This is a genomic window from Novipirellula galeiformis (assembly GCF_007860095.1).
Taxonomy (GTDB): domain Bacteria; phylum Planctomycetota; class Planctomycetia; order Pirellulales; family Pirellulaceae; genus Novipirellula; species Novipirellula galeiformis.
On sequence record NZ_SJPT01000002.1, the window covers coordinates 230,686 to 288,356 of the forward strand.

Below are 57,671 nucleotides of genomic sequence, written 5' to 3' on the forward strand. Positions count from 1 at the left end.
CAATGGCAGCGTCCGATCATTGCAGCACCATCGGAAAGCTATCGACGTTACGTGACAATGATGGACGCGATGGTGCAAGACATGCCGATGCGCACGCGTGGCTTGACCGGCGACGAGGAAGTCCGTGAGTTAAAACGATTTGCCCATCGCGTAGGCGATCGTGTTCAGTTGGCCGCGGGGATCATGAGCACGCCACCGGAGCGAACGCTGCAGCAAAGTGAAGCGATCGCGGATTCGATCGGAGCGCCCCGGCCCAGCGGATTTCGATGGCACTCGATGTGGTTGCAAACGATGCGCAGCCTTGAGATGGCTCCCAACGCGATCGTTTTCCGCTCGACACGTTCGCTGGCTTCGGGAAGCGAACTCGATACGCAGCGTTCGATGGCACTGAGCTTCGTCAACCGGACGATTGCAATGCTCGAGCCGTGGATAGCCGGAGCGACGCCGATCACGCCATTGCCAATCTCAGGAGCGCCGTATCGCTGTACGCATTTGGCTAAAGAGAACGTCGAAGTCATCCTGCTTACCTCCACCGCAGAGCGTGGTTCGGAAGTCCTTGCAGGCGATGGGCAAACACTCGACCTGTTGCTTTCGCCAACGGATTCCAACAAGACCGTGTGGCGATTAACGCATTTTTCAGCGGAGCGTTTGACCCCGGATGTGACCCCGAGCGGGACGCGAATTTCCATTGTTTCGCCCGATGCGGCGGAGATCATTGTGATGAGCGGTGATCCGAGCGTCGGAGGTGATTTGAGTCAATTGGCCGGGCGTTACGCGCGGCAAGCCGCTCTGGATCGTTGGCAACTTGCGGGCGACTTGGTTCGCCGCACCCGAATGCAATGGCAAACCGCAACCGCATCACGGATCGGCAATCGCCCAGCACCCAACGACTTGATCGGAGTTGCGGGCCAAACGCTTGCCGAAGCGGAACCGCTTTATCGTGCCGGCGACACCGACTCGACGCTACGCATGGCTCGGCGTGCCGATGCTTGGGCATTGCGCAGCGAATGGCAATTGTCCGAAACGTTGATGCCCGATTGGCCGCGGCCGACCAGTTGTCCGCCGATCGATTGCGGTGCAGCGGAAGTTCAAACGGCGTGGTATCCGTTGATGCAAGAAAACGGATGGAGCCAGAATTATTTGACCACGGGGACGCTCGATCACGCCGAGTTATTAACCGAGAACCGTTGGAAGTTCGGCAAACGTTTGGAACAACGCGCTAAGAGTGAAGTGGTGTTTGCCAATCGTGGATCTTATGCCGGTCCCGGCGCACTTTTGGCGCGGGCGGCCTCGATCTCTGACGATCCGCTATCAGGCGGCTATGAGGGCACGGTGATTCAAATCCGCAGCCCCACCGTCCGGGTCCCGGCAAACACCGCGGTCCGGATTGATGCCCTGGTGCGGACCATCGGCTTTGGCCAACCTCACCAAGGGACGCTCGTTTACGACTCGATCGGCGGTCAAGAAATGGGAGTTCTCGTACGAGGTCGATCGGCGTGGACGCCGGTTCGATTGTATCGTCAGGCGACCGAAGAGACCGAGTTGAGTGTGATGTTCGAGTTGATGGGCGATGGCGAAGTGATGGTTGATGAGGTGGAGTTACGCATCTGGGAGCCTGAGAAGTCGATCACACCACCGAAACCGTTTCGCCCTTTAAGCACCGCAGATTCGAGCGGGCGGGCTGATGCGATTGAAGAGGATGATCGTCGCTGAGCAGACGACTACCACGCCCTCCTTCGCTTCAAGCTGTCACGCGTGTTTGCCTAGGGATGGTCGAAACCGGCTGCGAGATTCGCTACGCTATTGAGAACTCCGTTGCCTTTCCCCTTCGCCTTTTAAGAACATCCGAAGCTTCCCATGCACCAAGTCAAAATCTTCAAAAGCGTTGACAGCGAGATCGCGGACATGGAATACCAGATCAATCGCTGGATGCGAAAGAGTGGGGCGCGAGTGATTTCGATCACCGGAAATCTCGCTTCATCGTCAAGTTCGTCGGGCAGTCCGTTGAGCAGTTTCGCGGCCAGCGACATCATGGTGATTGTGCTGTATGAAGTGGATCCACCTCAAAAAGGATAACGCAACCACGCCGGGTTCCGTTTGCTCGGCAGCCCTCTCCACGCACCCGTACGGGGCGGGGGCCATGCGTTAGCGGTTGATGGCCGCGGTGTTGTAGGTTAACCTCCTTGCTCTCCTCGCGTCCGGTAACACTTTCCTCTGAGAGCGGAACACAGAGAAGTATGAGCAGCCATGGAAGCGTCCCCCCCGATCAAATGCTGGCCAAGCAAACCGGCCCCACGACTCCCCCGCAGAGGGAGAGTCCAGGATCTGAAAAACCGTTGGTTGAACAAACCGTTTGCTGTTCAACGTCGCAGCTGAATTCTTTAAAAACAGCACGGCAATTGTCGGATGATCTTGTGGGCTGGATCAACGCGGCGCCCAAGCCGGAACCGGCCGCGAGCAAGCCCCGCCCCACCTTGAATCTCGATCTTGGGGATGTCGATTGGTTGAGCAGTGTCGGGATCAACGAATTGATCCAAGTGAATCGCAAGGCGCGTAAAGTCGGCGTAAAATTCGTCCTCACTGAGGTCGGAGACTCGGTACGCGAAGTCTTTGAGCTGACCCGACTCGAGCGAATGTTTCACGTCGTTTCGTCCGCTCCGGCCGATTGAAACGCTCGTCCAAACGAGCGAACCAGCAAGGCCCGGCTCAGGATGCGATCGCCGAGGCAGTGCTCGATCGCCGAGGCAGTGATCGATCGTGAACGGAATCCCGACGGGGGTTGTTCGCAGGCAAATTCGAGCCCACTGCGAAGTTTTCTTGCCGCGGATTTCGGGCGGCATCCCGCATCCCGCTAGCGATGTGTTAGGAACCGATACCGCCTGCATCACCGGGGTAACGGCCATGATCCGCACACTGATTGACGGGCACGTTTCGATGCGACTTTGCCGCGGCTCGGCAGGGGCCAGGAAGCGATGTTGACGGTATTCCCATGACGATTATAGTCCGCTCCTATTAAGTCGTATGGAGACTCTGCCTGCTGAGGGGGGCAGCTGGGCGATCATGGATGCCGCTGGTGGCCGTCCCTCCCCCCCTTTTTTCCAAGTCAACGGGTCGCTCGCGGCCTTCAAGCCTTACTCGCGGCCTTCGAAACTAAATCAGTATGTTAAACTTTTTCCGAACACGCACTGCGACAGCCAAGGATGACCTGCTTTCGGGTTTGACGGTTGCTCTCGCCCTTGTTCCCGAAGCGATTGCGTTTGCGTTCGTCGCAGGGGTCTCGCCGATCATTGGCCTGTACTCAGCATTTTTCATTGGATTGATCACCGCCGCCTTCGGAGGTCGACCCGGTATGATTTCCGGAGCCACCGGAGCAATGGCTGTCGTGATCGTGGCGTTGGTCGCCACCCAGGGGGTCGAGTACCTGTTCCCGACGGTGGTGTTGTGTGGGATTATCCAGGTGTTGATCGGCGCGGCTCGGCTCGGGAAATTGATTCGCTTGGTCCCTCATCCCGTCATGCTGGGATTTGTGAACGGATTGGCAATCGTCATTTTTACGGCCCAATTCGGCAGCTTTCAAGCGTTCGATCGCGCCAACAGTCAACTGACTTACCTCAGCGGCACCCCGTTAGTCGTCATGCTGCTACTGATCGGGCTGACGATGGGGATCATTTGGCTATTGCCGAAATTCACCAAGGCGATTCCCTCTTCGCTGGCGGCGATCTTAACGGTCACCTTCTTGTCACTGGCGATCAATCAATGGACGCAAACTGACGCTCAATCGGACGAAAACATGGTTGCCACGGTTGGCGACATGTTGACCACTCAGGCTCGAGCGAAGGCAGCCGCACAGAAAAACGTTGCCGCGATCGATTCGGAGGCTCCCGCGGGGGCGTCACTCGAGGTGACGATGGTAGCGATGGCCCAGGCGGAGATCGCCCCATCGGATGCGGCGCTGGGGGACGCAGGAGCTGCGGATACTTCCAGCGTGAATGTCGATGACGGCCAAGGTGAAGTGTCTGCTTCGATCAGCGGCGGATTGCCGCGTTTATTCTTTCTAGAGTACGACGCGATCCCGCCAATGAATTTCAAAACGCTGTGGATCATCTTTCCCTTCGCGATTACTTTGGCTGGGGTCGGATTGATCGAATCGCTGATGACGTTGACATTGATCGACGAGATTACCGAGACACGCGGACGCGGCAACCGTGAGTGCATTGGTCAGGGGGCGGCGAATATCGTTTGCGGGATGTTTGGTGGGATGGGGGGCTGTGCCATGATCGGCCAATCGCTCATCAACGTGAACTCCGGCGGGCGCGGACGATTGTCGGGAATCACCGCAGCGGTTTGCCTCTTGATGTTCATTTTGTTCCTATCGCCGTTGATCGAGAAAATTCCGATGGCAGCCCTTGTCGGGGTGATGTTCATGGTCGTGATCGGAACGTTTGAATGGGCATCGCTGAAGATGTTCCGTCGCATGCCACTAAGCGACGTGATCGTGATGCTGCTCGTTGCAGGCTATACCGTCGTGATGCACGACTTGGCGACCGCCGTCATCTTGGGGGTGATTGTTTCCGCTCTCGTGTTCGCTTGGAAGCACGCAGCCAACCTGGGTGCCGACATCACCATCAACGAATTTGGAAGCAAGATTTACCAGCTGCATGGCCCGTTGTTCTTCGCTTCGGTTTCATCATTCAAGGATCTGTTCGATCCCGCATCCGATCCGGATGACGTGGTCATCGATTTCTATTACACGCGTGTTTATGACCAATCGGGCTTAGAAGCCATCAGTGGGCTGACGGAGAAGTACGATTCGCTCGGCAAGCGATTGCATCTCACCCACTTGAGTGCCGAATGTCGTCAATTGCTTGACCGCGCCGGGGACTTCGTTGAAGTCAATGTTTCTGAAGACCCTCAGTACCATCTGGCAACGGATCGCTTGGCGTAATCCGCCACACCATGTGGCTGTTGCGAAGGAACGATCCATGGGCTGCAACGCCCATGTCAGCTTCGCAAAAGACGCCCACACGTCAACTTCGCAATGGACGGCGCGGTGCTAAGCGCCCAGGCAGGAGTCCATTCGCGGGATGAGCCGCATGGCGTTATTCGCGGCTCTAACGTTGACACTCGATCGGCTGGTTTTAGGAGCCGTGTGGCGCGAGCCGTCCGGCGTTTTTCGAACGTTTGGCTCACTGCGACCGGGCGGCTCGCGCCGCACCGCTACCCCGAGTTAGGGCCATTCGGTATTTGGGTGAGAGGGGCCGAGTCAATCTTGAGTAGATGCTTAACAGGTGGCTGGGGGTTGAGTTTCCTGCCGAATTCCCATTAGCGGCTCAGCCGCCAAGCCCGACGAGCCGCCAAGCCCGTCGAGCGGCCCAGCCCGACGAGGCGTCGGGCTTGGCAAGCGAGGTTACGAAGAACGTGCGGTGGGTTCCACGCAGGCTTATTTGTCAGCCAACAACTCGTCAGCTTCTTTTTCGGCGGCAGCCATTACGTCCGCGATGGTGACGTACTCGCCACCCTGCTTTTTGCTTTCGTAGGCGGCTTGCATGAACGCGTAAAGCTCAATGGTTTCGCTCGCTTCGACGGGAGTCTTGCCGGTCCGAAAGAAGCTGGCGATTTCAATCAGCAACGGCTTGTAGCCAGCGTAGGTGCCAATCGGCTGAATCTGTTTCTCACCGAACGCGGTTCCACCGTAGCCTGATTTTCCAGACTTGATGCCGCGAAAGGTTGCCAAACGTTGACCTTCCCAGTGACCCACGGCGAGCTCCACGCCAGGCAATGATTCGTGTCGCACTTTTTCGCAACCTTCGCCCATGCAGGCGTACAGAGCTTCGACGCCGTGGATGCCGTACCAATACAGATCGACATGCGACGGTTCGAGTGAGCAAGGGCTGTACGTTTCACAACCGAGAACCTTGCCGAATTTTGGATCGCGAATCGCACCGATATTGCTGATGAATCGCAACGATGAACTCGAGAACATTGGCACTTTGTACTTTTCCGCAGCGCGATAGATCGCCACCACTTCACCAAGGTTTGAACCGACCGGTTTGTCGATGAAGACTGGTTTGCCTGCTTTGAAAACCTGAAGGGCTTGTTCAAAGTGAGGCTTGCCGTCATTGGTTTCAAGCAAAACGCAATCAACTTTGGCCAACAACGCGTCAATCGAATCGACAATCTCGACGCCGAGTTCACGGACCGTTTCGGTGTACTTTGGAATGCGATCGGTACTCGATGGAATATCACGACTGCCCCACGGATAGGCAGCGACGACGCGGCAATTCTTGTATTCAGGAAGCGCCTTCTCTTGGTTGAATTCCTTCGTGAACGCGATGGAATGTGACGTGTCGAGTCCGATGATACCGATCCGCAGCGGTTCCTCCGCGATGGCGGTCAAGCTAGAAAACACGACAGCAACAATACTTAAACCTAATCTCATGCGAGCGTCTCTTGGGTGGGGGGCATTGAAATGGAATGTTTAGGCCGGAGGTTGGCCAGGTGGCTGGATTAGCAAAACCAGCGGAAGGTGGGGTTGCGATGCAACAGGTTGCGAAAGGGGCGGAACGGAGACGCGCGGCTCCGATCCGGCACCACTTCATTTGCGGAGAAGGCCGCTTCGATTCGGTGGCGTTTAGGAGATCCCAACGCACCTCATCCCCGAGCCCTGTCCCAGCACACGACGCGCCTCCGCAACGGAGACGCGTCATCGTTTCAGCTTGAGAACTTCAATCCTTAAGCGGTTTTGGGTTCCCAACCCTTGGCATATTCACGACTCCAAAGCTTGTTCGCTTCGTCGTTGTTTTCGATATGGCCATTTTCGGCATTGGTCGTTAGTACCGCGCCGGTGCGGAACGCGATGTTTCCAAGGTGGCACATCAGCGTACTACGATGAGCTTCTTCGATATTCGAGTTCGTCAATCGAGGCGATCGTACGGCACCTAGGAAGTCCGCGAAGTGATCTTTGTCACCGGACGCACCGGTGCCAGTCGAGATCTCTTTGTTCTTCATGTCGTAGATCGTGTATCCCGCTCCTCGCATGACCACGGAGCCTTCGGTTCCATGAATGCTGATCCCGAAACCGGTGTCGTGAGGACCCAGCGCTGACCAACTCAGACCTTCCCAGGTGATCGTTTTCCCTTCGGGGAAATCGAACGTGGCCATCATGGTGTCGGGAGTTTCTTGGTCATCGTCGTGACGATACTTGCCTCCACCGGCCGTCACGCGGGTAGGGAACGCAACGTCCAATGCCCAACGAGCGACATCCAAACCGTGGATGCCGTTGTTGCCCATTTCGCCGTTACCCCAGTGCCAGTGCCAGTGCCAGTTGTAATGCAGGACGTTGTCCTTGAACTCACGACGAGGCGCGGGGCCTTGCCACAAATCCCAGTCCAACCAATCGGGAGTCGGAGCGACTTTCCCATGGCCAATCGAGGCGCGTCGATTGTTGTACCAGGTTCGAGCGTACAAGGTTTTGCCGATTTCGCCGTCCTTGATTTTCTGGACCGCTTCGATCAACGCAGGCCACGAGCGGCGTTGATTGCCCATCTGTACGACGCGATTATTGCGCTCGGCGGCGGCAATCGCCCATTCGCCTTCGGCAGGCGTTTGGCTACATGGCTTTTCGACGTAAACGTGCTTTCCAGCGTCGCAGCCTAAAATGGTCGCCGGGGCGTGCCAGTGGTTCGGAGCGGCACAAACGAGTGCATCAATATTGGCATCGTCGAGAATGTGCCGGAAATCGGTGACGACCTTGGGACGTGTCTTTTGCTTCTCCGCAACCATATCGGCAACGCGATTCGCTGCGCGTGAATCGACGTCACAAACGATGTCGATTCGAGTATTGGGCTGGGCAAGCATCCCCGAGGTGATCGCTCGACCACGACCGTTCACACCCATCATCCCTAGAGAAACGGTTTCACTCGGAGTGGCATCGGCCGCTCGGAGCGTTTTATGAGCAGTCGCGGCAACGACGGCTGCAGCCGCGGTTGACTTTAAAAACAAGCGTCGATCATTCATGAATATATTCTCCGGTGAGAGTAGTTGAGGTTCACAGTAAGGTGATTTGATAAATGAGCCTCTGCGGTCAATGGCTCAAACAATGGGCGGGGGGCCTGGATCGTCGCGTTGCGAGGATCACGACAGATTCAGTGGGGGGAGGTGCTTAGGCAAGTAGATGGGTGAGTGGCGGCATGCTTGCATGCCATGCGGCGAATCAGAGGATGCCGGGCTGCGATGCCCTTCATCTACATCGGCTCTGAAGTGAGAGCAGCTACTTCAAACCTTTGACGACTTCAAGGATTTTCGCAGCATCTTGTTTTGCTTGAACTTTGTCATTTTTATAGGCAATCTTGCCGTCGCGATCGATCACGAACGTCCATCGTTTGGCGGTGACATCGCGATTCAGAGTGCGTTCGGTTCCCTCAATAATCGCTTTGACCGATTTGTCACCGCGTGTGACGGGAACCCCAAACTTCTCAGCAACGACACCATCGATGTCCGCGAGTAACGTGAAGTTTAGTTGATGTGCTTTCTTGAACCATTGGTGATTCTCAGCTGAATCGCCGCTAACCCCAATGATTTCAACATCCTCGGACTCGAGTTCACCTAACGAATCTCGGTAAGCACAGGCTTGGGCGGTGCAACCCCCGGTCATATCGGCCGGGTAAAAATAGAGCACCACCACTTTCTTGCCATAATGCTCGCCGGATTTCCATGGCCTTCCGTTGTCGTCCTCGACGGAAAATTGAGGCGCCTCGTCACCCACTTTCAAATTCACCGCATTTTCGTCTGCAAATGCCGGTTGCAAGACCGCGGAGCCAATAAGCAACACAACACAACAGGCAGCGTTAATTCGAAGCATTGGTGGGGTCTATCGAAGAAAAGTGGGAAGGTGGGGTGTTGTGGGCGATTATAAACCATGTTCATCCAAACGTGTACACCTGAAACGTGTTCTGTTGCCGCAAGGCAATCAAGTTTTCCGCTGTAACGGGGGGTTTTAGCGTATAAGGGGGGCATCAACTCGATCCGGTGACAAACCGACGGTCTCATCTGCTACACTCAATCACAGCTCCGGTGGGGGGATCCCCGGGGTTGAGCTCGACCGTTTTGAAAGCCGCCTCGACAGGGAGTTTGCTGAAATGGACTGCGTCTTACGATTGGGTGTTTTGGTTGGGGTTTCGATCGCCAGCATCTTGGCGATGAACTCCTCGATCTCATGGGCCGCAGAGAAAGCATCCACAACCGCCCCCCAGCGGAAAGGCTCTGCCGCCAACGCAGACGACACTGCAGCGGGAATCGAGTTGCAGGGGGAGCTTCCCGCCCCCGTGCCTCAGCGGAGTGGTGCCCAATCCCCGCCAAAAGTAGTGCCCATCCAAAGCCATTCTTCGCGACGCGAGGTGAACGCCAATCGGCCCCGGCTTGGAGTGAACGTTAACGCGCACAACGCATTCATCAACCGCGTTTATGCGGGTAGCGGAGCCGCGATTGCGGGCGTCATGCCGGGGGGACGCGTGATTGCGGTGGACGATACCACCGTGCTCACGACTGCGGATCTGAAGCGATTGGTTGCCGCACGGACGTCGAACGATACCGTCACATTGAAGGTTCTTTATCCTTCGTCGGACGGACAACCAAGCGACGATCGGAAACGTGGGACGGTGAAAACGTTTCGCGTTTCACTCGCCCCTGTGGAGGCACCCGTTGAAGAATTGCCGCCCCCTAGGCCAGCGAAGTGAATAAGGTGGGCGGAATCGTGGGCCAGGCGTGCTAGCCGAGGGAGCTCCAGCCCGCTGGGATGGACTGGGTAAACTTCCAGAGTTTTATCCTGGACTGCGAATACTTCGGGATTGAGACCGGAGTTACGTGCACGGCTTTTATTCCACGAAACGTTTCTTGGGATCTCAAAGCTCCTCTTGGGATCTCAAAGCTCCAAAAGTGCGGCGAGCCGGCCTTCGGCAATTCTCGGCTGCAACCCTGCGATAGCTTGTTGAACGTCGTTCGCTTAAGGGACAGGTCCAGCGCACGCGCAACCAGTCGCAATACCAATGTTTTAGCAAACCCGCGTTGTCTCTAAATACAACCGCGCAACTTCGAATCGCGTTGGCGCGCAAACATCACGGTTAACTCGGTCCCTCGCTGACGCGTGGGGGAGCTGGTTCGCTGCAGAAAACGACGCTAACGCCATGTTTAAAACTGATTCGGAAGCGCTGACCTGCTTCCGTGGAAACAGTCGGGCGTTGCAAAAACTTCACACGCTTAGAACTGGCGCAAGAACCGGAGATCGCCGCTGTAGAGATCGCGAATGTCGGTAATGCCGTGGCGACGCATACAGAGACGCTCCACGCCCAATCCAAAGGCAAACCCGCTGACCTTTTCGGGATCATACCCCACCGCTTCAAAGACGGCCGGGTCGACCATTCCTGCGCCACCAAATTCGATCCAAGTGCCATTCCAGAGGAAGTCCACTTCGACACTGGGCTCGGTAAACGGGAAGAATGACGGTCGAAAACGGATCTGAACATCGTCACCGAGGTAGTTGGTCGCGAAGACGCGAAGCACCGTTTTTAAGTTGGCCATCGTGACATGTTCGTCCACATACAACCCTTCCATTTGATGGAACATCGGGTAATGCGTCGCGTCGGGAGCATCGGGGCGATAGACACGCCCGAGCGAGATGACGCGGATCGGTGGTGCATGTTCTTCCATCACTCGAATTTGCACAGTGCTGGTTTGGCTTCGCAGCAATTGTGATCCTTCGCTGCCGGCTTGAGTCGCCGAGGCGGTGGCCAAATAGAAGTTATCGAGCGGGTCGCGGGCCGGATGATCCTCGGGAATGTTCAAGGCGACGAAGTTATGCCAGGGATCTTCAACCTCGGGTCCCTCGGCAGCCTCGAATCCCATCCGCCCCATGATCTCCATCAAATGGTTGATGGTTTGCGTGATCGGGTGGATATGTCCGACGTTGGGGCGAATCCCCGGCAGCGTTGCGTCAAAGGTGGGGTCGCTGCACGCTGCATCGCCTCCGCCAAGCCGCGATTGAGCTTGGTCGAACGATTCTTGGACCTTCGCCTTGAACTCATTCAGACGCATTCCTGCGGCTTTGCGATTGTCGGGGGCGATGCCGCCCATCAACTTCTGGACGTCCTTGAGCGCTCCCTTTTTAGCGCCTAGAAAGCGAACGCGAGTCGCTTCGACCGCGTCCGCATCCGCGGCCGCCTGGAACGAGTCGAGGGCGTCTTTTTGAAGTTGGTCGAGCGTGTGGATAAAGTGATCGAGTGACATGATGCCGGGACACAGAGCGGATGAAAAACGCGAAAGACCTACGTCTTTTCAGCACTCGTTCGTCGCGACCCCACTCCCGCATTAGGATTGGCCGCAACTCGATGCGGCTCTCCTATAGCGGCGAGCGTGCTTTCCCGCTTCGGAAACCATGCCAAAAATTCGTTATGGAAAAATGCTTCACAGCGATGAACGTGATCGTCCCGCTGCGAGCAACCCAAAAATAAACCCAGAGCGCGACGGTCGCGGCTCTGGGTGATGAAGTTCAACCCCTCAGGGGAAGGCACACGGACTTAAGCTGCGAGAGCCTCTTTGACCTTGTCGCATACATCTTTGAAGCCCGATTTGTCGTTGATTGCCATTTCCGAGAGCATCTTGCGATCCAATTGGATACCGGCCTTGTTCAAACCGTAGATGAACTGGCTGTAGCGAATGCCATGTTCGCGTGCGGCGGCGTTGATACGAACGATCCATAGACGGCGAAAGTCACGCTTGCGGACGCGACGATCACGGAACGCATAAACACCAGCCCGAAGCAACGTTTCCTTCACGCTTCGGATTAATTTTCCACGTCCGCCACGAAAACCCTTGGCTCGCTTAAAGAGACGCTTCTTGCCTTGACGACGTGCTGAACCTTTGGTGGTACGCATTGCAAATACTTCCTGTTGGTTTGGATCGAATGCTCGAACCTTCGCGTTTCGCGTTGGTTTCGTTTGAGCTTTTCGTCGCCTTTCTGGCTGCAGGCCCCCGTCAGTACAATGCTGCGGATGTTTTACCTAGCCAGATGGATACGGTTCGACTTTTTGGGTGCTGAGAAAAAAATAAGTGGGGTGCAGGACTAAAGCTTAGTTGCTGTAGCCATTCAGTGCGGCGTGGATGGTCGATTCCATGCACTCGGCCAACGAGGTCGTTCCGCGAAGGTTACGACGACGCTTCTTGGTCAAACCTTTTGCCAAGTGACTTGTACCGCTCGAGCGATGCATTGCTTTACCTGTGGCCGACAAGCGAAAACGCTTTTTCGTGCCTTTGTGCGTTTTGATTTTGGTACCCATGATTGATCCGCAAGGTTATAGGTAGGGGGTGTTTGTAAACGAGTTCGATCGAGAACTTCTATCCATATGCCTGATCGAACCGCGAAGCTTACCGAATCGCGTTTATTTCCGAAAGTCCTGCTAGGAAATTCGTTGGGCGAGCACGGCATTCATTTCGTCGGTGGCGGCTGAAACGGCATCTTGCCAACGTGCATCACCGAATTTCTCAGCAAATTCGGGGCGACGGTGGGCAAAGATCAAATTTCGAGAGTTATTCACGATCGCGCCCATGCCTTGGTCGTCAAAACCGGCAAGCACGTCCTGGGCGGTCCCCCCCTGGGCCCCAAAACCTGGGATCAAAATCCAGCTGGATGGCATCGCGGCCCGCATTTCAGCCAATTGTTCGGGATAGGTCGCTCCGACAACGGCTCCAATCGGCCCATAACCACTTTTTCCAATCCGCCCTTGATTCAATTCCTCGATCAATTCCGCGACCCGCGCGTATACGGTTTGACCGTCGGTCAGGCGGTCTTGCAATAGCCCCCCACCTGGGTTAGACGTTTTCACCAAGACGAAGACGCCCGCCGCCCGCGCGTCACAGACCTCAACGAACGGTTCGAGGCTATCACGCCCCAAGTAGGGGCTGACGGTGAGCGAGTCGCTCCCCCACGGGCTCGCCTCTCCCACGCCTAAATAGGCCTGTGCATAAGCGGTCGCGGTGCTGCCGATGTCGTTGCGTTTGGCATCGGTGATCACCATCAAACCGGCGTCCGAGGCGTGGCGAATCACTTGCCCGAGCGAAACCATGCCAGCGGGCCCGAGTTGTTCGAAGAAGGCCGCTTGCGGCTTCACGCAAGCGACCCGGTCTTTGACGACGTCGATCAATTCGCAACCAAATTGCGTGTACGCAGCCGCTTGGGCGTCGAGAGTACCGTTGTCGGCGATCCTTTGGATCGAGGCGGGCAATTGCTCTAGGCGAGGATCGATCCCGACACAGGTTACCGAACCGGTACGCCGAACCGCATCCGCAAGGCGGTCAGCAAAGGAAGCGATTTCGTTGTGGCTCATCGGGCACGTCTCGATCAAAAAGGAGAAAACAAATGGAAGGCTTCATTTTCTGATTCCTGCGTCGCGTTTCGTCAAGGATGGAAGCGGGCACCGCCACGCGTTACGATTGATCATAACCCGCCCTGACTCCGACCCGAACACGCATCCGTTGTCCGCCGGGGCTGCGTTTACCGCGGAGTCGTAAGCCTTTCCTTTACGAAAACATCATGACAAAATTCAAGCGTTTTCTATCCTTTGCTGTTTTTACTCTCTCGTTTGTCGCCGCAGGGTCGCTCGCCTCTGCAGCCGATTCGCCCGTGGCCGTGGCGGAAAAGCCAGCGACCGCGTCGAACGCAGCGACTGCCTCCGCCCCGCAACCTCCCTCCGCACAGGAACAACGAGTGCTACGACATGCTGTCTTTTTCTCGTTCAAACCATCATCCTCGCAACAGGATATCGACGCGGTCGTGAAGGCCTTTGTCGCCTTGCCCGCGAAAATTGATTCGATCGTCGATTTCCAATGGGGCGTCAACAATAGTCCCGAGGGACTCGATGACGGTTTCACGCACTGCTTCTTGCTGTCGTTTGCTGACGAGGCGGGCCGCGACAAGTATTTGCCACATCCCGCACACAAAGCCTTCGGCAACACGCTCCGCCCCCACATGAAGGATGTGTTTGTCATCGACTATTGGGGTCTCGATGATGCGGATGATGATCAAGGCGACGACAACGATGATGACGAAGAACTAAAGCATGCGGTCTTTTTCAAGTTCAAAGACGATGCTTCGAAAGCGGATGTTAAAAAAGTGGAGCAGGCATTCGCCGCCTTGCCCGCCAAAATTGATTCGATCACCGAGTTCGAATGGGGAACCAACAACAGCCCCGAAACTCATGACGATGGATTCACGCATTGCTTTATGGTGACGTTTGCCGATGACGCGGGCCGCGCCAAGTACTTGCCCCACCCCGATCACCAAGCGTTTGTCGAAGTGCTCAAACCCATCCTTGATAAAGTGCGTGTTCTCGATTTCACGTCGAAGTGATTTTACGGTCGCCGTTTTCAGAGTGGGGCTCCGTGTGGGCTGGCAAAACGCGGGACTGCGAAACGGACGAATCGTGTCACGACGATGGCGACCGACAGGGCGGTCCAACGGGCTAGGCCGCGGCAACAATCACGCGGCTTGATTTGTCCCCTCTCCTCTCCGCTGTAACGAAGCTCGCCTCGCCTCGCCCCGCACCCCGTCATTCTCATTACTCAATTGATCGCTATGGCAATCCTTGGCATTGGAACCGAAATCGTCGAATGCGTTCGCATCGCAAAGATGATCGAGGCGCACGGCGAACAATTTTTGGAGCGTGTCTACTCCGCCAACGAAATCGAGTACTGTATCCAAAACGCCAACACGTCCCAGTTGTTTGCGACGCGTTGGGCGGCGAAAGAGGCCGCGATGAAGGCGATGCGGTGCCGCTACCAAGGGGTTCGTTGGACGGACATCGAAATCGTTCTTCACATCGGTGAAGGTCCCACGATACTGTTGACCGGTGCGGCATCCCATTGGGCGGCACAGCGGGGTATCGAAAAACTACATGTGTCCCTTGGCGCTTGCCGCACCCACGCGACCGCTTACATCATTGCAACTGACGAATTGGATTAGACTTCTATGTTTCGGCTCGCTCTTCATTGGCAACTTTTAATTGGGATGATTTTCGGATCGGTCCTCGGTGTCTCGCTTAACGTTACCAGCTCCGCACGCTCGACCACGCTGACGCGTGACGACGCTTCGCAGCAACGATTGCCCGGGGGCATCGTGTCCGCCGTGATCGAGGACTCCAGCGCCTCGACCGTGATCGAGTACATCGATTCCAATGGGAATTCAATCAAACGCGAGGTTGACCCGGTCAGCGTGGAACAAGGGGTCTTTCGTTCGATGGAGGCGTTGGCCGCGGTGGACCCTGCGGCCGTCAAAATATACGAGACTCATGGAATGAGTTTCGCCAAGCGAGTGGGCGCATGGCTGCAACGTATCGGCAGTCTGTTTTTGCGTATGCTGCAAATGGTTGCCGTCCCCTTGATCGTGACCTCCCTGCTAACCGGCGTGCTCGGGCTGGGATCGTCCCAAGGCATTGGGCGAATGTTTCGGCGCACCATCTTCTATTATGTTTGCACCAGTATGTTGGCGATCACCACCGGGTTGTTGGTCGTCAACGTGGTTCGTCCGGGGCTAAGAGAAAATCAAGTCCAGCACGTCCATACCGACACGACCGAGGCGGAATCGCTCGTCAATGTGCTGTTTGCACAATTGGAGGCAATGATCCCGAAGAATCCGTTCTCGGCGCTCGCCGAACCGAATTTCCTCTCCGTGATTGCCTTCACGATCGCCTTTGCTTTGTTCACGATTTCCGCTGGTGGCAAGACGGCTGAACGAATCAGCAGCGCTGCCACCGCTGGATTTAACGTGATGATGGCCATGACGATGGCGATCATCAAACTAGCCCCGCTTGGCGTTTTCTTTTTGATTGCCGCCGTTACGGCGACTCAGGGCACGAGCGTCTTCAAGGCGCTCGCATGGTATGTCGTGGCCGTCGCTGTCGCGTTGGCAATTCACGCGACCATCATCTTGCCGTTGATCCTCAAGTTCGTTGCCAAACGCAGCCCGCTTGACTTTGCCAAGGCGATGTCACCCGCACTGTTGACGGCGTTTAGCAGTGCCAGCAGTAACGGAACGCTTCCGTTGACGATGTCCTGTGTCGAGGAACGAGCCGGGATCAGCAACCGTACCGGTTCGTTTGTGCTGCCGTTGGGGGCGACGATCAATATGGACGGCACGGCGCTCTATGAAGCGGTCGCGGTGCTATTCATTGCTCAGATGCACTTTGAACGCAATTTGGAGTTCAGTGAGCAAATCGTGGTGGCGTTAACCGCGTTGTTGGCCAGTGTGGGGGCGGCGGGGATCCCGCACGCCGGCTTGGTGATGATGGCGATCATCTTGAACGCCGTTGGCTTACCGCTGGAAATGCAAGGCGTTATTTTGGCGGTCGACCGCGTGCTAGACATGTGCCGCACCTCGGTCAACGTTTGGAGCGACTCCTGCGGCTGTGCCGTTGTCGAGGCCTTCGAACGGGCCGACACCGCTTGACCTAACCGGACCGGAAAGTCCGGGCCGGCTCAGACTTCCAAGCTGGCCTCACGTGTCCTGCTTTCCAATTTTCAATATAACTTTTTCAATCGCGTTTCAACATTCTCCCTCTCCGGCGCGAAGCACCCCCGTGCGGCGACACTCGCTGGGTTAGGCTCCAGGGCAAGGGCAAGCTTGAGGCGATTCCTGCTGTGGCTGAGAATGGGCATCGCGGCAGTTCGGCATGAAGAGAGGTCACTCCACGAGAACGAGTCTAATTCCCACTGCAGCAACATCAGTTCTGGCATGGAGGAAGTTGCGAGGTCGAATCAGTGCGAGTGATCTGCGCGGTCGATGAATCGTTTGTGGTGTCGCGATATGGACGTGTATTGTCGTTTCCGTTCTCAACGAACACGGTGATGCGAGGTCGGATTGAACAGGAGGTCGCAGAGTAAACGGAGGCGATGATCGATTCCCCTCAGTTCTCTCCGTTTCCTCGCGGTCATTGATTTCTTCTTGTGAGATGTGTCTACGTAGAGAGCCGCTAGGCGGCTGCGACGGGCTCAGGCATTGGGGCCAGTCGTTCTGAAGGGGAGCAAGTCAACTTTCACCGCTCGACGAATTTTAAACGTGATGCATCGACCATTAAAAATATTTCACGCCCTACTCGCACTTAGCTTGTTGTCGTTTATTCCGGCTGGCGTCCGTGCCGATCACAAACCGGCCACGAAGGACCTCGTCACACCCGAAATGACCGAAGAGTCACCCGCCGCTGGACGGCGCGTTCGTCAAGTCGCCCCGGAGTACAAAGGCACCGAGGTATACCACGCCTTGTATTTACCTACGGATTGGAAATCGGGCGGCAAGTACTCGGTGATCGTTGAATACACAGGCAACCAATTCGCCGAATCGGGTTCGACCGGTGAAGTCAAAGACGCGAACCTCGGCTACGGCCTCACGGGAGGTATCGGCTTCATTTGGGTCTCAATGCCTTACATCGAAAAAGGCGGTAACGAGAATGCAGTGAGGTGGTGGGGTGACAAGCAAGCGACCGTCGACTATTGCAAAACGAATTTACCGAGAATCTGCGAACAGTTTGGTGGCGATCGGGAAAGTGTCTTCATCTGTGGCTTCTCACGCGGCGCGATCGGAGCCAGTTACATTGGCTTGGCGGATGATCCGATTGCATCATTTTGGAAGGGAATGATGACGCATGATCATTTCGATGGCGACAAAACGTGGGGCTACGCTGAGAGCGATCGCAAGTCCGCACTTGTCCGTCTGACTCGCCTGAAAGGCCGACCGGTATTGGCATGCGGTGGAGGAACGGATTTCCTGCGTGACCATCCGGAGTTGGCGAAGGTCACCATTCTACGACCGCCCGTGGCGAAGATCTTCACGATCCCCGAGGGAAAGGTCATTCATCCGCACACCGATTTATGGATGCACCGCGACAGCGAATACCGGGACGAAGCGCGTCAATGGCTGGCCAGGCACAAGTAGCCGTCAGTCGCGATTGATGCTCGCGTTGCCTAACAAACGCAACCGGTAGAGGAAACGCATCGCGGCGGCACACAGCCATGAGACCACTGCGTGCGGGGCCGACACTGGGGCGATTCGTTGCGAGGACGCAAGCCGTGGCCAACGCTCTGCGAACGAAGTAATGGTTCCAAACAAAACCGTTCTAGGAACCGATTCTGCGACAAAACAACGTTTCCCGGGGGCGTTCCCGCATTCACACTCGCGGTAGCGTGGGCGATGTTTTGATTGGGCATTCCGATGTTGATGTTCGTTATCGTTTCAGCTCATAACGCTCGAGGTGGGATTGAACCGGAGATCGCACAGCAAACGGAGAGAAGGTCCGATTCCACTCTGTTCTCTTCCATTCGTTGATTTTCTGTTGTGGGGTGTGGCTACGCAGGGTGCAGCTTAATGGCGGCGTCGGGAACACGTTTTGTGTTCGCTTTTTACAAGGAGCTGCGGAGCGAATGGCAACGCCGTGATGCAAGAGAGTGCACGCCGCGAAGATTCGGCTTCAGAATGGTGCACCAGAGTGATTTTTCCGGAAAGTTCAGCGCTGCGCGGCAAGGTTCCAGCAAAAGGTTCTTGCAGAATGCGCCGCAAGGGAAATCCAAACGCCGTTGGTAGGCAACAAAGGTTGACAGCCGTGCTGTGGGTATCTAGTCTGGCCCGGGTTCCGCAGTGGGGGCGGCGAATAGTTCCTTCACTGTCTTTATGTTCATCTAGTTAATTCTCCTAGAAAGATAAGCGATGAAAAACTCTCAACCGATCCGCCCCGGCTTTACGCTGGTAGAACTACTCGTTGTCATTGCCATTATTGGAGTACTCGTTGGATTGCTTCTGCCCGCGGTACAAGCAGCTCGTGAAGCGGCGCGGCGGATGCAGTGCAGCAACAATCTCAAGCAGCAAGGACTCGGCCTGCATACTCACCACGATACCTATCAAAACTTCCCAAATGGGGCGCCGAGATCACATGGGCCCAACTGGCGTTTCGAGATCTTGCCGGGACTCGAGCAGGGAAATATTTACGATCAAGTTGATCGGAGTCTTCATGTCTTCTCGGGTTGCACCTCAAGTAGCACCTACGGCCAGCAGGCTACAGGCAATAATTTGATTTTGATCGACTTGATGGTGCCTACTTATAAATGTCCCTCAAGTGCCTTGCCTGCGAACGCGCCGGGAGGCGCCATGTGTAATCATGACCGCCTGCAAACCCACGATTATGTCGGCGTCAGCGGCGCGTTTCCTGATCCGGCGGGTCGTGCGAATGTTTGTTCTACAGGGACAAATTACGGCGTGTACTGTAACACCGGCGTGCTCGTCCCTGAAAAAGAGTTCCGTTTCCGAGACATCACCGATGGCTCCTCGAACACGATTCTCGTCGCTGAGCAATCGGGGATGGTGGGCACGAATGACTATCGTGCCAACTATCACGGCGGTTGGCGTGGCTGGTCGAACTCCGGCGATGTGACCACGAATACAAGTGCACATCACATTTCGGGCATCACAACCGTGGCGTTTGCGATCAACGCGAAAACCGCGCAAGCCGGTGGTAATACCATCCCTAAGTCTGACAGGCCTTATGCCGGTAACACAATTATCAACTCCTTCCACCCAGGTGGAATCCATCTACTGCTAGCGGACGGTTCGGTGCGGTTTGTGAGCGAGTCGCTGAATTTCACGACCCTCAGCCAACTCTGCGTCCGTGATGACGGCAGCGTCCTTGCCGAGTTTTAACCCGCTGCTATCGGTTTCTGCCGAGGGCCGGCGATTCGATGGTTATTCAATCAAGACGCCAAAATCAACTAATACTGATCAACTGACACTTCAAGCTTAGGTAGTTTTCATGGTGACGTTTCGCCGTTTGCGTTGTTCGTCTGCGTTTCTAACCAGCGCGATTGTTTTGGCCGGAGTCTTGCCCTGGGTGGGCGGATGCGAAAATTCGGCTGACTATCCAACCGGTACAATCCAGGGGCGGATCAGCTACGAAGGCCAACCTCTGCAGCAAGGAGTCGTCACGTTCTACTCCAGCGAGCTAGGCGTGGGCATTTCCGAAGAGGTCCAAGGCGACGGGCAGTATGCAACTCAAACGCCGATTCGCACGGGCAGTTACGTCGTCACGGTGCTTCCTCCCGAAGTTCCGCCGACGATGGACGAGGTGCCCGCTGCCAACACCACCCCGGTTAAAGACATCCCTGAAACGTACCGCGATCCGGCGAAAAGCGGTCTTAAGCTAGAGGTGACCGAGGGAGAAAATTCGTTTGACATTGAGATGACAAACTAGCCGTATGGCGAGAGCGTCGTGTAACGCCCCTGCGTGCTATGCGACAATGGGGCCATGCCTTGGTTTTGGGGCCCAGGCGAAGCGGTTGCTCCGTTCGGCTAACCTTCTAACCTCCCATCGTTTACCCCTGCTTGGCCGAGCGTCGTCACGTTGGACGATGCAAGCGATTGGCATCTCTGCGAGGGGCACCCACCATCCCGTCGTCGATCGTGAGCGAATTGCCACGATCTAGCATGGAATGAGGACAGATTCGACGATGGGAGGCTAAAAGAATCGAGGGAAGGGTGTGCTCCACCAGGAGATCACGCGACATCCCCCGCGTTCTGCGGAGTCCACGGCGGGGCGTCCGAGGCGGTTGCAGGTCCTCGCTTGTCGATCGGTCGTTCGACGGTCACAGCGCGACGAAAGGTGGTAGCCCGCGAGCGTCCGTTTGGAGAGCAAATTGAAAGTCGCTTAGGCGATGATTTGGTGGATCGGCTCGACGGGTTCGACCCCGACCAACTTTTGCTCCAATCCGCCGTAGAAGTACGACAAGTGATTGGGGTCCATTCCCATTTGCTGCAAGATGGTGGCATGCATATTCTTCACGTGCAACGGATTCTCAGCTGCCTCCGCACCGAGTTCGTCGGTGGTGCCGAAGCTGACGCCTCCCTTGATACCGCCGCCGGCCATGAACATCGTAAAGCCGTAGGCATTGTGGTCTCGGCCGGAGCCCTTGGCATATTCGGCGGTCGGTTGCCGTCCAAATTCGCCGCCCCAAACGACGAGCGTTTCATCGAGCATGCCTCGCTGCTTTAAATCAGCCAGCAACGCTGCGATCGGTTGGTCGGTGGCGCCGGCATGTTTGTTGTGGTTAATTTCGAGATCGCCGTGGGCGTCCCAGTTGTCGTCGTTATGGGCTCCGCCGCTGTACAGTTGAATGAATCGAACGCCGCGTTCGGCCAATCGGCGCGCGATCAAGCAGCGTTTGCCAAAGTCGCGAGTGGGTTCTTTGTCCGCTCCATACATCGCGACCGTCTTGGCATCTTCGTTGCTCAGATCGACCGCCTCGGGTGCGGCCGATTGCATCTTGTAGGCCAGCTCGTAGCTGGCGATCCGCGAGGATAAATCCGTATTGCTTTCGCGTGAAACCAAATGCCGCCCGTTGGCTTGTTGGATCGAATCAATCAATTGCCGCTGGACGCCCTCTGGCAAATCGCGGGGCGCTGCGAGATCGAGAATCGGCGCCCCTTCGGCACGAAAGACGTTCCCTTGGTAGGTCGCCGGCATGTATCCGCTGCTCCAGTTTTTGGCGCCGCTAATCGGGCCACCGGTGGGATCCAGCATGACGACGAAGCCCGGCAAGTTTTCATTTTCACTGCCCAACCCATAAGTCAGCCATGATCCGAGCGCGGGGTTTCCCGATAAGATTCGGCCGCTATTCATCATCAACATCGCGGATCCGTGAATCGGCGAGTCGGCGGTCATCGAATGCAAAAAGGCAATGTCGTCGACATGTTTGGCGACATGCGGAAACAACGAACTGACCCATTTGCCGCATTGGCCATGTTGTTTGAACTTCCAACGCGGCTCCACGATACGGCCTCCACTCTTGTGCCCTCCGCGCCCAAACGTCTTCACGTTGACGGTCTTGCCATCCATGCCGATCATGTTCGGTTTATAGTCGAACGTATCGATGTGGCTGGGGCCGCCGTACATGAACAAGAAAATGACCGACTTGGCCTTAGGGGCGAAGTGAGGTGGTTTGGGTGCGAGCGGATTAACGAACGACGTCTTGGCTTCTGAACCAGCGGCGGGTTTGAAGAACCCATCCGTCCCCAACATCGACGCGATCGCTGCGGCACCGAAACCGCCACCGGCTTGCCAGATAAATTCGCGGCGCGTGCGGCCACAGAAATTTTTGGGTTGGCTCATTTTGCTGTCTCAATTTTTTGGGGGGGGCGATCGACCATGGACTTGGCCGGTGGGGTGCGACGAAGCCAAGGCGACGTCCTCTGCTGGATTCCCGCGATGTGACGCAGCGATCCAGGGCAAAGGGGTCAATCGAGGAATAAAAACTCGTTCCAATTCATGACGGTCAAACAATACAATCCCACCGCGCGTTGGCGGGTCATTCCGGGAGCTGTTTCGAGCGATGCGATCAAGTTGACGCCGTCGGCGATTTCGCCTTCGCTGGCTGGGCGTGCGAAGGTCGCGGTAATTGCCCGCCGAACCACTTCGTCATTGTTCACCGCGGCGGCGTCAATCGATGCCGCAAATTTCGCTGCTTGTTCATGGATGAAGTCGCTATTCAAGAGCGACAACGCTTGCCCGGGTTGCAGCGTCGCGAAGCGTGCCTCGCAGGTGAGATCGGGATCGGGGAAATCAAACGCGGTTAAAAGCGGTGTTAACAATGTCCGTTTGACATGGATGTAGACGCTTCGTCGATTGCGTTCGGTCTCCGACGAAGTGCCCCATCCTTGGCCGGGGCGCGATTGGCCGGCCAGCACTTCGGCAGACAACTTTTCATAGAAGCTTGGCCCATAGACCTGCGGATTCAACGATCCATTGACCGCGAGAATTGAGTCGCGTACCTCTTCGGCACTCAACCGCCGCGGGTCAAAACGCCAAAACAGATCGTTACCGGGATCGGTGGCAACGCCCGTTGCGTGACTTTGAGATGACATTTGGTAGGCCCGACTATTCATCACCAAACGATGCATGGCTTTGATTTTCCAGCCGCTTTCGACAAAGGTTTGGGCGAGCCAATCGAGCAATTCGGGATGCGTGGGCGGGGTACCAAGTTGGCCAAAATTATTACTGCTGCGGACGATCCCTCGGCCGAAATGGAATTGCCAGATTCGGTTTGCCATCACGCGAGCGGTCAAGCGATTGTCCTCGGTGACGATCCAATCGGCCAGCACACGACGACGGCCAAGCGACCGATTGTTAAACGCATCGGCGCGTGCCACATCGCTGCGGGCGGGGATTTCGGGGATGGTCGATTCGAAGATCTCCGGAAACGCCGGTTGCACCTCATCGCCAGGCGAGTGGGGATTGCCGCGAAACATCACAAACGTTTTGGCGGGCTTAGGAGTGTACTTTGCCAAGCCCATCACGGCATCACGCGGCGGTAACTCTTTCAGCTCACGCTGATTTTGACTCAGGGCATCACGCAGCGATTGGTACTCAGTCCATTGGTCGGCGCTCAGGTGGTCCTTCAATTTTTCGTTTAGGATTTTGTCGCGTTCGGGACGCGGCCCTTCGGTGGCCCGTTGATCGGGCGCAGCCATCTTGACGATGCCAGCTTGCTCGATCGTGCGCATTGCCGATTCAATTTCCCGCCGGGCGACATCATTTTGATGGTAACGAGCCTTTAGCTCTGGCGATGTAATGTCGATTTGGTTGTTCGCCGGCTCGGTTCCGCGGTCCGCATAACGCGTGACATCCTCAAAGAATGCCAACATGCTGTAGTAATCGGTTTGCGGAATCGGGTCGATTTTGTGGTCATGGCAGCGCGCACAATTGATCGTCAGCCCCAGAAACACTTGCCCGGTGGTCATGATCAAATCATCCATCTCGTCAAAACGAGCCTGTACCCGATCGACGGGTTCATCATCCCATGCCGCAAGCCGGTAGTACCCGGTTGCGGTGAGCGATTCTGCGGTCACTTCGTCGAGCTCGTCACCGGCGAGCTGTTCACGGACAAATTGATCGTACGGCTTGTCTTCGTTGAACGATCGGATCACGTAGTCACGATACTTCCACGCATTGATTTTAGGATTGTCTCGTTCAAACGAATTGGTTTCCCCGTAGCGAACAAGGTCTAACCAATGGCGTCCCCAGCGTTCACCGTAATGCGGCGATTGGAGTAGCTCATCGACAAGCTTGGCAAACGCCTCGGGCGATTCGTCATTCAAGAATTCTTCGACCGCGGCGGGACTTGGCGGTAGACCGGTTAGATCATAGTAGGCACGGCGAACGAGGGTTCGTCGATCCGCCATCGCGTTGGGTTTCAAGCCGACGTCGTCGAGTGATTTGTAAAGGAATGCATCAATCGGATTTTGGTTCCACAGCGGATCGTCGACCTGCGGCGGGGCAACTTCGGCCATCGGCTCGAATGCATAATGTTTGCCCCAGGGAGCTCCTGCAGCGATCCATTGTGAAAGCAATTTGGCTTCCGCCGCAGAGACCGGGTCCCCTTCGGGCGGCATCCGCTCGGATGCGTCGTCGGTCAAGATTCGCGTGAGCAGCATGCTGGCGTCCTGATCGCCAGGCACGATTGCGTGATCTCCCGAATCCGCTGTGGCGAATGCCGATGCTTGTTCCGCGAAGGAAATGCCACCTTCGGCTTGGTCAGGACCGTGACACGCAAAGCAACGTTTAGCCAAAATCGGCTGGATTTGCTTGAGGAAATCAATCTGCTTCGGTTCTTGTTTCTCGCGATCCACTGTCGGCTCGGCCGAGTCAAGCCGCATCAAAAAAACGCCAGGGGCCTCGAAGGCAGAGCACACGATTGCGAACGCAAAAGCGCAAAGCGGCAGTGAGCGAAAGCATGAAGAGAGGCGTCGTCGAATCATAATTTTGATTTCTTGCCGTCTGGAGGTAGGGCACGTTAACGGGGCTCGACAGCCGATAAAGGTTGCCGAAGGCCCGTTGCTGCTTGCCACCATTGTGACAGGAAAGAGGCGTTAGGCCAAGCAGGAAACTACAGGGGCGATTGAGATATTTTGCCAGCTCGATTTGAGGGCGCGAATCGGAGTGCTCATCCCGCCAGCGCATGCTAGTTGGTTTGCGTCGGCCGTAACGCCGGCATTTTGGCCATCGACGCGAAGGCGGCGGCGCCGCAAGAGTAGGCAGGGGCACGGGCCAATAACGCTAAAGGGAGCGTGCTGCGACGGAAAGGCGAAACCAATGGGGCTTCCCTTTTATGCCGCGTGTGAGACAAGCCGCCGGGCCTCATCGCGTTGTAAAACGCGGAGCGGATCGCGATGCACCGCTAGTTAACTCGAACGTCGTCTGAGCGGTATTGCCACCACGGCAGACAGGCATCGGGACATCGGCCTATGGGAGACGTGTCGATGACGCAACGATTTCGCTGCACTGTTTCGCGTCTCTAGCGAGCCAGCGTCAGGGAGTCCATTCGTTCGGTAATCGTCGAATGAATCTTCTCGAGTTCTCGCTCGAGTTGTTGGTTGCTGTTGTACAGCAAGACAAGCTCCGCACGGGTCTCTGCGAGCGATTTGCTGACCTGGTCATGATACGCTTGGATTGCGATCTTTTCCTTTTCGGTTTGATCGAAATCTTGCTCAAGCTTCAATTTGTCCGCTTGGGTCGTGGTCAACATCGCTTCGGTGGCTCGAATCGCATCGAGAAGCACGGTTTTTTGGTACTCCACTTTCTTGTCTTGTGCTTCCAAAGCGGTCAAGCGGAGCCGGATGCGTCGCAGCACAAATCGGTAATCGTTCAAGGGACGGATGTAGAATTGATTGATCAATTTGACGACGCCCGAGTCGATCAACTGATTGGCGGCTTCTTCCTTGAGCACGATCTGGTCGCCAACTTTAAAGCCAACTTCGTCCCCTTCGGTCCGTTGCAAACGGCTATCCAGGGCGCGCCCGGTGCCATCGAAAAAGTTTCCATCGGTTGCCGCCGTAGTGCGTTGTCCGTCGACCTGTTCATTGTGTTTTTTGATGAACTCGACGCGCGTCCAACGGCTCAACGGAGGATCGTCGGGAGTCGCTTGTTTGCCATCGCGAAGGTAGGAATTCAGAGTCGCTTCGCTAATTCCCGATTCAAAAAGATCGGCCAGCAGCTTGTCGTCGACGCGACCAAACAGATTCTCTTCGTCCGAAACGCTTCCATCGGCGATGAACATTTCGTGCCCGTCGAGAGGTAGCATCTCGTAGATTGACCAACTGCCCGCTTGCATGCTGGTGATCGAATCTTGTTGGATTTTTTCAAGATTGCTGGTGGGTTGTAGCGTGACCTGGTCTGGCGTGCTCGCGGTCACACGAAATTCACCCAGATAGAACCGGGGCAGCAACGAGGTGGAGTTGGGCATCGGGCGTTCGGCAAATCCGTAGACGATCAAGCCTTCGGGGACCACAGGTGATGGGGCCGCTGCTGCCGCCGCCGGGGCGGGTTCTGCAGCACCGCCAGCATCAGCGGGAATGACTGCCGCGTCTTGCGTACGGGCTAATACGATGCCATTGAGGTCACCGTTCTTCAGTTCCAAGGAACGCCACACGCGGCCGGTTTCGATACCGATTACCGACAACTCGTGGGTCAGTGCCACTAAGCCTTTGCCCGCCTCGGGGTTGGTGGTGCTGCCGAATTTGAGCGTATGATTCTCTGCTTTTGCTTTTTCAGCGCGGAGTTCGAGCTCTTCTTTGACTTTATGCCATGCCGCACGGCTCTTCAGTGCCCCGGCGGTGGGGAAGATAAAGATCACCGACAGCAACATGATTGAGATCACGGTGGTGATGTGGTACCAGCGCCACTGCGGTGCTGCCTTCCAGACGAGCACAAAGAAACCGATCACGACAACGATCAGTAGGCCTAAAATAGCGTATTGCATGATCGTTTATGAGAGAGGTTGAACAGTCATAGTCAAAGACGAAGCAGTCGATCGGGAGGTGATCGGAGGCGTGTTGCAAGAAAACCGCAATAAAAGTCCTCCGTTGGATAATAAGTTGGGCAAGATGTACCGTCAAGCTTTTCTCGTAATCTGCGGGACAATCAACGCAGATCGTGGGTCCATTTGGAGCGACCGTAGCACCAAAACCGACTTTTCAAGCTCACGGCGCGGACGGGGTTCTGTCGTCACAGTCGTTGCAACCGGCGTGTCCGTCAACCAAACCGGTGCACCGAACGGCATAACCCTACGATCCGGTAAAGGCCGAAGGGAAAGTGTCCGAACTCGATAACAGTACTAACGGATGTGCGTTTTGTAGGCGTTATCCTCGAAAATTCAGTTCTCTCACACCCGAACGTCCAACGTGAGCAAAAATCCCCCCCGCTTGGATGGCGGTCCATCGATCGCTGCGAATCGATTCGTATCGAACCCAACCTTCGCGGCTGGGCCCTGGATCTCGACCCCCGGTGTGATGCTCTTGTGCATCATGTTTCTCAGTAGCGTTGGCTGCCATCGTCAGTACTATCGCAAACAGGCTGACAACGAAGTCAATCTGTTGCTCGATGAAAAGTCACAACATATTTCGCGTCCCCCCACGATGCCGCTGCGAATTGACGTTGATCGCCGCAGTCGGATGTTTAATCCCTTTGACTTGGATTTTCAGCCGATTCCGTTGGACGATCCGTCCTCGTACGAATACATGCAATGTGTCGATGGACGACGCGGGTATCCGATGTGGGAAGCCGCCGGGGTGACGAATACCGCCGAGAGTCCCGATTGGTGGCAATTCCTGCCGCTGGACGATGATGGGATTTTGGTCCTCAATGCCGAGAACGCAGTGCGAATTGCGTTGCTGCATTCCCCGGAATACCAAGCCCAATTGGAAGAGCTCTATTTGGCAGCCTTGGATGTCAGCAACCAGCGATTTCAGTTTGACACCCAGTTCTTTGGAGGGGCCAATACCTTCTTGACCGCCGATGGCCGCCGCCGCAGCGGAGGGAACAACAACAGCAGCACGCGTTTCGAGGTCGGCACGTACAGCGAAGGGCAACGTCCCCTCTCGCTGGAACGGAGATTCGCTACCGGCGGCGAATTGGTCGCCGGCGTGGCCAACAACATCGTTTGGGAGTTGAGTGGACCAAATAGCCAAAGCGCCTCGACCATCTTTGATTTCACGTTATTGCAACCGCTGTTGCGTGGTGCGGGACGCGACAGAGTGCTCGAAGGGTTAACCTTTGCCGAACGCAATTTGTTGGCCAACGTGCGCGCCTTCGAACGCTACCGCCGCAGTTTCTTCTTGAATATCACGGTCGGTCGCGGCCCCGAAAGTTTGGTTAACGCGGGTAACTCCAATATCTCCATCAATGGTCAAGGGTTCGGAACCGGCGGCGGCAGCGCCAGCGGCTATTTGGGCTTGCTGCAGACTCAATTGCAGATCCGCAACCTCGAAGAAAACATCGCTCGTCAAACCGAAAACTTGCTGATCCTTGAAGACACCTTGATCGAGCAATTGACCACAATTCCCGATGACGCCGAAACGATCATTCGCCAGCGATTACAAGTCGCACAGGCGCGTTCGAGTTTGCTCCGCTCGCAAAGTCAATTGGTAGCCCAGCAAGCGGGTTATGAACGCTCGGTCGATGCGTTTCTCCGCAACCTTGGCTTGCCACCCTACATCTGTGCACGTTTGGAAGACCCCATACTCGAGCGGTTTGAGTTGATCGACCGAGACTTGCTCGGCCGTCGTGAACAACTTGCCTTGGTGCGAACCAACGTCGGCAGAATCAATGTTTCGATTCTCGAGCGTGGCACGTTCCGCGTCGATGAAGCCACCGGTTTACCGGAATCGCAAATCGAGTGGAGCGATGAACTTGCCAAGACGCTCGCGGCGTTACGCAATGAAATCCAACCGTTGGCGAAGTTCAACCAATCGCTGATTAAGGACGACTTGCCACGCGTTGCTGAGGACATGTCACGCTTTGAGGACTCGTTGCAGGAGCGGGAAAGCCAAAACCGTCGGTTGAGCAAGATGTACCAGGAACAGAAAACTCAGATCTGTTCGCTGCTCAATACAAGTGACATTGATGAGTCGCTATTTGACATCCAAGACCTGGGCTCTCTTAACGCTCAATTGAAAGAGGATTTCGACGCACTTGGCGAACGCTTGGCGACCTACGAGCAACGAATTGCCAAACTTGATCGTGCCATTGCGGAGCTGGCGACGCGTGGTCCGGAAGACAAAGACCCGGTAAAAGTGGCACTGTTGCTTCGCGATAACATCATCCTCGCGTCGCAGGACTTGTTGGCCGTGCTAGCCGACGACGTGTTGACGCTGCAGCTAACCCAAGCACGGGCGAGAACGGAAAGCGTGTTGCTTCCCGAAGTCGAAATTGACGCTCCCACGGCACTGGAAATCGCTCGGGCAAACCGTCGCGATTGGGCGAATGCTCGTGCCAGCCTTGTCGATACGTGGCGTTTGATCGAAGTCACCGCAGACGACTTGGAAAGCTCGCTCGATGTGGTGTTCAACGGCGACGTTCAAAACGTTGGAAACAATCCACTCGATATGCGTTCGTCTACTGGACGATTGCGAGTGGGGTTGCAATGGGACTCACCGATCACAAGGTTGGTGCAACGAAACAATTATCGTGCTAGTTTGATCGACTATGAACAAGCCAAACGAGCCTATTACGGATTCGAAGATGACGTTTGGCAACAATTGCGTGCTGAAATTCGACAACTGCAAGCGAATCGTTTGACGTTCGAACTCGGCCGGCAAGCGGTCAGCATCGCGGCCTCACAGATCGAGTTGAATGCCGATATCCGAGCACTCAACGAAGCCCGTGGACGCAGCAGCGGTCCGACCGCCGCCCGTGATGCGATCAGTGCGTTGAACGATTTGCTCGACGCCCAGAACTCGTTGTTGAATATCTTCGTCAACTACGAAGTCGTTCGCCGCAGCCTTGATTTCGATCTCGGTACGATGGAGCTCACGCCCGAAGGATTGTGGATGGATCCAGGAAAGTTAGATCCTGCGTATCTGTTGACACTCTCTGGGACCCAGGAATCGGGAATGATTGGCGGTTGCAACGCTTGCTGTCTGCCGTCACGACCGCTGCCTCGTCAACCCGACTACGGGATGATTCAAAGCGACGGCGTCCCCGCGGTAACGTTGATCGAGTAGTGCCGCGTCGGTTGCTAAAGCATGTTGCAAAATGAAGGGTGCTTCAAGCCGTAGCTGCGTTCGCAAGAACGCGGTCCACTATCTGGCGACGGCAGTTACATCAACATCAAAAATGATCTAGCGAGATGGCAACGCGTCTCGGACCCGTTGGGCAATCGTTTGAAGCAACTCTGCGGGCAACACGCCTTGTTTTGCCGCGGCGATGTTCTCCGCAAGATGGCGGGCGTTACAGGTTCCCACGATGGCGGTATGGCAATGGGGATGGGACAGCGTGTAACGCAAAATCAATTCCGCTCGCGTCATTGATGCAGGTAAGACTTCATCAAGTTTTGCTCGTTCCCAAATGTCGTCGAGCGCCGGGCGTTTGATTTCGGCGTCGGGACCGCCGTGTGCGATCCCCCCGCGAAGAATGATTCCCGCGCCGTTGTTCGCCGCTTCGCTGATCACGTCATGGTGCTCCGGTGCGAGCGCCGAATAGGGCAACTGGAACGTATCGAAAACGCCCAGTTTCATCAGCTTCAACATTTCAGGAAGTTTGGTCGAAACGCCGAGGAAGCGAATCATGCCTTGCGTTTGAAATCGCACTAATTGTTCGATCAATCCTTCACGTTGGAGCGTTTCCGCATCGCCACCATGGAATTGCAGTAAATCAAGGTGACCGGTCTGCAAACGAGCGAGACTCTTTTCGAGGTTTCGCTCGATCACCTCCTTATTCCAGTGGTGCTCAATCTGCAGATGGTCGTCGTGTTGGGTATAGACGCAACCACATTTGCTTGCCAAGAAATATTCGGATCGCCGCGCACCGAGGTAGCGTCCAATCCGCTCTTCGCTGAGACCGTAATCGGGGGCCGTGTCGATGAAGTTGATTCCTGAATCGAGCACCTGATGGAGGATGGACTCCGCATCCTGTTCGCTGACGTCACGTACACCCCACGTTTTGGGGCCGCGGATTCCCATGCTTCCGTAGCCGAGTTGAGTGACTTCGATTCCGGTACGGCCAAGTTTTCGTGTGGGTAAGTTCATTGTGTTCTTGGGGGTGATCAGAGGGAGGGGGTTGCGTTCTTTCGGGTTCAGTTGAAACGGAGCCGCGTCAAAGACCAACATCAATGCGCGGCGGCGCGTTCGATTTTGTCGATCGCCCAACGTGATGCTTCCCGTACCAGAGCATCTTCGTCGGCGAGTCCGTGACGCAAAGCGGACAGCGAATTTGGGTCGAGCTGGTTGCCGAGCACCAAGGCAGCGTTGCGCAACACGCCGCGCCGGCGTGTTCTCCACAGCGGCGTTTTGCGGAACCGGAGCCGAAACTCGGCATCATCGAGAGAAAACAACGCCCTCAATTCCAACGTTTGTAGAGGCGTGTCTTCGGGTTGCTCCGCGTCGTCGCGACGCATCGCTTTGCGGTTCCACGGGCAAACCTCTTGGCAAACATCACATCCGAAGGCCCAATCCCCGACCGAGTCACGCAGATCATCGGCGATCGCGTCTCGGTTTTCAATCGTCAGATAGCTGATGCATCGCGTCGCATCCAACACCCCCGGCTGTGGAAACGCTGCGGTCGGACAAGCGTCAAGACACGCGGTACAGGTTCCACAATGCGACGACTCGTGGGGCGTGTCGGTGGGGAGCTCAAGATCGGTAAGCACACAGGCCAGAAAGAAGTAGCTGCCTAAATGCTTGTTGATCAGCAGCGTGTTTTTTCCTTGCCAGCCCAGACCGGCCAATTGAGCGATCTCGCGTTCCATGATCGGAGCGGTATCGATGACGCCCCGTGCCATCGCGGTGGGATCGAATTGGCGAATCAACTTGACAAGCCGTTTTAGCTTCGGATGAATGATGTCGTGATAGTCATCGCCTTGCCAGGCATAGCGAGCCACTCGGCCCGTGCCGGGCGGTACCGCGGTGCGGGGACCAACATCATAGGGATAGGCCAAGGCGATCACGCTGCGACACCCCTCCAGCACGCCGGCGGGATGTCGATAGGCCTCTAGTCGATCGGCGAGGTAGGACATTTCGCCCGCATAGCCCGCTTCGATCCAGCGGGTCAAATCAGAAAATCCGCTCGACTCGATCGCCGGGGCTACGCCGACCGCGATGAAACCAAGCTCGGATGCTTGCCTGCGAAACGTCGCCAACAAATCGGTTGGCGACGTGATCGGATTCGATTGGCCGCGTTCACTCAACGGGAGCAGTCTCGACAGGGCCAATATCGGCCTTGGCAATCTCGACGCCGCGTTCATGGAAGAACAGCAAGAAGCCGACCAATACGGCCAACGCAAATAGGGCTGGCTTCATCCAGAGATCGTACCACTGGATCGCGGCGAGTTCGGAATGTCGCAATTCATCTTTTTCGGCTCGCAGCGATGCGATCGCTTCGGCACTGGCTTCAGCTTTGACCGCGTCATCAATTTGCTTGGTCTTCTCGACGACCTCGGCGCTGAATTGCTTTGACTCGGTCGTCGTGTGCTGGCCTTCGATACGGCCGGCCACTTGAGCACCGATCATCATTCCTAGGCCAAGCGTCAACATCACCAACAATCCTTGAGCTTGGGCGCGTACCGCTTCAGGGGCCTTCTTGTCCGTATAGATTTGCCCGGTGACGAAGAAGAAGTCGTAACAAATCCCATGCAGCACGATTCCTAAGATAATCATCCAACGCACTTGATCCGACGCTCCGTAAGCAAACAACGTGTAGCGTCCGACCCATGCCAACATGCCGATCGCGAGCATCCATTTGACGCCCAAACGGCGGAAAAAGAACGGCATCACCAACATGAATACGATCTCAGAAATTTGACCGTAGGACATCGTCGTCCCGATCGGCAACTGAGTTAGCTCGACAACGCGGCTGGCGATTTGGTAGTAAAACGCCAACGGAATGCAGATCAACATCGACGAAATAAGGAACACAAAATAGGAGCGGTCCTTCAACAACACGAGCGCGTCGAGACCGAACAATTGTCGAATCGAAACCTTCTCGTTGGAGCTGACCGGCGGGGTGTCCGGAAGAAAGAAACTAAACACCCCGAGTGCAACGGCCGCACCTGCGGCGAGATAGAACATGCCCGCATTGGTTTCGAAACCGGTAAAGGTCAGTACAAAACCGGCGGCAATCCAACCAATCGTCCCCAACACCCGGATGCCGGGAAACTCTGTCTCCGGATCCGACATGTTCTTCAGTGCGATCGTATTGGACAACGCAAGGGTTGGGTAATAGGTCAACATGTAACCGAGAAAGAATCCCCAGTTGATGAAGCCGGGCGATGCCCCCCCTTTCATCGAGGAGACCGCCGCAAACATGATCACGCCGCCCAGGAGGTGCAGGATCGCGAGCACTTTTTGTGCGGAAAAGAATCGGTCGGCGATCAAGCCCACCAACAACGGCGTCAACAATCCCGCGATCGGACCCACCGAGTACGTGTTTCCAAAGTCACTAGGCCCGAATCCAATCGTAGACAAATAGTTTGGCGCTGTGACGTACCACGATCCCCAAACAAAGAACTGCAGGAACATCATGATCGAAAGACGGATGCGAACGCTTGGGGCCATTGCAAGAAACTTCGGTTGTGTGGGAAGCGGGAAAAAAAGCAGCTTGAGGGATCCGCGGCGAAGGGTGACTCGCGACTCGCCCGGTTGGATTGCTACGCGGTGAACTCAGGTCGATCGAGATTCTAACGTAGCGCCTCGAGTACTTGTAGTGTTGGCAGGGGATCGATGGAATCCAGCGGACTGTCGTCGCGAGCGAAGAACATCAAATGTTGCCAGGGCAGCTTGTTATACTCTTTCACCAGCTTGAAGTGGTTCGCGTGGTACTCCTTGATGATCTGGTTTTTTGACATTTTGTGCAGCGGCTTGATCGGCACGGTGGGATCCTCTTCGCGATACTCCAACAGCGCAATCACGCCCTCGGGCTTCAAGGCCCGGTGCAGATGCCAAAGCATTGATTCGGGATGTGAAAACTCGTGGTAGACATCGACCATTAAGATCAGATCGAGCTCCGCGGCGGGCAGATTGGGATTATCGACGTTGCCGAGAATCGGCTCGATATTTCGCAGTTTCGCCTTGCCACTGCGGACGCGGAGCTTTTGTAGCATCTCACGCTGAATGTCGACGGCTAAGATCCTGCCACGCTCGCCCACTTTCTTTGCCATCGGTAACGTCCAATACCCGTTGCCGCAACCGAGGTCACAGACGACCATGCCCTCGCTCAGATTGAGTTGGACGAACGAATCGGAAGCATTCTCTTCCTCGTCACGATTGTCGCGGATCAGCCACGGGGCGCCTTGGTGTCCCATCGGCTGGGCAACGATGCGACCCAGGTAAGTACGCCGCGCTTTCTCCTCAGGCGGCGTTGCCGAGACCTTGTCTGCCGAGGCTTGGGCTTGGGCTTGCGGCGTGCTAGGGCCAAGCGGCGTGCTAGGGCCAAGTGGCGTGCTAGGGCCAAGTGGCGTGCCGGTCTCAATGACCGCGGTCTCTTGCGCCCCTGCCTTGCTTGCCAAACCGACCGTCAAACTGACCGCCAAGCAGGCGATCATAAACGCGGATGGACATCGAGCGGACGCCGTCTCGCTTCGCAACCGCCCCCGCTTAATCCTCGTCGCGAGTGACCAGTTCAAACTCAGGCTCAAACGCGCTCTCAAAGTCAAAGACGTCATCAAAATCCTCGCGGCGATCGGTTTCACTTTTTCGCATCTGTTCGATGCGAATCAGATTGTACACCAATTCACCCAGGTCACTCGTCGAGTGAATCCCCCAGTTCGCTAATACCATCTTGGCCAAATAACCATATTGATCGATCGCGTAACGGCGACACGACTCACACAGCTGTTGCCCGGTGACGTGGTTCGGGCTATCCGTGGGGTCGCCGCCTTTGGCCGCGGGCTCGCTCGTTTCGGCCTCAGCGCTCTCATGGGCGTAATGCAGTGACTCGCGGATGAATTGATAAGCTTCGATTCGATAGCGAGTGTCGTCGTTTAGTAAATCACGAATCGCTTTAAGAGGAGTCGTCATGGGGGAACTCAGGGGGACGCGTCGAGTGATTTGACGTAGGATCGGTCGGAGTAGAACGCTTCAGAGCCTCGGTAACGGAGCAGACGAACCGCGTCGGTGAGTCGCGCCGATGTTCGCGAAAGTTGCCTTTTCGTCGAGATATCGCAAGAGAGAAGCACACGGGTGATGACTGCGTCTCTGCATTTTGACCGCTTATTGGAAAAAATACAATTCCGCTGAGATTATCCGTGTGAAAAGAATGCGATTAAACCGCCAACCGATGCGGTTCGTGCAACGATATCGTTACCACTTCCTGAGTGAATGACCCACCGCAGCGGTCGCTCTTGCGGTCGATCGGGCGATGGAAGCCGACCGAGGTCTTAATTAATACAAACGCGACGGGGCCAAGGGGGATCGTTACCACCGGGTCACCGTCCCCTCTTTCCGCTCCGCCCCAAAAAAAATGCTGGCGGGCAACGTACAAACGTCGTGGGGCAAACGACGTTAGTGGTCACCCGCCAGCAAGATGGTTAGAGAAATCATCAATGCGGTCTTTACGACCTCTTCAATGGTCTCTCTCGGATTGGTTGCGGTGAGATACGGGTAATAGACATGAAAACAAACGGTTACGCAATAGGGGGGTGTGTGTCTGCGTTTGGTTTGTGCCTAAAACAGCGTAAATGCGAGTTTTTTTCTGTTGTTCTGTGATTGCCAAGGCTCAATTGCAAGTGTGCGGCCCCCCGGTGGAACTGCTCCGCAGGAATAGGGTTGCCGCTCCCTAGGGGCCAATTAAGTTTGTCAGAACGGTGAAGTTTTTAGAGCGGACCGATCAGTAACCGTCGCTACCGGTGTCGGCCACATCGATTCGGGGCATTCCCAGTTGAAGACGGCATGCATCGAGTATCTCCTTGGTGCGACTAGCGCCGACCCGGGTTACCCCCAGTTCGCGAACGCTCACGACGGTTTCGAAGTCGCGAATTCCTCCAGCCGCTTTCACTTGAACATGTTCGGGAGTGTGCTGTCGCATCAACGCTAGATCTTCGCTCGTCGCACCGCTGGTACCGAACCCGGTCGACGTTTTGACCCAATCGGCGTCGAGTTGCCCACAAATTTCACAAAGGCGAATTTTCTGTGTTTCGTTCAGGTAACAATTCTCAAAAATCACTTTCACTTTTTGCTTGGCCGCATGTGCCACCTCAATCACCGCAGCAATGTCTTGGCGGACGTAGTCCCAGTCCCCGCTGATCACCTTAGAGAGGTTGACGACCATATCGAGTTCTTCACAGCCGTCGGCGATCGCTTGTTCGGCCTCGGCTCGCTTGACCGCGGTGGTGTTGACGCCGAGTGGGAATCCAATCACGGTCGATGTTTTGACCGTGCTGGCGGAAAGCAATTCGGCGCACCGTGGCACCGCGTAGGGCATGATGCAAACACTCGCCACGTCATACGCTAGCGCCAATGCGATCCCCGTTTCAAGATCGGAGGTGGAAAGCGTTGGCGTCAGCAAGGCGTGGTCGATCATTTTCGAGATCGCTTGATACGTATAACCGCTGCTCATCAATTTGTAGTTTTGTTAAAGAGGAGAAAAAAGAAAGGGAATGGTAATCCGGTGAAGGGCAGCGGAACTGCGTCGGCGCTGAAGCGAACTCAAGCGGGCGAAAAGGATGCGATTGACAATCGCGGATGGCTTCAACTGTGCGCCGTGCAACCGTGCAACCGTGCAACCATGCGCCGTGCAACCAACAATCGACGCCGTCAACGGTGCCGATGGTTCACATTGCCAACCCGTGTAACTGCGAATGGTTTGGGTTTTCTAAGTCCAACAAGGCTTGCTTGGTCTCCAATCCACCGGGCGCGCTAAACCCACATAGCTTGCCTGAGGAGGCGATCACACGGTGACACGGAATGACGATGGGGATACGGTTGCGTGCCATGGCGCCGCCCACTGCACGACTTGCTCGTGGGCTTCCCGCGCGTGCGGCGAGTTCGCGATAGGTCAGCGTCGTGCCCGGTTCGATTCGGCGACAATGTCGATAGACAGCCCCCACAAACGGCGTCCAATCAGATTGATCCACTTGGATGTTCTCGAAGGTGGTCGTGCCAAATTCGAAGAACGCATTCAGCCGGTCGTCTAGAGATTGAGCCCAGGAGACTATTTTGGGCGTTTTTGTCTTGATTGGAGACGTGACATCCGCCTGGGCTCCCCCCCAACGCAAACGCCACAGTCCTCGGTCCGTCCACTCCGACTCGATGGGGCCGAAGGGGGAAGCGTGATGTGCGAGGGAGACCGCAGCAAGCCTAGGTTTCGACGTCATCGAATGCGTGCTCTTTGGAAAGGCGGTCACGGTTATTTGCCGATACAAAAACGGCCGAAGACACGATCAAGAATATCATCAGTGTATACTGCCCCGGTGACCTCACCAAGGCACTCGACGGCGACACGAAGTTCCGACGCCACGAACTCGTGTCCCTCACCGTGGCGGATCAAGGTGATCGACGATTCAAGACAGGTTGCCGCTTGCCCGAGTGCCCCGGCACATCGCGCCGCGGTTCCAATCACCGACCCGACTTCTTCTTGGTCGCGCGAGGCAGCCCAGTCTGCGATGTGATCGCGCAGCGTTTGGACCCCTTCACCCGTCACGACGCTGGTGTAGATCCAGCTGGGCGAATCGCTGCGCTGGGTCACCAAGTCCGACTTCGTCGCCACCCATACGTCAACGGACGAGCGTTTTGACGAACCATCGTGCGAGGCGAAATCGCGACGCAGCGTTTCGAGATCGCCCGCCGAAGCATCGACGCACCAAACCCGCATATCGGCATTCTGAGAAGCGCGCAAGGCGTGTTGTTGTGAGGCGGCGCTAATTTCAAACAGCGGGTCTTCGTGGCTGTGGCTTTCAATCCCCGCGGTATCGACCCATTGAATCTCGGTGCCATCGATGACCGTTTCGACCGAGACGATATCACGAGTCGTTCCGGCGACATCGGCGACAATCGCGACCTCGCGACCGACCAACGCGTTGATCAAATGGCTTTTCCCAGCGTTGGGATTGCCACGCAGCGCGACGACGGCGCGGGAGCGGTTGCCAGCGCGGGATTCCATCACGCGACGGGTTTCCTGGAGCGCGGCATGAATCGTCGTCAACCGCTCGACCAAGGCTTGGTCGCTGATGAATTCGATATCCTCGTCGACGAAATCGAGCCCCGCTTCGACATCGGCAAGTAAGTCGAGCATCTCACTGCGCATGTGCTCTAAGGGGCGAGACAGATTCCCGGCAAGTTGTCTCAACGCATGCTCAAGCGATCCTCGCTGCTCCGCTTCAATCACTCCAAGCACGGCCTCGGCCTGTGGCAAATCCAATCGCCCGGCCAAAAAAGCCCGCATCGTAAACTCTCCGGGACGCGCCGCTCGCGCGCCTGCAGCGCTTAACACTCGAACGATCGATTCCAGTAGCGGGACGCTGCCAATCGTGTGTAGTTCGGCAGCAGGTTGGCCGGTGTAACTTTGTGACGTTGGCCACAGCGAGACGCTCACTTCGATTTCGCCGAGTGGGCTGCCCAACTCGATTCGGCTCTCGATCACTGTGGGGCGTTTCTCGTTTGCCACCGCCACTCCGACCGATCGCAGGATCGCCACCACCGCTTGACCCGACATTCGCACGATTCCACGCAATGCCGGGCTGGTGGGTGACGCGATCGCCACAATGGTTTCTTCAGAATCGAGCATGCAGCGCCAAACAAGCCAAACGGTTCAAGGGGATCCGACGCGGCTTCCCAAGGACGGTCTGTCCGCGTCGTCGTGCGTCAACGTATTCCAGGCAACACGTTCAGGACAACACGGCTTAACGTCCCACGGTATAAAGCAACGCGGTTTAATGGACAAGCACCGCAGGATTGCGGTTCGTTGGCGGCGTTCGCGCGACCGACGGATCGCTAACACTCGCCCCAGCTTGACGCAGCGCATCGACGACCGAGGATTGGCTGACCAGATCGCGAAGCACGATCGGTTGGCTCGGATTCGAACCGGGATAGATCGCTAAGACAGGGATCGAGCGGCTTTGCAATTCGGCAAGCTTGGCTTTGATCTCGTCGTTGTGGTCGGTCCAATCGGCCAACATCGGCACCGCATCAAGCTCTTCGAGCACCTGCCGTGTTTGTTCGGTATTCAGCGCCACGTTGTAATTGACAATACAGTTCACGCACCACTTTGCGGTGAAGTCAACCAACACCGTGCGACCTTCAGCATGCAGTTCCTGTAATCGTGCTTCACTGTATTCCTCCCAAGCGATCGTTTTCACACCGTCTTGTTGCGGCGGTGGAGCACCCAGGTATTGAAACGCCATGAAACCGATCGCCGTTGCAATCCCCACCCCGCTGACCCAAGCCAATAAACGCTTTTCAATGTCGGCCCAGTTGGGCACTTTGCCAATGATCCAGCAACCAAACCAAACGCCAATCAGCGTGACAAAGACGGGGACTTTATGATCATCGCTGAATTGATTAAAAAAGAACGCGACGGTTGCCAGAAACAAAAACGCCAAAAACTCCTTGAGCGTTTCCATCCAATTCCCTGGCTTGGGTAGCCAAGCCACCAACTTGGGCCAAATGCCGATCAAGAGATAAGGGATCGCCATCCCTAACCCGATCGTCATCATCAACGCCGTGGTTTGGGCGGCGGACAAGGCAATCGTTAAGCCAAAAATCGCGCCAAGAAAGGGGCCGCTACAGGGCGTCGATAAAACGGTAGCAAAGGCACCTTTGCTGAATGCGCCCACGTAGCCTTCACGCTTCTGCAGGTCTTGCGAAACTTTGCCGCCCGCCATCCCAGGGGCTGGGATTTCCCAGACACCCAGGTAGCTCAACGCCATCGCAAACATCAACAAGGTCAGTCCAAGACGCACGGGCAGGTAGGTGAATTGTTCGCCCCAAGAGAGCGAGAACACGAGCGCTAACACGGTCAATAACGCGAACACGGCGAGGATGCCTGCGGCGTAAAAAAAGTTCAGTAGGAATGCACGCTTGCGATCCGCCCCGGCCTGTTGAACAAAGCTCATCACTTTCAGCCCCACGACCGGCAACACGCAGGGCATGAAATTCAAAATCACGCCACCCAAAAATGCGAACATCAGCACCATCGCAAAGGAACGCCGCTTTTGTTCCCCGCCATCTTGAATCACGATCGGTTGCGTCGTGGCCGACGTATCCGCGTTGTTGCCCGCGTTGTTGCTGGCATGGGTATCGGGAACCATCGCGCCGTCGGTCGGGGCGGCTGCCGTCGAGTTACGGTTCCGCTCGCCGTCGGGCTGCGCTGTTTCCGGTTTTGCTTCGAGCTCGTCGACCCAAGCGGTTTCAGCCGCCGCATCGAGTACGTCAACGCGTTTCGCGCTCACGAGCGTGACGGGAGCAGCTTGCTTGGTACGGCTCGTTGATTTTGCGACCGTGACGGTCGACGTGAACGTTAGGGCCATCGGTTTTTGACAGCTTGTATCGGTACACGCTTGGTAGGCGACCATCCCGGCCACTTGACGCTCGCCGAGCTGCGCGTCGCGGGGAACTTCAATCGGAATCGTCCAAGTCACGTTGCCGTGGTGGAACATTACCCCCGGCAATAATTTGGCATCGACGGGGACCGCCACGCTACTCGCCTGCGGCGCTCCGAATCGCAAACCTGACTTTTCCACTACCACGATATTCGTCGAAAAGTCGCCGTCATCCACGGTCGCTTGATAAACGTGAAAACCGGCGTCCGGTTTTGCGGTTAGTTTTAGCATCGCGCGCTCGCCCGGAGCGACGGTGGTGGGAACTAGCTCTGCGACCCATTGGACTTCGTAACCATCGTCACGGAACGGTTTCGCAGCGACCGGTTGCTCGGACGCGACGGATTGTGCTTCTTTATCGGACTTCGCGGCAACCATTGCTGTGGTCGTTGAGGATTCGCCCGCGAACGTTGCCGTCAATGTTTCTGAAATTGGAATACAGGCACCATCGGGCTTACACACCTGGGCCTTGACCGCAATGGCGATCGGCTCACGGAAATCGTCGGGGATGGAAATTGGAGCCGACCACACGACTCGCCCTCCATGCTCTTCGATGGTGATCCCTTTGAAGATTTCTGAAACACTCTTCAGCGGAGCTTCGTGCGGAGTAAAACTGCCCGCCAACTTCACCGATTCGGGCGACTCGATTGCGAGCCGAGTTCGCATCGGTCCGCCAGCCGGTTGGGTGACCGAATAGATATGCCAGCCACGATTAACATTGACGATGACGTCAAGTCTGGCTTGGGATCCGCCTTCGCCCGGGAAGTACTTTGCTTCCCATTGCGCCGGTTCATCGGAGGCTTCGTCGAGGCCACCGAGTGAAAAATCGGAAAACACACTCCCGTCGTTGCCGAAGCCGTTTTGAGCCGCCGCTGGATTGGCCGCCCCAATGAGCAACGCGAGTGCAAGCAAAACAAACGCGATCGTACCGCCGCCGTTCTTTTTCATCATTTTTAATTACGCTCTTTGCGCAGATTCGGTTTGCGTGGATCGATTGATCAGGATTCAAAATGACTGATTACCCGCAGCCATTGATCAATGCGGTTGGCGATGAGTTCGTCATCGTAGGAAAATGTTTGATGTTCAAGCAATAACCAAGTTGCCCAGTTCCCGAGGTTTATCCAAGCGGATGCCCGGACGAGGCGTTCGGCGAGCACTTGTTGCTGTTCATCCAATGACGATTCTACCCGATAACCCGCCAATACCGACTGCCAAGCGGTGTGTACATCGGTGCATTGGGCGAGGAATCCTGAGATCCAACGGGCCAGGTCGGATGCCGGCGCATCGACTCGAACCGCATCAAAATCGATGATTCCCGTCACAGCCGTCTGCGTGGATTCGCCCTCAACCGCTGGCAAATCGCTGAAAAAGATATGGTCACAATGCACGTCCCGCAACACAAATTGGGTAGCAAAGCGAGTTTCCGCAAGGGAGGCAAGTTCGCTTTCGATCTTCGTCTTCGCCTGCTTCCAATCCACGTCCAATCGACCGACCGCAATCTCCAAAGAATGTCGGAGCCGCAGGTTTTCAATCTGCCGCCGGTCCGCTGACACGACTTGGTTCATGATCGCCGCTAATTCCGTTAATCGCTTGCGTCGCGCCAGCAGACAGGGCGCGGGTTGATACTGGGTCCCGAGTGTCGCTACCGAACGATGAAAGCGGGCGATCGCCGACGCCCCGAGTGACATCCGATGGAGCCGTTCTTGGTGCACCAGCTCGGACTCCGGCGTGGGCACCGACCAAGTCCCAAGTAACGCAGGCGGTTCCTGCCAAACCCGCCCTCCAACCCAACGCACCAATTCCCAAACAGACGCTCCCGCTTCGATCGCCGATCCACGGTGATCTCGCGGCGCGAGGATCGCCGGGACGAATTCACATCCGTTGCGGCGTGAGTGAGTCATCACGCGATGGATTTCGTCAACGCGTAAAAGCGACGTCCCGATGGGATAACGCTTCAGCGCGTACCTCTTTTGTCCCGTGACCGTGACGCGAAACAGAGCGGCGCCGCTCATCCCCGGCGCGATTGGATCGATCGAGACGATGTCGGCCGGGTCGACCCAGTGTTGCAGCACCGCTTGAGGGCTGGGAATCATGTCAGCGCCCAGCCGGCGCTGCGGCATTCGTACTCTAATTCGCCAAACGCTTCACGTAGAGACTCGTCGTTGGTGAACATCGAAACTTGGCGAAGATTAGGATCGTCTCCGATCTCGATTTGAATCCACAACGTTTCCAGAGGCATCACGGACGAAACCAAGTCAGCCCACTCGACCAGGGTCCAGGCCTCGACATCGTCAAAGAGTTCCTCGACACCGAGCTCAAGGAATTCGTCGTCATCGGCAACACGATAGGCATCTAAGTGATGCAATTTGATCGCACCTTGGTGCGTTTGCAGCAGCGTGAACGTGGGGCTGGTCACTTCGGCTGGTTCAATACCGGCGGCCAACGCGATCGCTTGCACGAACCGTGTTTTTCCCGCCCCCAAAGTCCCGATGAATCCGAAGGTCATCCCCGGACGAAACGCCCTGACCATCCAGCCGGCGAGGGTGTCGATTCGCGGCAAATCGAGGTGACGCAAACTCAAGGCGAGTTTACCGATACGTTTTGGACCCAAGTCAACCAACTCCTATTCGATGATGAATGGAGAGTATGTTAAAGCATCGAAGGTCCGGCGCGATCCCGCCCTGATTGACTTGCGGAGGTCGTTCGTGGTCCGCCAGAACCGTGCGTACTCCCGCTGATGGAGTGGCTGCTCGATTACCGATCGAGCGGTTTCTGACTCCGCGATCACGCTACGAGATCGCCCACCGTTAAGCAGCGTGCCGCGATTCCGTTGGCAATGCGAAGTGCGACAAGGTTCGCTCAAGGCAACCGAATTCTCTTAGCGTTTGCTTAAACAACGCTGCGGTTTGTGGCGTTGATTCGAAGTCCAGATCGTCCAGTAACTCAAGCATTTCAGCGAGTTCGAATTGCAGCACCAATTCCTCGGGTGTTAGCGGCGACCGGCTCATGGAAACACTCCGACGGGGGGAATAATCGTTGATGTCGCTTCGCAACTAGCGGTGCAACCGGAACGTGGCTCACAGAAGACCAACGCCACACAACAGTTTCGTTCGGAACATCAGGCAAAATGCGACATCAAAAACGGAGGGCAGCACGGTTGGATGCTTTGAAACCGGACCGGTCGTGCGGGCTGGGTAAAGTACATCGATGTCAAAGGTGGCCCACCCCATGAGATAAAACGTCCGGAAAGATTTAGCGGCCCACCAGAAAGAAACAAACGGAAGCGAAGGGGTGCCCCCCCTCGGCAGAGCGAAATCGGGGACCTGAACTGCATACGGCGGTGATCTCGGCACCGCCAAGCGGTTTCCTCACTGAGCCTCTTTGTTTAGCGGTTCATCCACCACAAGTGCCGCCGGAAAATCAGCGGCCTCCGCTCCACCCCGCTGTTTCCAACGTTTGTTCTGTGAACCCCCTTTGGGTTGATTCATCGGGATGTCCATCCCCCCCTCTTCGCCGAGCATTTCGTACAAGCGATTTTCCATGGCTTTGGCTACCGAACGGAACTGGGGATTGGCAATCAAATTGTTCGTCTCGTCCGGATCGTTGGACAAATCATACAATTCGTCGACATCCCACAATCCGTAGTAGGTGATGTATTTGAAGCGATCACCGCGAAGGGCGAACTGAGTCGGCGTCTGAGGGAAATTCTTTTCCCAATAATAGACGTAGAGAAAGTAGTCACGCCACTTCATCTCAGGCTTGTTGGGAAGATCCAAGAAGCTTGCGCCGTCCATGTCATCGGGTGTCTGCAGCCCCGCCGCGTTCAGGATCGTGGGCCCGATATCGATGTTGCCGATCACCGCATCGACGACCGTGCCTCCGCGATAGAGTTCCGGACACTGCATCAACATCGGAACGCGGATCGAAGCTTCATAGGAAACACGCTTGTCAATCAAGCCGTGTTCACCCCACATGAAACCGTTGTCCCCCATGTAGATGACCAAGGTCGAATCGAGAACCCCCATTTTCTCGAGCTGTGCAAGCACTCGCCCGACACTGTCGTCAACCGCTAACACCGATTCACAATAACGGCGATAGAGATGGTCGAGTCCTTTGTCGCTGTGGTATGAAAAGTCGATGCCATGCCAGCTATTGCGCTGATCGCGAACCCATCGCGGCGCATTGTTGCTGTCTGAGATTTCTTTGCCACGCGGCAGGAAGCTCAGGTCTGCCGACGCGTAACGTCCTGCGTGACGCTCGGCTGGCGTGAAATTCGCGTGAACCGCCTTGTGGGAAAGGTATAAGCAAAACGGCTTCTCCGCCTGCTTCTGGGTTTCCAGCCAAGCGACCGCGTAGTCGGTCAACTCATCGGTGATGTAGCCCTTTTGCTTGACCCGTTTGCCGTTGACATTCAGGGTGTATTTGGGACCCGGGGGCAAGTAGTTGCCTTGGCCACGGAAGCTAATCCAATGATCAAAGCCAGGCCGCGGAGCATCGTCGCCGCCGCCCATGTGCCACTTGCCAATGAAACCCGTGCGGTAGCCAGCCTGCTGGAGGTATTGGGGAAAGAAGGTCGTCCCTTCGGGAACCGGGCGATTGTTGTCGATCACGCGATGCTTGTGCGTGTAGAGCCCGGTCAAAATCGACGCGCGGCTGGGAGAGCACAACGACGTGGTGACAAACGCGTTTTTCAGATGCACACCGTTGGAGGCGAGTGAATCTAAATGCGGCGTTTCGAGAAACGGATGCCCCATGAAGCCCATCGCATCGTAGCGATGATCGTCGGTCAAAATGAACACAACATTGCGTGGCTTCACGCCTGGGATCTTCGCAGCCTCCACTCGCTCGCCACTTGTCTCCGCAACGGCCCACCCCGCAACGGCCCACCCCGCAACGAGGTTCATCAGAAGCATGCCAACCATCAAACGCCAATTCATCAATCAGGACTCCGTAGGAAAGGCCATGCCGCAAAAGGAAATCGAAATACCACTGCCGTCTCTCCGTCCCATGATAACCCGTCGTCTATCGCTCGTTTGCTTCACTCCACAGCATTTCCTTCCACGCTCGCCCCCCGATCCGATTCCCTTGCCCGTTCCCCCCCATTCCCAATGCATCTCGCTCCCAATCCACCTCGTTCCCAATCCACCTCGTTCCCAATCCACCTCGTTCCCAATGCACCTCGTTCCCAATGCACCTCGTTCCCAATCCACCTTGGATGGACGGCAGCGGCTTGAACCACCCCCGGTCGGCTCGAAAATCAAGATCGATTTCTATCGGACCATCACTTCCGATCGCTGGCCCGATCTCGAAGAACGGCCGACAGGATCGGGGCTGAGATCGAGGTTTGCTAGCGTTCTCCTTGCGTTAACTTTTGCGGATTGTGCGGATTTGTTGGACTTTGACGGCCGGGCAGGCCGATCTGAGAACTAAACACCAGGCAAGCTGACGAAGGTCCAACGCAAATGAAACTTAAACCGACCCTATCATTCTTTACCCTCACCTTTTCCCTGCTCTGGTTCGCCGGATGCTGTGGGCCCAATGGCGGCGGTTGCGGGCCGATTTTCTTTGGCGCGCCCGGCTGTGGGACTCACGGATGTGGCGGTTGCGATAGCGATGGCTGTGGTGAACTTTACGTCGACCCTTGGGTCAACCATCCCGCCGATGCCGGTGATCCATGCGACAAGTGTAGCAATCACAATGGGCAATCGTGTGGGAAGTGCCGATCGGTGTTCTCGGGTGTGGAAAGTTTGTGGGGATACCGACGCGGCGTCGACGTCGGTTGTGGTGGATGCGACATCGGTTGCAACAGTTGCGCACCCGCCTGTGACTCAGGCTGTAGCGATTGTGATTCACACTCGACCGAAATTTACCACGGTGAGACGTACCACAGTGAGACCTATTCCGAGGGCGAATACATCTCGGGCGACTCTTACCAGAGCGGTGAAACGATCGTCGAATCTCCTGCACCGAGCTACCAACCTCAGCGAACACGGAAGATCTTCCGCTCCAAGCCACAGGTGGCACGCGGAGTCCCAACGCCTGCGAACCGATAGAGGTGGATTGCAACCAAAACGTTGCGTCGCTGGTCGGTTGTTGCTTCCTAGAGCATTCAAATTTTGATGTAGTTGCCGTCGTCCACCGATGGTAGACCGCGTTCTAGCGAACGCGGGTGCGGATTTGACTCCCACGTCATTTTCAAAATGCTCTTGCACGCTTGCGAGGAAACGAGTGCCCCCCGCTCAATAATCAAACCACAACCCGCCGCCGATCTGTTCTTCGCGTTGATCGTAGAATTGAAACTGAGTCGTGTAGCCGTTTAGGTACTGCAAACCGAATCGCAGGCGGCGTTTGGACTCGGGGCCTTGCCATTGCCATCCGGCTTGCAGATTCATCGTCGGCGAGAAATCAACCACTTGGCGAATGTCGAGATTGACTGCCGCAAAGGGGCCGCCCCGCTGCGGCGAAAGCGGGGCTGGGACGTATTCTGCGCCCGTTTGAATCTGGACAGGCTTGGCGCCGCCGGATGCCTTCACGCCGTAGGCAAATTCGCCGTACAAACGCAGCGGATCCGAGGCTTGGTAGCTGAGCCCAAACACCAACGATTCTGTCACATAATTGACGCGTTCGAACAAGGGGTATCGTTCCAGGTACTCATCGCCAACGTGGGACGAGATGTGAAAGTAGCCCATCTTGGCTGACCAAGGCCCGTCGGCTCGTGTGATCAAGGTTCCAAATCGAAAATCCATCGAGTCCACGTCTTCGGAACTCATGACATCGAGTCGGACCATGACGGCACCCTCCAGGTCCCATTGCCAGCCGTTGGGATCTGAGGAGCCCAGCGAACCGTATCTCAGCAAGCCAACTCTCCCACCCAAAGTGGCGTCCCAGTACACGCCCTCTTCCGTATCGCTGAAGATCACCATCCCGATTCGCGGCTCATGCGGCCCCGCCAGGTAAGATTTGTAGAGCAAGCCATCGGGCAAAATTGACCACCCCATTGGCTCGACCGTACGCAGGCCGGATGTTGTCTCGATTGTGTGTTCGGAGAGGACGTGATCCGAAATGACCCGTTCGGAGATGATTTGCTCCGATATGACTTGTTCGTGCGCCACGACTTGGTTGACGCCTAACAGCGATTCATGATCGGTGATCGCTTGGGTGAAGTAGCGATCGACGGCGCCAACCGCCTCGGGCAATGGCGTCGATAGCGGGGGAAATTCTCCGGCACGGATGTCGGTCAAGGTGGACGCGAATCCCAGCAGTGCAAACAACAAAACGGAGGCCCGCGAGGTGTTTGACGAGCATGGTGCTCGAAAGATCCAATGGGAACAATTCACGTGCCACCGACATTACAAAGACCGACAAAAAACACCGAGGCGAAGTCGCCGTACGCGTACATGCTGTGGGTAGCCGGACCGGCATTATCCGAGCGACTACTATGATCCACCTGCGGATGTATTCGTCATTCCAACCTGCTTCACTCCGCCATTGGGTCGGGAAGTTCAGGTTGTAACGATTCCGCAAAGCGGGCGACGCTGCCTTCCCCCCCACAGTCAGTCGGAAAGATTGTCGATGAGGGGAGCACGGGCGTTTTGATTGCATTCGGCACGTAAATGTCTAGGAATCTCGCGTGACGCAATCCCATTCGGTCTGGGTTGCCGGTCGCGGGCGATGGATTCTGGGTCGGTTCGTCTTGTCCCCTCGCGCTCAGATCGATAGGCTGCAGTTTCGCGCCGTTGAAAAGGATGTTTCACGCGTTTCGGCCAAGGAGGGTAGCTTCGTGCTTCGTCGACGATCCATTCGCACCAAACTGTTTGCGGCTCTCGGGCTTCTCTCAACCATCGTGCTCGTGCTTGCATTTAGCGGCATTTGGGGGCTATATCGCTACCAGCAACTCGCAAATGCGGTCAGCCAACGGGCGACGGAGATGCCTTTCGCGAATGATATCAATCGACTCGCTGAGACCTTGCGCGACCGCAATAGCCGCGTCAACGACCTCCAGCATAATGGCGGGATGATTGATGCCGCGTTGCTCGAGAATCCCTTGGTCGAGATCGAGCGTTCTCGTTACCACCAAGTATTGTTGGAATTGGATCTGCGACTTCAGCTTTACGAAGACCTCGTCGAGACACTCCAAGCCGAATCGAGTTTATTGGTCGATGCGGAGCGTCAAAAACATAGTTTGGGTGAGATTCGCGAGTCGGTCGAAGCGCTCAATCGTTTTCACCGCCGCCGGTTAACGGTCGACTACTCGCACAAAAGCGAGTTGAGTGACCGACTCGATTCGTTGGTGGGCCAAACCCACGAACATTTGTCGTTGATCCATGGCGGGATGGCGGTATTTAGTCACGACGTACGCGGACAATACAACACGTGGATCGGGGTGGCTTGGCTCTGCACCATCGTCTCGATGGTCATGGTTGCCTTGTTGGTATGGGGATTTCACTCACTCGTCGTCAAACCTTTTCGCACCTTGATCGTCGGCTCACGTCTGGTCGCCGGTGGGCAATTGAATCATCGCATCGACCTCGGTACCGGTGATGAGCTCAGCGAGTTGGCCGCCGCGATGAACGAGATGACCGACAAGTTTCAAAAAGCGTATAAGAAAGTCAATTTGCTCTGTAACGATCTGGACCATCAGGTTCGCGAACGGACTCGTGAGGTCATCCAGAACGAGCAACTTGCCAGCGTCGGCTTCTTGGCTGCCGGCGTTGCTCACGAGATCAACAACCCGCTTGCCACGATCGCCTGGAGTGCGGAGTCTCTCGAGTCGCGTTTAGAAGAGGTGGTTTGTCTCTCTGCGGACGCCGACCATCTTGACCCGGAATTCATTGCGGTGATGCGGACAAACTTGCGCCGTATCGAAGACGAGGCTTTTCGCTGCAAAGGAATCACGGAGCGTTTGCTCGACTTCAGCCGCTTGAGTGAAGTGCGTCGCGCTTCGACCAACTTGACGGAGTTGGTTGGGGAGGTCGTCTCGATGGTCAGCAAGGTCGGGAAATACCGCTGCAAATCGGTTCGCACCCACACCTCCGGTGCCACCTTTGCGCACGTCAATCCACAGGAAATCCGGCAAGTCGTTCTGAATTTGGTCACCAACGCACTGGAAAGTGTAGACACCGACGGGAACGTGGATGTATATGTTCAAAGCGATGGAACGACGAGCCGGGTGATTGTCCAAGACGATGGTTGTGGAATGAGCAGCGATGTGCTGGAACACTTGTTTGAACCCTTTTTTACACGACGCCGAGACGGCACCGGAACCGGTCTGGGGCTGAGTATCACCTACCGCATTGTTTCTCAGCACGGCGGGTCCTTGATCGCCCAAAGTGATGGCGAGGGACGCGGGTCACGAATGGAAGTTTCGTTGCCCGCACGCGCCGAACACGAAGACAATCCCACAAAAAGTCGCGACACGATTGGATGGAATCATGAGTCAGTCAAAGCAGCCTAAGCGTAACGCAATGCACATTCTGTTTGCGGATGACGAAAAGAATCTTCAAGAGTTAATGCGTAGCGAATTGCCACGCATGGGGTATACCGTGACGGTTTGTCCCGACGGCTTGACCGCGGTCGCGGCGCTCGAGAAGGAGCCGTTTGATTGTTTGCTCGTCGACCTCGATATGCCCGGCATGAACGGGATCGATGTGATCGGGCGGGCGCGTGAATTGCGCCCAGAGATCGAAGCGGTGGTGATGACCGGAAAACCGAGCCAAGAAACCGCCATTGCCGCGCTGCGTCATCAAGCCTTCGACTACTTGACCAAGCCGTGTCGCTTAGCCGAAATCGCAGGTCTACTCGGACGTGTTGCCGAACGACGTCAAACCAAACGCCAACTCGCGGCGCTCCAGCACCGACTCAAACGCGCCGAAGGGGATTGCCAAATGGTCGGCAACGGATCGGCCATGGACTCGGTGCGGAAGCTGATCGCCAAGGTCGCCCCCACCGAAAGCAGCGTGCTGATTCGCGGCGAAACGGGCTGCGGAAAAGAACTGGTGGCACGGGCGATTCACGAATCAAGCTTGCGCGCCGAACAACCCATGGTGGCCATCAATTGTGGTGCATTGCCCGAGAACTTGATCGAAAGTGAATTGTTCGGACATTGCAAAGGTGCTTTCACCGGAGCCGATTCAGCCCGCACGGGATTGTTCGAAGTCGCCGATGGCGGCACGATCTTCTTGGATGAAGTTGGCGAGTTGCCGCTCGCAATGCAAGCCAAGCTGTTGCGCGTCCTGGAAACGGGAGACATCCGACGGCTGGGCGACAACCAAACCGTCAATGTGAATGTTCGCGTCGTCTGCGCGACTCACCGCGATCTTGAGAAAATGGTCGAAGAAGGGACGTTTCGTGAAGACCTGATGTTCCGAATCAATACGTTCGAAATCGAAGTGCCTGCGCTCCGCGAACGGATTGACGATATCGTTCCGTTGGCCTCCCATCTGTTGCGGCGGCATCGCACCGATGGCAGCAGCGAACAATTGTTTACACCCGAAGCGATCGCCGAACTGAAGGCCCATCAATGGCCAGGCAACGTGCGGGAACTCGCCAATGTGGTAGAGCATGCAGCGATTTTGTGTGATTCCCTTCCCATCGGAACCGAACATCTGCCTCGGCATTTTGGACGTCGTCAATTACGCAAGGAACTCAGAGATTCCGAACCGATGTCGTTGCGTGAATTGGAGATGATCGCGATTGAACGATCACTGACGCGGCACGATGGAAATAAGCCAGCGGTGGCGGAAGAACTCGGCGTCAGTCTGAAGACGCTCTACAACAAGATCAACTCAGCCGAAGAGAAGCGAATGGCCGGTTAAGCATCGGTTTCCTGCGGCGAAGATAATCCCACAGTCTCCTGCGCCGAGGATAACCCCACGGCACTCGGCTGCCGTGCGTTTTGCGGGCGACGCGTCGGCTGCAGCAACTGCAGCGCCTCGGTGCCACAAAACTCAGCGTCTCGGTTACACGAAGCGGGGGCCTCGATATCAACCTGCGTTGGCAACCAATTCTGCATCGAGCGAAACCGGCATCGCCCCGGGCCTGTATCAAACTGGGCCTGTATCAAACTGGGCCTACGTCGAGCCGGGCCTACGTCGAGCCGGGTCTGCATCGTGCTGGGCAAGGGCTTAGATGCCGGTGCGAACCAAGCTGACCGCGACACCGATCACCTTGGCTTCTTTGACGTAGAGAGGGGGGATCGCAGCGTTAGCCGGTTGTAAGCGGACGCGATCGGCTTCGGGATGCCAATACGCTAAGGTTGCGTCGCCTTCGGTTGTCTCCGCAACCACCATCTGGCCCGGCAATGCATGGTCTTGACGCTGGACGATGACATAGTCGCCATCGGCGATCTTGGCATCGACCATCGAATCGCCGGAGATCTGAAGCACGAAACGATTTTCGCCAAACAGCATTTCGCTGAAATCAAGTCGATCGTTCTGAGCGAACGGTAGATGGGTCGGTGACCCCTCGACAACGCCCCCCAACGACAGGCTGTTGGGGTTGCGATCGGCCGTTTGGATCAGCTCGATCGCTCGTGACTTGTTTGGGCTGCGAATGATCAAGCCTTTGCGTTCAAGCGCCCGAAGGTGACACATCACCCCGTTAGGGCTCTTGATACCAAAGTGTTCACCAATCTCACGGACCGTCGGACCATAACCGCGCTTCACAATTAAGGAGCGGATCATGTTGTAGACGTTTTGTTGGCGATCTGTGAGCTGGGCAGACATCGACGAACCTTATTCGAATTCGAGCGTGAAAGATCATGTTGCGACGCTAGCATAACTAGTCGTTGCCATCGATTCTACCACATACTAAACGCACGTCCACACTAAAGTCGGGGGTGTCCGTTTACAGTGTCACCTTGGCGCCCCATCCCAAAGGGACATGCTTCAGGCCCCCCGCAGAACCAGGGCCACGGTGGCAATGCCTGCCGGAATGCACCACCATGCGAACCAGTGCAGACGGTCCAATCGGCTCCATCCGATCAACCACTTGAGGGCCACGATCCCGACGACGAAAGAGACCGCCGCGCCCACCATTAGCAGTCCCGGGGTGAATCCCATTTCGGGGGTGGTCAGTGACGAGGCAGCCTCGCTCGAGCGTGCCTCGATAAAACTCTTTAGTTCCAGCACGACGGCGCCGCAAATCGCGGGGATCGCCAGTAAAAACGAGAATGTGACGGAATCCTCGCGTTTTAAGCCTAGCAATCGGGCTCCTAGAATGGTCGACCCGCTGCGGCTAATCCCCGGCAGGATTGCAAAGGCTTGGAAGCATCCAATCAGCAAAGCGTTGACGATGCTCATCTCTTGATACTTGCCGTCGCGAGGACGTAATCGCCCGAGAATGACCAAGAAGATTCCTGTTACGATTAGCATTGCTCCGGCGAGCAAGGGGGATCTCATAATCCATTCAAAGTTCCTCTTGATCGTCAAACCGACAATCGCGGCTGGGATGGTGCCCACGATTAACATCGAGATGACCCGGCGATCGCTGAACAACAGATCGAGAATTCGCCGCCAATAAACGACCAAAATCGAGCCCAAGGTGCCCGCGTGTAGAACAATCTCGAGCGTGGGCGATTCGCTAAGCTTTCCCGTCAATGCCCCCAGAACGACCAAATGCCCTGACGAACTGATGGGCAGAAACTCGGCGATCCCTTGAACAATGGCGAGAAAAAGAATCTGTAACACGGGTTGGTTGATCCTGAGGCAATGTCGGACGAAGCTAGCGGCGGGCTCGGAGGGCGATCCCTACGGGGAAGCCCTATGGGTTTTAGGTTGACAACCCGAGTTGTGGAAGAGGCATGCCCCCGGGTAGAAAAACGGATTATAGCGGTCGCTTTGTACTCTGCGACAACCTTGTGACTTAGGAAAGCTTTCATGCATCGCGTCGATGACCCCATAGCCAATTCGCCCGAACGTGTTCCCAGTCGGAGCGAAGCGGAGTCGCTCGCCTTAGTTCAAGCGAACCGATCATGGACGCGGGATTCGAATCCGTCCATTGCGGGCGATTTGATCAATGGGCTACGGGGCTTTTGTATGGGAGCGGCCGATACCGTTCCGGGCGTCAGCGGGGGCACGGTCGCATTGGTGCTCGGTCACTACCAACGCTTGGTGACATCCATCTCGCGATTCGACTCGCATTTCTTGTCGCTCGTGATCCAGTGGAAGCTGCGTGACGCGGCGCGTTACATCGACTTCCGTTTTTTGGCGGCCTTGGGAATCGGAATCGCCACGGGGATCGTTTCTTTAGCGGGAGTGATGCACTGGTTGCTCGATCACAAACAACCCGAAACGTATGCGGTGTTCTTTGGTTTGATCCTGGCAAGCATTTGGATCGTCAAAAACTACGTTAGCCAGTGGCGGTTGCCCCAAGCGATTGCCTGTGGCCTTGGAATCGGGGCCGCGGTTGCGGTGACGTGTTTGCCCATGGGCAGCGGCGACATGAGCTTGCCATTCTTGTTCTTAAGCGCGTCGGTTGCGATTTGTGCCATGATCCTGCCGGGCATTAGTGGCGCGTTTGTGTTGCTTTTATTTGGGGTGTATCATCCGGTGACAGGTTTGATCAAAGACGCCGTTCGTGGCAATTTCACGCTCGAATCGCTGTCACAGATTGGCGTCTTTATCGCTGGATGCGCCTTTGGGCTGCTGGCGTTCTCGCGGTTGTTGCATTGGTTTTTAGAGCATCATCGCAGCACCACCATGGCAGCCTTGATCGGATTGATGATCGGTAGTGTGGGGAAACTGTGGCCGCTGCAACAACCCACACCTGAGACGGCGCAGTTGGAGGCGAAGTTTCGTCAGATGGAATTTGTGCCCGCCGGCGAGTGGCCCGGAAGTCTACTGATGCTCGTCGGGTTGGCGGTGGCCGCCGTTGTCGCTGTGATTGTGGTTGAAAGCATCGCTAATAAAGTCGATAGCAACGATCCAGCCTAGAGTGAGCCAGCCTAGAGTAACGATCCGGGCAACGATACGCGCTAGCGTTCGGTAAGGACTAGAGATCCGAACTTCGACATCATGCCGTGTCCTCCCATGACCCAATCCTTACCCGCGTCTGGGGGCATGTTGTTGGCCCACCAATCTTCGTGTCAAAACATGCTTCGTGTCAAAACAATGCGGCTGTCGTTGGCACGCTGCATCGTTCCGCCGCTTGAGACGGTATTGGGAAGGGCGATGGCGGCAGATCGGCCACCGAAGAAGGGGTAAAAAAAATCCCGCCTGTCGAGCCGCACAGGGCGACTCAACAGACGGGCGTGTCTCGCAGTACCATCACGGAGATGATCGCGAGTGGGGTGGCTGCGCCGAAGCATCAGCCCGCCGACTTCTAACTACGGGTTACCACCCCGTTGGCAAGTACAGCAATAATCCACTTGATCACCTCCTTTCACAAACTTGTTTGACGATTTCAATCCGGGTGCCAACCAGAGAGGATCAAAGATCGTACGGAAAGTTTCGTTGCGACGCGTCATCGCAACACGGTATCCCCATTATCGCTAGCAACCAAAATGGAAGCAAGTAATTCTGAGGCTATTTTTCTAGACGAAGCAACCCTGCCCGCGGTTCGCAGATGGCAGGAAAATTTTTGGAAAAGTTTCGTGGTGCCAGCGGACTGGGCCTTTGAGACCGACACGCTCGTCAAGCATCGTGTCTCGCCCCCCCGTCCCCGACGCTAAATGCCGGTGCTGAATGCCGGTGCGGTTTACTCGCACTGGGAACGCACGTCGGACTAGTGCGATTTGAGAAATGACGTAGGTAAAAATAGTAGCTACGTTCACCAGAACGTGGTCCACCGTGAACGCGACGGTAACTACATCAAAGAGAAAAATGCTCGAGCCTTGGGGGCGCGCGGCCTAGCCCTTGGGAACGCGCGGCGATGGCGAGAACACGTATGCATAGCCTCTCGGTAGGGCATTGCGAAGTAAGTGTCCTAGGGGGACGCCGGAGCGAGATTGGCAAAGCGGGTGATCGCGTCGGTGGGTGTATGGGTGGAGAGAAGCTCGCTCAATTCGAAAGGAGCGCGGAGCGACTTGGAGTGGGCTTGGGCGTCGTTCAAGAACGAGCGGATCGTTTCGCTGCCGATTGCGTCAAACCAGCGGAACCACTCGCCTCGGTGCGAATAGCCGAGACCTCCGGCCATCGCGATTTCAACCTGGTCCAAGGACGGGGCCACACCGTCTTGGAGCAACAACGCTGCTTCGATCCACATTGGGATACACAACCGCAGCAGGACTTGGTCGTGTGCAAACGCCGTCGTTTCCCGGGTGTATCGATCGCGAATTTTGATTGCTTCGGGCGAGAGCGACGCGGATCGTTGGGCATCGCAGTAGTCATAGAAACCTCCCCCCCCAAACCGGCCTCCGCGTCCCGCCTTGATCAACGCGGGTAGCATTGGCGACGGATCAATGCGCGTGGGAAAGGATTGCCAATAGACCCGGCCAGCGTCAAACATCGTTCGCGAGCCGATCAAGTCGATCAATTCGAGTGGCGACAATGGCATCCCCAACTGCAACGCCGCCTGTTCGATTTGCTCGGCGGTGGCACCTTGTGTCAACAACGTCATCGCTTCGTTTAAGTAGGGCGACAACATGCGGTTGACGACGAAGCCGGGGGCGTCCGCAACCACCAAGGGCGAGCGATTCAAGCGGCGTACATGTCGGGCCACCGAGGCAAGATTCTGCTCGCGGATGCCCTTGGTTGGGATCACTTCGACCGCGTCACGAACGTCCACTGGCATGAAGAAGTGCATGCCGCAAAGACGCGACGGCGTCGACAATGCAGCGGCGATGTCCCCAATCCGAAGCGTCGATGTATTGCTGCAAAAAATCCAGTCTTCATCGAGGACACCCTCCATACGCTGAAAAAAGTCGCGTTTGATCTGCAATCGCTCGGCGATCGATTCAATCAAGATTCGTGGCGCGTGCGAATCAACGCCCGACTCGCTAACGCCGTCTTGATGGTGAACCAAGTCGACCATCATGATCTCCGCTTCGCCCAACCTGACTTCCGAAACGCTCCATACTGCGGGGTCGAGTTTGAAGTCGCGGATGCTGTTTTGCAGCGCCTCGACGCTCTGGTCGGCAATCGTCACCGAAATGTTGGCGTCCAAGTGGGCCTGGGCGATGGCGCGTCCGACCACGCCGAGTCCGACAAGTAAAATGGAGGGGCGTGTCATGATGATTTCGTGTCAGGCTGGTTGGCTCGGGCTAATTTTCTCGGGCTGTCGATCACCGATGTCGCATTTTGATGTAGATTCCTGCTCAGCGGTAGTCGCCTCCGATTTGGGCAATCCGGCTGCGGGCTACGCAAAATACAGGCTACGGTTTAGATTGAGTGCGAACTCTATCCTTCGTCCTTTTCGTGAAATTTGTGCTTGATGCGATTTACCAAAATGCACGGTGCTGGCAACGACTATGTTTACGTCGATTGCTTTGCTGAGAATCTTGATGACAGGAACATTGCCGAATTAGCCCAGTCCATCTCACATCGCCATTTTGGTGTGGGTGCGGACGGCTTGATTCTGATTCGCCCCAGTGAGATTGCGGACGCACGAATGCAGATGCTCAACGCCGATGGCAGCGAGAGCGAGATGTGTGGAAACGGAATTCGCTGTGTCGCCAAATACGTGTTCGACCACGGGATTGCAAAACAAGAGCAATTGAAAATCGAATCGGGCGGTTCGGTTCGCGACTTATCGCTGACGATCGGAGCCGACGGCAAAGTCGAAGCGGTCACGGTCGATATGGGAGAGCCAATTCTCGAAGCCCCGTTGGTGCCTACGTCGCTGGTCGACCACGGTCACGTGGTAGGGCACGAAGTTGAGTTCGACGGCCAGAAACTATCGGTCACCTGCGTTTCCATGGGCAATCCCCATTGTGTGATCTTTGTCCCCCAAGCGACCGACGAGTTGGTGCTTGGCTTGGGACCTAAAATCGAGACCGACCCAAGATTTCCTAAGCGCATCAACGTCGAGTTTGTCGAGATCATCTCGCGAAGCGAAGTGCGTCAGCGAACGTGGGAACGCGGCAGTGGCGAAACTTGGGCCTGCGGCACCGGGGCGTCGGCGGTTTGTGTCGCTGGCGT

At 56.1% G+C, this 57,671-nt stretch carries 45 protein-coding genes (2 of these 45 only partly in view); 18 read left to right on the plus strand and 27 right to left on the minus strand.

From position 1 onward, the window contains the following. The 4 genes from Pla52o_RS06045 to Pla52o_RS06060 all read left to right on the plus strand — a co-directional run. Positions 1 to 1,713, plus strand: partial view of a hypothetical protein gene (locus Pla52o_RS06045; RefSeq protein ID WP_146593713.1) — the 3' portion only. It extends 1,083 nt beyond the left edge of the window; 1,713 of the gene's 2,796 nt are visible here — the last part of the coding sequence; the start codon falls outside the window, past its left edge; its stop codon occupies positions 1,711 to 1,713. Positions 1,714 to 1,857: 144 nt separating this feature from the next. Then, positions 1,858 to 2,076 carry a hypothetical protein gene (locus Pla52o_RS06050; RefSeq protein ID WP_146593714.1) on the plus strand — a complete coding sequence of 73 codons (219 nt, stop codon included), beginning with the start codon at positions 1,858 to 1,860 and terminating at the stop codon, positions 2,074 to 2,076. Between the two features lie 161 nt (positions 2,077 to 2,237). After that, entirely contained in the window at positions 2,238 to 2,669 is a 432-nt protein-coding gene (locus Pla52o_RS06055; RefSeq protein ID WP_146593715.1) for an STAS domain-containing protein, read from the plus strand. A 491-nt stretch (positions 2,670 to 3,160) separates the two neighbouring features. After that, entirely contained in the window at positions 3,161 to 4,945 is a 1,785-nt protein-coding gene (locus Pla52o_RS06060) for a SulP family inorganic anion transporter (protein ID WP_146593716.1), read from the plus strand. A gap of 495 nt (positions 4,946 to 5,440) precedes the next feature. On the opposite strand, the gene Pla52o_RS06065 is transcribed toward Pla52o_RS06060, so the two are convergent. From Pla52o_RS06065 to Pla52o_RS06075, 3 genes are all read right to left on the minus strand, one after another. Next, positions 5,441 to 6,439 carry a Gfo/Idh/MocA family protein gene (locus Pla52o_RS06065; protein ID WP_146593717.1) on the minus strand — a complete coding sequence of 333 codons (999 nt, stop codon included), beginning with the start codon at positions 6,437 to 6,439 and terminating at the stop codon, positions 5,441 to 5,443. A gap of 293 nt (positions 6,440 to 6,732) precedes the next feature. Next, positions 6,733 to 8,016: a Gfo/Idh/MocA family protein gene (locus Pla52o_RS06070; protein ID WP_146593718.1), complete on the minus strand. Its 1,284-nt coding sequence runs from the start codon at positions 8,014 to 8,016 to the stop codon at positions 6,733 to 6,735. A 253-nt stretch (positions 8,017 to 8,269) separates the two neighbouring features. Further along, positions 8,270 to 8,860, minus strand: coding sequence for a peroxiredoxin (locus Pla52o_RS06075; protein WP_146593719.1), 591 nt, complete (start codon positions 8,858 to 8,860; stop codon positions 8,270 to 8,272). Between the two features lie 277 nt (positions 8,861 to 9,137). On the opposite strand from Pla52o_RS06075, the gene Pla52o_RS06080 reads away from it, so the two are divergent. Continuing rightward, positions 9,138 to 9,734, plus strand: a complete 597-nt coding sequence (locus Pla52o_RS06080; protein ID WP_146593720.1) for a PDZ domain-containing protein — start codon at positions 9,138 to 9,140, stop codon at positions 9,732 to 9,734. A gap of 520 nt (positions 9,735 to 10,254) precedes the next feature. Here the strand turns inward: Pla52o_RS06080 and pheS are convergent. From pheS to pyrF, 4 genes are all read right to left on the minus strand, one after another. Then, entirely contained in the window at positions 10,255 to 11,280 is a 1,026-nt protein-coding gene (pheS, locus tag Pla52o_RS06085) for a phenylalanine--tRNA ligase subunit alpha (RefSeq protein WP_146593721.1), read from the minus strand. Positions 11,281 to 11,570: 290 nt separating this feature from the next. Beyond that, positions 11,571 to 11,927 (minus strand): 50S ribosomal protein L20, encoded by a 357-nt coding sequence (gene rplT / locus Pla52o_RS06090; protein WP_146593722.1) that lies wholly within the window; start codon positions 11,925 to 11,927, stop codon positions 11,571 to 11,573. A 195-nt stretch (positions 11,928 to 12,122) separates the two neighbouring features. Then, a complete protein-coding gene (rpmI, locus tag Pla52o_RS06095) occupies positions 12,123 to 12,329 on the minus strand; it encodes a 50S ribosomal protein L35 (RefSeq protein ID WP_146593723.1) in 207 nt (68 codons plus the stop codon). A 120-nt stretch (positions 12,330 to 12,449) separates the two neighbouring features. After that, positions 12,450 to 13,376 (minus strand): orotidine-5'-phosphate decarboxylase, encoded by a 927-nt coding sequence (gene pyrF, locus Pla52o_RS06100; protein ID WP_146593724.1) that lies wholly within the window; start codon positions 13,374 to 13,376, stop codon positions 12,450 to 12,452. A 206-nt stretch (positions 13,377 to 13,582) separates the two neighbouring features. Between pyrF and Pla52o_RS27320 the strand changes: the two genes are divergently transcribed. The 7 genes from Pla52o_RS27320 (at position 13,583) to Pla52o_RS06130 (ending at position 20,276) form a co-directional block, all read left to right on the plus strand. After that, the gene (locus Pla52o_RS27320; RefSeq protein ID WP_231612132.1) at positions 13,583 to 14,398 is read left to right on the plus strand and encodes a Dabb family protein; all 816 of its coding nucleotides are present in this window, start codon (positions 13,583 to 13,585) and stop codon (positions 14,396 to 14,398) included. 225 nt (positions 14,399 to 14,623) lie between these two features. Further along, positions 14,624 to 15,010, plus strand: coding sequence for a holo-ACP synthase (gene acpS, locus Pla52o_RS06110; RefSeq protein WP_146593725.1), 387 nt, complete (start codon positions 14,624 to 14,626; stop codon positions 15,008 to 15,010). 6 nt (positions 15,011 to 15,016) lie between these two features. Then, the gene (locus Pla52o_RS06115) at positions 15,017 to 16,492 is read left to right on the plus strand and encodes a dicarboxylate/amino acid:cation symporter (protein ID WP_146593726.1); all 1,476 of its coding nucleotides are present in this window, start codon (positions 15,017 to 15,019) and stop codon (positions 16,490 to 16,492) included. Positions 16,493 to 16,803: 311 nt separating this feature from the next. Beyond that, positions 16,804 to 16,926 carry a hypothetical protein gene (locus Pla52o_RS27655; protein ID WP_261343337.1) on the plus strand — a complete coding sequence of 41 codons (123 nt, stop codon included), beginning with the start codon at positions 16,804 to 16,806 and terminating at the stop codon, positions 16,924 to 16,926. A 178-nt stretch (positions 16,927 to 17,104) separates the two neighbouring features. Continuing rightward, positions 17,105 to 17,974 carry a hypothetical protein gene (locus tag Pla52o_RS06120; RefSeq protein ID WP_197169037.1) on the plus strand — a complete coding sequence of 290 codons (870 nt, stop codon included), beginning with the start codon at positions 17,105 to 17,107 and terminating at the stop codon, positions 17,972 to 17,974. A 768-nt stretch (positions 17,975 to 18,742) separates the two neighbouring features. Next, on the plus strand, positions 18,743 to 19,729 hold the full coding sequence (locus Pla52o_RS06125) for a DUF1559 domain-containing protein (protein WP_146593727.1): 987 nt from the start codon (positions 18,743 to 18,745) through the stop codon (positions 19,727 to 19,729). Between the two features lie 109 nt (positions 19,730 to 19,838). Continuing rightward, positions 19,839 to 20,276: a hypothetical protein gene (locus Pla52o_RS06130; protein WP_231612133.1), complete on the plus strand. Its 438-nt coding sequence runs from the start codon at positions 19,839 to 19,841 to the stop codon at positions 20,274 to 20,276. A 453-nt stretch (positions 20,277 to 20,729) separates the two neighbouring features. On the opposite strand, the gene Pla52o_RS06135 is transcribed toward Pla52o_RS06130, so the two are convergent. The 3 genes from Pla52o_RS06135 to Pla52o_RS06145 form a co-directional block, all read right to left on the minus strand. Beyond that, positions 20,730 to 22,190: a DUF1501 domain-containing protein gene (locus tag Pla52o_RS06135; RefSeq protein ID WP_146593728.1), complete on the minus strand. Its 1,461-nt coding sequence runs from the start codon at positions 22,188 to 22,190 to the stop codon at positions 20,730 to 20,732. 125 nt (positions 22,191 to 22,315) lie between these two features. Further along, complete coding sequence (locus Pla52o_RS06140; RefSeq protein WP_146593729.1) at positions 22,316 to 24,733, minus strand: PSD1 and planctomycete cytochrome C domain-containing protein; 2,418 nt, start codon at positions 24,731 to 24,733, stop codon at positions 22,316 to 22,318. A 638-nt stretch (positions 24,734 to 25,371) separates the two neighbouring features. Then, positions 25,372 to 26,835, minus strand: coding sequence for a hypothetical protein (locus tag Pla52o_RS06145; RefSeq protein ID WP_146593730.1), 1,464 nt, complete (start codon positions 26,833 to 26,835; stop codon positions 25,372 to 25,374). Between the two features lie 421 nt (positions 26,836 to 27,256). Here Pla52o_RS06145 and Pla52o_RS06150 point away from each other — a divergent pair, with 421 nt between their 5' ends. After that, on the plus strand, positions 27,257 to 30,076 hold the full coding sequence (locus Pla52o_RS06150) for a TolC family protein (RefSeq protein WP_146593731.1): 2,820 nt from the start codon (positions 27,257 to 27,259) through the stop codon (positions 30,074 to 30,076). A gap of 117 nt (positions 30,077 to 30,193) precedes the next feature. On the opposite strand, the gene Pla52o_RS06155 is transcribed toward Pla52o_RS06150, so the two are convergent. The 13 genes from Pla52o_RS06155 to Pla52o_RS06215 form a co-directional block, all read right to left on the minus strand. Further along, complete coding sequence (locus Pla52o_RS06155; RefSeq protein WP_146593732.1) at positions 30,194 to 31,099, minus strand: aldo/keto reductase; 906 nt, start codon at positions 31,097 to 31,099, stop codon at positions 30,194 to 30,196. 80 nt (positions 31,100 to 31,179) lie between these two features. Next, positions 31,180 to 32,256, minus strand: a complete 1,077-nt coding sequence (gene queG, locus Pla52o_RS06160; RefSeq protein WP_231612134.1) for a tRNA epoxyqueuosine(34) reductase QueG — start codon at positions 32,254 to 32,256, stop codon at positions 31,180 to 31,182. Next, positions 32,249 to 33,622, minus strand: a complete 1,374-nt coding sequence (locus Pla52o_RS06165; protein ID WP_146593734.1) for an MFS transporter — start codon at positions 33,620 to 33,622, stop codon at positions 32,249 to 32,251. Before Pla52o_RS06165 ends, queG begins: the two co-directional genes overlap by 8 nt. Before the next feature lie 122 nt (positions 33,623 to 33,744). Then, positions 33,745 to 34,608: a class I SAM-dependent methyltransferase gene (locus tag Pla52o_RS06170; protein WP_231612135.1), complete on the minus strand. Its 864-nt coding sequence runs from the start codon at positions 34,606 to 34,608 to the stop codon at positions 33,745 to 33,747. Positions 34,609 to 34,660: 52 nt separating this feature from the next. After that, positions 34,661 to 35,083 carry a Minf_1886 family protein gene (locus Pla52o_RS06175; protein WP_146593735.1) on the minus strand — a complete coding sequence of 141 codons (423 nt, stop codon included), beginning with the start codon at positions 35,081 to 35,083 and terminating at the stop codon, positions 34,661 to 34,663. Positions 35,084 to 35,891: 808 nt separating this feature from the next. Further along, positions 35,892 to 36,620 carry a deoxyribose-phosphate aldolase gene (deoC, locus tag Pla52o_RS06180; protein WP_146593736.1) on the minus strand — a complete coding sequence of 243 codons (729 nt, stop codon included), beginning with the start codon at positions 36,618 to 36,620 and terminating at the stop codon, positions 35,892 to 35,894. 214 nt (positions 36,621 to 36,834) lie between these two features. Then, entirely contained in the window at positions 36,835 to 37,377 is a 543-nt protein-coding gene (locus Pla52o_RS06185; RefSeq protein WP_146593737.1) for a methylated-DNA--[protein]-cysteine S-methyltransferase, read from the minus strand. Between the two features lie 32 nt (positions 37,378 to 37,409). Beyond that, on the minus strand, positions 37,410 to 38,786 hold the full coding sequence (locus Pla52o_RS06190) for a tRNA modification GTPase (protein WP_146593738.1): 1,377 nt from the start codon (positions 38,784 to 38,786) through the stop codon (positions 37,410 to 37,412). 145 nt (positions 38,787 to 38,931) lie between these two features. Beyond that, complete coding sequence (locus Pla52o_RS06195; RefSeq protein WP_146593739.1) at positions 38,932 to 41,547, minus strand: protein-disulfide reductase DsbD family protein; 2,616 nt, start codon at positions 41,545 to 41,547, stop codon at positions 38,932 to 38,934. Positions 41,548 to 41,594: 47 nt separating this feature from the next. Further along, entirely contained in the window at positions 41,595 to 42,689 is a 1,095-nt protein-coding gene (locus tag Pla52o_RS06200; protein ID WP_197169038.1) for a phosphotransferase, read from the minus strand. Next, positions 42,686 to 43,207 (minus strand): tRNA (adenosine(37)-N6)-threonylcarbamoyltransferase complex ATPase subunit type 1 TsaE, encoded by a 522-nt coding sequence (tsaE, locus tag Pla52o_RS06205; protein WP_146593741.1) that lies wholly within the window; start codon positions 43,205 to 43,207, stop codon positions 42,686 to 42,688. Before tsaE ends, Pla52o_RS06200 begins: the two co-directional genes overlap by 4 nt. 196 nt (positions 43,208 to 43,403) lie before the next feature. Next, positions 43,404 to 43,604, minus strand: a complete 201-nt coding sequence (locus Pla52o_RS06210; protein WP_146593742.1) for a hypothetical protein — start codon at positions 43,602 to 43,604, stop codon at positions 43,404 to 43,406. Between the two features lie 360 nt (positions 43,605 to 43,964). After that, positions 43,965 to 45,533 (minus strand): sulfatase family protein, encoded by a 1,569-nt coding sequence (locus Pla52o_RS06215; RefSeq protein WP_146593743.1) that lies wholly within the window; start codon positions 45,531 to 45,533, stop codon positions 43,965 to 43,967. A gap of 525 nt (positions 45,534 to 46,058) precedes the next feature. Between Pla52o_RS06215 and Pla52o_RS06220 the strand changes: the two genes are divergently transcribed. Then, on the plus strand, positions 46,059 to 46,649 hold the full coding sequence (locus tag Pla52o_RS06220) for a hypothetical protein (RefSeq protein WP_146593744.1): 591 nt from the start codon (positions 46,059 to 46,061) through the stop codon (positions 46,647 to 46,649). A gap of 186 nt (positions 46,650 to 46,835) precedes the next feature. On the opposite strand, the gene Pla52o_RS06225 is transcribed toward Pla52o_RS06220, so the two are convergent. Beyond that, positions 46,836 to 47,837: a DUF1207 domain-containing protein gene (locus Pla52o_RS06225; protein WP_197169039.1), complete on the minus strand. Its 1,002-nt coding sequence runs from the start codon at positions 47,835 to 47,837 to the stop codon at positions 46,836 to 46,838. Positions 47,838 to 48,226: 389 nt separating this feature from the next. Here Pla52o_RS06225 and Pla52o_RS06230 point away from each other — a divergent pair, with 389 nt between their 5' ends. Further along, positions 48,227 to 50,050 carry a sensor histidine kinase gene (locus tag Pla52o_RS06230; protein ID WP_146593746.1) on the plus strand — a complete coding sequence of 608 codons (1,824 nt, stop codon included), beginning with the start codon at positions 48,227 to 48,229 and terminating at the stop codon, positions 50,048 to 50,050. 10 nt (positions 50,051 to 50,060) lie between these two features. Beyond that, on the plus strand, positions 50,061 to 51,410 hold the full coding sequence (locus Pla52o_RS06235) for a sigma-54-dependent transcriptional regulator (RefSeq protein WP_146594108.1): 1,350 nt from the start codon (positions 50,061 to 50,063) through the stop codon (positions 51,408 to 51,410). 309 nt (positions 51,411 to 51,719) lie between these two features. Here Pla52o_RS06235 and lexA read toward each other — a convergent pair whose 3' ends face one another. Next, complete coding sequence (gene lexA / locus Pla52o_RS06240) at positions 51,720 to 52,319, minus strand: transcriptional repressor LexA (RefSeq protein WP_146593747.1); 600 nt, start codon at positions 52,317 to 52,319, stop codon at positions 51,720 to 51,722. 162 nt (positions 52,320 to 52,481) lie between these two features. Then, on the minus strand, positions 52,482 to 53,282 hold the full coding sequence (locus tag Pla52o_RS06245) for an undecaprenyl-diphosphate phosphatase (RefSeq protein WP_146593748.1): 801 nt from the start codon (positions 53,280 to 53,282) through the stop codon (positions 52,482 to 52,484). A gap of 189 nt (positions 53,283 to 53,471) precedes the next feature. Here Pla52o_RS06245 and Pla52o_RS06250 point away from each other — a divergent pair, with 189 nt between their 5' ends. Then, positions 53,472 to 54,527, plus strand: a complete 1,056-nt coding sequence (locus Pla52o_RS06250; protein ID WP_146593749.1) for a DUF368 domain-containing protein — start codon at positions 53,472 to 53,474, stop codon at positions 54,525 to 54,527. Between the two features lie 991 nt (positions 54,528 to 55,518). Here Pla52o_RS06250 and Pla52o_RS06255 read toward each other — a convergent pair. Then, positions 55,519 to 56,763, minus strand: coding sequence for a 3-hydroxyacyl-CoA dehydrogenase (locus Pla52o_RS06255; RefSeq protein ID WP_146593750.1), 1,245 nt, complete (start codon positions 56,761 to 56,763; stop codon positions 55,519 to 55,521). Positions 56,764 to 56,964: 201 nt separating this feature from the next. On the opposite strand from Pla52o_RS06255, the gene dapF reads away from it, so the two are divergent. Next, a protein-coding gene (dapF, locus tag Pla52o_RS06260) for a diaminopimelate epimerase (RefSeq protein WP_146593751.1) crosses the window boundary here: on the plus strand, positions 56,965 to 57,671 show its 5' portion. The gene runs 139 nt beyond the window's last position; only the first 707 of its 846 coding nucleotides appear in the window; its start codon is at positions 56,965 to 56,967; its stop codon lies beyond the right edge, outside the window.

Coding starts and splice junctions, on each gene's coding strand:
- Pla52o_RS06050 (WP_146593714.1), top strand. CDS start 1,858: ATGCACCAAGTCAAAATCTTCAAAAGCGTTGACAGCGAGATCGCGGAC.
- Pla52o_RS06055 (WP_146593715.1), top strand. CDS start 2,238: ATGAGCAGCCATGGAAGCGTCCCCCCCGATCAAATGCTGGCCAAGCAA.
- Pla52o_RS06060 (WP_146593716.1), top strand. CDS start 3,161: ATGTTAAACTTTTTCCGAACACGCACTGCGACAGCCAAGGATGACCTG.
- Pla52o_RS06065 (WP_146593717.1), bottom strand. CDS start 6,439: ATGAGATTAGGTTTAAGTATTGTTGCTGTCGTGTTTTCTAGCTTGACC.
- Pla52o_RS06070 (WP_146593718.1), bottom strand. CDS start 8,016: ATGAATGATCGACGCTTGTTTTTAAAGTCAACCGCGGCTGCAGCCGTC.
- Pla52o_RS06075 (WP_146593719.1), bottom strand. CDS start 8,860: ATGCTTCGAATTAACGCTGCCTGTTGTGTTGTGTTGCTTATTGGCTCC.
- Pla52o_RS06080 (WP_146593720.1), top strand. CDS start 9,138: ATGGACTGCGTCTTACGATTGGGTGTTTTGGTTGGGGTTTCGATCGCC.
- pheS (WP_146593721.1), bottom strand. CDS start 11,280: ATGTCACTCGATCACTTTATCCACACGCTCGACCAACTTCAAAAAGAC.
- rplT (WP_146593722.1), bottom strand. CDS start 11,927: ATGCGTACCACCAAAGGTTCAGCACGTCGTCAAGGCAAGAAGCGTCTC.
- rpmI (WP_146593723.1), bottom strand. CDS start 12,329: ATGGGTACCAAAATCAAAACGCACAAAGGCACGAAAAAGCGTTTTCGC.
- pyrF (WP_146593724.1), bottom strand. CDS start 13,376: ATGAGCCACAACGAAATCGCTTCCTTTGCTGACCGCCTTGCGGATGCG.
- Pla52o_RS27320 (WP_231612132.1), top strand. CDS start 13,583: ATGACAAAATTCAAGCGTTTTCTATCCTTTGCTGTTTTTACTCTCTCG.
- acpS (WP_146593725.1), top strand. CDS start 14,624: ATGGCAATCCTTGGCATTGGAACCGAAATCGTCGAATGCGTTCGCATC.
- Pla52o_RS06115 (WP_146593726.1), top strand. CDS start 15,017: ATGTTTCGGCTCGCTCTTCATTGGCAACTTTTAATTGGGATGATTTTC.
- Pla52o_RS06120 (WP_197169037.1), top strand. CDS start 17,105: ATGCATCGACCATTAAAAATATTTCACGCCCTACTCGCACTTAGCTTG.
- Pla52o_RS06125 (WP_146593727.1), top strand. CDS start 18,743: ATGAAAAACTCTCAACCGATCCGCCCCGGCTTTACGCTGGTAGAACTA.
- Pla52o_RS06130 (WP_231612133.1), top strand. CDS start 19,839: ATGGTGACGTTTCGCCGTTTGCGTTGTTCGTCTGCGTTTCTAACCAGC.
- Pla52o_RS06135 (WP_146593728.1), bottom strand. CDS start 22,190: ATGAGCCAACCCAAAAATTTCTGTGGCCGCACGCGCCGCGAATTTATC.
- Pla52o_RS06140 (WP_146593729.1), bottom strand. CDS start 24,733: ATGCGGCTTGACTCGGCCGAGCCGACAGTGGATCGCGAGAAACAAGAA.
- Pla52o_RS06145 (WP_146593730.1), bottom strand. CDS start 26,835: ATGCAATACGCTATTTTAGGCCTACTGATCGTTGTCGTGATCGGTTTC.
- Pla52o_RS06155 (WP_146593732.1), bottom strand. CDS start 31,099: ATGAACTTACCCACACGAAAACTTGGCCGTACCGGAATCGAAGTCACT.
- Pla52o_RS06165 (WP_146593734.1), bottom strand. CDS start 33,622: ATGGCCCCAAGCGTTCGCATCCGTCTTTCGATCATGATGTTCCTGCAG.
- Pla52o_RS06170 (WP_231612135.1), bottom strand. CDS start 34,608: ATGATCGCCTGCTTGGCGGTCAGTTTGACGGTCGGTTTGGCAAGCAAG.
- Pla52o_RS06175 (WP_146593735.1), bottom strand. CDS start 35,083: ATGACGACTCCTCTTAAAGCGATTCGTGATTTACTAAACGACGACACT.
- deoC (WP_146593736.1), bottom strand. CDS start 36,620: ATGAGCAGCGGTTATACGTATCAAGCGATCTCGAAAATGATCGACCAC.
- Pla52o_RS06185 (WP_146593737.1), bottom strand. CDS start 37,377: ATGACGTCGAAACCTAGGCTTGCTGCGGTCTCCCTCGCACATCACGCT.
- Pla52o_RS06190 (WP_146593738.1), bottom strand. CDS start 38,786: ATGCTCGATTCTGAAGAAACCATTGTGGCGATCGCGTCACCCACCAGC.
- Pla52o_RS06195 (WP_146593739.1), bottom strand. CDS start 41,547: ATGATGAAAAAGAACGGCGGCGGTACGATCGCGTTTGTTTTGCTTGCA.
- Pla52o_RS06200 (WP_197169038.1), bottom strand. CDS start 42,689: ATGATTCCCAGCCCTCAAGCGGTGCTGCAACACTGGGTCGACCCGGCC.
- Pla52o_RS06210 (WP_146593742.1), bottom strand. CDS start 43,604: ATGAGCCGGTCGCCGCTAACACCCGAGGAATTGGTGCTGCAATTCGAA.
- Pla52o_RS06215 (WP_146593743.1), bottom strand. CDS start 45,533: ATGAATTGGCGTTTGATGGTTGGCATGCTTCTGATGAACCTCGTTGCG.
- Pla52o_RS06220 (WP_146593744.1), top strand. CDS start 46,059: ATGAAACTTAAACCGACCCTATCATTCTTTACCCTCACCTTTTCCCTG.
- Pla52o_RS06235 (WP_146594108.1), top strand. CDS start 50,061: ATGCACATTCTGTTTGCGGATGACGAAAAGAATCTTCAAGAGTTAATG.
- lexA (WP_146593747.1), bottom strand. CDS start 52,319: ATGTCTGCCCAGCTCACAGATCGCCAACAAAACGTCTACAACATGATC.
- Pla52o_RS06250 (WP_146593749.1), top strand. CDS start 53,472: ATGCATCGCGTCGATGACCCCATAGCCAATTCGCCCGAACGTGTTCCC.
- Pla52o_RS06255 (WP_146593750.1), bottom strand. CDS start 56,763: ATGACACGCCCCTCCATTTTACTTGTCGGACTCGGCGTGGTCGGACGC.